48 protein-coding genes (2 of these 48 cut by a window edge) are annotated in these 57,671 nt (G+C 68.7%); 27 read left to right on the forward strand and 21 right to left on the reverse strand.

Annotation, left to right across the window (positions count from 1 at the left end):
* Together ILP86_RS19945 and ILP86_RS16440 are read left to right on the forward strand one after the other, a co-directional pair.
* On the forward strand, positions 1 to 251 hold the end of the coding sequence (locus tag ILP86_RS19945) for an HtaA domain-containing protein (protein ID WP_193762466.1). Its footprint begins 3,169 nt before the window's first position; the window shows 251 of its 3,420 coding nt (coding positions 3,170-3,420); its start codon lies beyond the left edge, outside the window; its stop codon occupies positions 249 to 251.
* Positions 252 to 356: 105 nt separating this feature from the next.
* The gene (locus tag ILP86_RS16440) at positions 357 to 671 is read left to right on the forward strand and encodes a hypothetical protein (RefSeq protein WP_058631637.1); all 315 of its coding nucleotides are present in this window, start codon (positions 357 to 359) and stop codon (positions 669 to 671) included.
* A 3-nt stretch (positions 672 to 674) separates the two neighbouring features.
* Here the strand turns inward: ILP86_RS16440 and ILP86_RS16445 are convergent, their stop codons facing one another.
* The 4 genes from ILP86_RS16445 to ILP86_RS16460 are packed head-to-tail and all read right to left on the reverse strand — an operon-like array spanning position 675 to position 4,985.
* Positions 675 to 1,280, reverse strand: coding sequence for a zinc-binding alcohol dehydrogenase (locus ILP86_RS16445; RefSeq protein ID WP_082108549.1), 606 nt, complete (start codon positions 1,278 to 1,280; stop codon positions 675 to 677).
* 44 nt (positions 1,281 to 1,324) lie between these two features.
* A complete protein-coding gene (locus tag ILP86_RS16450; protein WP_193762467.1) occupies positions 1,325 to 2,149 on the reverse strand; it encodes an enoyl-CoA hydratase/isomerase family protein in 825 nt (274 codons plus the stop codon).
* Positions 2,146 to 3,438: a hypothetical protein gene (locus ILP86_RS16455; protein ID WP_193762468.1), complete on the reverse strand. Its 1,293-nt coding sequence runs from the start codon at positions 3,436 to 3,438 to the stop codon at positions 2,146 to 2,148. Before ILP86_RS16455 ends, ILP86_RS16450 begins: the two co-directional genes overlap by 4 nt.
* Entirely contained in the window at positions 3,435 to 4,985 is a 1,551-nt protein-coding gene (locus ILP86_RS16460) for an amino acid adenylation domain-containing protein (RefSeq protein ID WP_193762469.1), read from the reverse strand. Before ILP86_RS16460 ends, ILP86_RS16455 begins: the two co-directional genes overlap by 4 nt.
* 248 nt (positions 4,986 to 5,233) lie before the next feature.
* On the opposite strand from ILP86_RS16460, the gene purM reads away from it, so the two are divergent.
* The 3 genes from purM to ILP86_RS16475 are packed head-to-tail and all read left to right on the forward strand — an operon-like array spanning position 5,234 to position 9,141.
* The gene (gene purM / locus ILP86_RS16465; protein WP_046746859.1) at positions 5,234 to 6,349 is read left to right on the forward strand and encodes a phosphoribosylformylglycinamidine cyclo-ligase; all 1,116 of its coding nucleotides are present in this window, start codon (positions 5,234 to 5,236) and stop codon (positions 6,347 to 6,349) included.
* A 6-nt stretch (positions 6,350 to 6,355) separates the two neighbouring features.
* Positions 6,356 to 7,828: an amidophosphoribosyltransferase gene (gene purF / locus ILP86_RS16470; protein WP_046746860.1), complete on the forward strand. Its 1,473-nt coding sequence runs from the start codon at positions 6,356 to 6,358 to the stop codon at positions 7,826 to 7,828.
* The gene (locus ILP86_RS16475; RefSeq protein ID WP_046746861.1) at positions 7,825 to 9,141 is read left to right on the forward strand and encodes a CynX/NimT family MFS transporter; all 1,317 of its coding nucleotides are present in this window, start codon (positions 7,825 to 7,827) and stop codon (positions 9,139 to 9,141) included. The genes purF and ILP86_RS16475 overlap by 4 nt, the downstream gene beginning before the upstream one ends.
* A gap of 9 nt (positions 9,142 to 9,150) precedes the next feature.
* Here the strand turns inward: ILP86_RS16475 and ILP86_RS16480 are convergent, their stop codons facing one another.
* Positions 9,151 to 10,185, reverse strand: a complete 1,035-nt coding sequence (locus ILP86_RS16480) for a LacI family DNA-binding transcriptional regulator (RefSeq protein ID WP_058631644.1) — start codon at positions 10,183 to 10,185, stop codon at positions 9,151 to 9,153.
* A 94-nt stretch (positions 10,186 to 10,279) separates the two neighbouring features.
* Between ILP86_RS16480 and ILP86_RS16485 the strand changes: the two genes are divergently transcribed.
* Together ILP86_RS16485 and ILP86_RS16490 are read left to right on the forward strand one after the other, a co-directional pair.
* Positions 10,280 to 12,100 carry a beta-galactosidase family protein gene (locus ILP86_RS16485; protein ID WP_193762470.1) on the forward strand — a complete coding sequence of 607 codons (1,821 nt, stop codon included), beginning with the start codon at positions 10,280 to 10,282 and terminating at the stop codon, positions 12,098 to 12,100.
* A gap of 265 nt (positions 12,101 to 12,365) precedes the next feature.
* A complete protein-coding gene (locus ILP86_RS16490; protein ID WP_193762471.1) occupies positions 12,366 to 17,552 on the forward strand; it encodes an endo-alpha-N-acetylgalactosaminidase family protein in 5,187 nt (1,728 codons plus the stop codon).
* Between the two features lie 320 nt (positions 17,553 to 17,872).
* On the opposite strand, the gene ILP86_RS16495 is transcribed toward ILP86_RS16490, so the two are convergent.
* The 5 genes from ILP86_RS16495 to ILP86_RS16515 all read right to left on the reverse strand — a co-directional run bounded on the left by ILP86_RS16495 (position 17,873) and on the right by ILP86_RS16515 (position 22,542).
* On the reverse strand, positions 17,873 to 18,871 hold the full coding sequence (locus ILP86_RS16495; protein WP_227751329.1) for a carbohydrate ABC transporter permease: 999 nt from the start codon (positions 18,869 to 18,871) through the stop codon (positions 17,873 to 17,875).
* Positions 18,868 to 19,845 (reverse strand): carbohydrate ABC transporter permease, encoded by a 978-nt coding sequence (locus ILP86_RS16500; protein WP_227751330.1) that lies wholly within the window; start codon positions 19,843 to 19,845, stop codon positions 18,868 to 18,870. Before ILP86_RS16500 ends, ILP86_RS16495 begins: the two co-directional genes overlap by 4 nt.
* A gap of 90 nt (positions 19,846 to 19,935) precedes the next feature.
* Positions 19,936 to 21,258, reverse strand: coding sequence for an ABC transporter substrate-binding protein (locus tag ILP86_RS16505; protein ID WP_227751331.1), 1,323 nt, complete (start codon positions 21,256 to 21,258; stop codon positions 19,936 to 19,938).
* A gap of 196 nt (positions 21,259 to 21,454) precedes the next feature.
* A complete protein-coding gene (locus ILP86_RS16510) occupies positions 21,455 to 22,276 on the reverse strand; it encodes an MOSC domain-containing protein (protein WP_113680994.1) in 822 nt (273 codons plus the stop codon).
* A gap of 80 nt (positions 22,277 to 22,356) precedes the next feature.
* Positions 22,357 to 22,542 carry a DUF3073 domain-containing protein gene (locus ILP86_RS16515; protein ID WP_029259537.1) on the reverse strand — a complete coding sequence of 62 codons (186 nt, stop codon included), beginning with the start codon at positions 22,540 to 22,542 and terminating at the stop codon, positions 22,357 to 22,359.
* Positions 22,543 to 22,692: 150 nt separating this feature from the next.
* Here ILP86_RS16515 and ILP86_RS16520 point away from each other — a divergent pair, with 150 nt between their 5' ends.
* Complete coding sequence (locus tag ILP86_RS16520) at positions 22,693 to 23,238, forward strand: universal stress protein (protein WP_193762472.1); 546 nt, start codon at positions 22,693 to 22,695, stop codon at positions 23,236 to 23,238.
* 131 nt (positions 23,239 to 23,369) lie between these two features.
* Here ILP86_RS16520 and ILP86_RS16525 read toward each other — a convergent pair whose 3' ends face one another.
* Together ILP86_RS16525 and ILP86_RS16530 are read right to left on the reverse strand one after the other, a co-directional pair.
* Complete coding sequence (locus ILP86_RS16525; protein WP_193762473.1) at positions 23,370 to 23,996, reverse strand: PadR family transcriptional regulator; 627 nt, start codon at positions 23,994 to 23,996, stop codon at positions 23,370 to 23,372.
* Positions 23,993 to 24,832 carry a DUF4097 family beta strand repeat-containing protein gene (locus ILP86_RS16530; RefSeq protein ID WP_193762474.1) on the reverse strand — a complete coding sequence of 280 codons (840 nt, stop codon included), beginning with the start codon at positions 24,830 to 24,832 and terminating at the stop codon, positions 23,993 to 23,995. The genes ILP86_RS16525 and ILP86_RS16530 overlap by 4 nt, the downstream gene beginning before the upstream one ends.
* Before the next feature lie 229 nt (positions 24,833 to 25,061).
* Here ILP86_RS16530 and ILP86_RS16535 point away from each other — a divergent pair, with 229 nt between their 5' ends.
* From ILP86_RS16535 to ILP86_RS16545, 3 genes are all read left to right on the forward strand, one after another.
* Positions 25,062 to 25,877 (forward strand): MerR family transcriptional regulator, encoded by an 816-nt coding sequence (locus ILP86_RS16535; protein ID WP_227751332.1) that lies wholly within the window; start codon positions 25,062 to 25,064, stop codon positions 25,875 to 25,877.
* A gap of 145 nt (positions 25,878 to 26,022) precedes the next feature.
* The gene (locus tag ILP86_RS16540) at positions 26,023 to 26,397 is read left to right on the forward strand and encodes a hypothetical protein (RefSeq protein ID WP_046746508.1); all 375 of its coding nucleotides are present in this window, start codon (positions 26,023 to 26,025) and stop codon (positions 26,395 to 26,397) included.
* A gap of 5 nt (positions 26,398 to 26,402) precedes the next feature.
* Positions 26,403 to 27,242, forward strand: a complete 840-nt coding sequence (locus ILP86_RS16545) for a nitroreductase family protein (protein WP_058631650.1) — start codon at positions 26,403 to 26,405, stop codon at positions 27,240 to 27,242.
* On the opposite strand, the gene ILP86_RS16550 is transcribed toward ILP86_RS16545, so the two are convergent.
* Positions 27,211 to 28,737, reverse strand: coding sequence for an FAD-dependent oxidoreductase (locus ILP86_RS16550; RefSeq protein ID WP_193762475.1), 1,527 nt, complete (start codon positions 28,735 to 28,737; stop codon positions 27,211 to 27,213). The two genes, ILP86_RS16545 and ILP86_RS16550, sit on opposite strands and share 32 nt — an antisense overlap.
* 87 nt (positions 28,738 to 28,824) lie before the next feature.
* Between ILP86_RS16550 and ILP86_RS16555 the strand changes: the two genes are divergently transcribed.
* The 9 genes from ILP86_RS16555 (at position 28,825) to ILP86_RS16595 (ending at position 39,094) form a co-directional block, all read left to right on the forward strand.
* Positions 28,825 to 29,199: a CrcB family protein gene (locus ILP86_RS16555; protein ID WP_308431964.1), complete on the forward strand. Its 375-nt coding sequence runs from the start codon at positions 28,825 to 28,827 to the stop codon at positions 29,197 to 29,199.
* Complete coding sequence (locus tag ILP86_RS16560) at positions 29,196 to 29,555, forward strand: CrcB family protein (protein ID WP_113681462.1); 360 nt, start codon at positions 29,196 to 29,198, stop codon at positions 29,553 to 29,555. The genes ILP86_RS16555 and ILP86_RS16560 overlap by 4 nt, the downstream gene beginning before the upstream one ends.
* A 175-nt stretch (positions 29,556 to 29,730) precedes the next feature.
* On the forward strand, positions 29,731 to 30,999 hold the full coding sequence (locus tag ILP86_RS16565; protein ID WP_113681461.1) for a sugar ABC transporter substrate-binding protein: 1,269 nt from the start codon (positions 29,731 to 29,733) through the stop codon (positions 30,997 to 30,999).
* Positions 31,000 to 31,003: 4 nt separating this feature from the next.
* Positions 31,004 to 31,963 (forward strand): carbohydrate ABC transporter permease, encoded by a 960-nt coding sequence (locus ILP86_RS16570; protein ID WP_179516322.1) that lies wholly within the window; start codon positions 31,004 to 31,006, stop codon positions 31,961 to 31,963.
* A complete protein-coding gene (locus ILP86_RS16575; RefSeq protein ID WP_017204308.1) occupies positions 31,956 to 32,843 on the forward strand; it encodes a carbohydrate ABC transporter permease in 888 nt (295 codons plus the stop codon). The genes ILP86_RS16570 and ILP86_RS16575 overlap by 8 nt, the downstream gene beginning before the upstream one ends.
* 3 nt (positions 32,844 to 32,846) lie before the next feature.
* Complete coding sequence (locus ILP86_RS16580; protein WP_061015370.1) at positions 32,847 to 33,902, forward strand: LacI family DNA-binding transcriptional regulator; 1,056 nt, start codon at positions 32,847 to 32,849, stop codon at positions 33,900 to 33,902.
* A gap of 42 nt (positions 33,903 to 33,944) precedes the next feature.
* Positions 33,945 to 35,126: a Gfo/Idh/MocA family oxidoreductase gene (locus ILP86_RS16585; RefSeq protein WP_308431965.1), complete on the forward strand. Its 1,182-nt coding sequence runs from the start codon at positions 33,945 to 33,947 to the stop codon at positions 35,124 to 35,126.
* Between the two features lie 151 nt (positions 35,127 to 35,277).
* Positions 35,278 to 35,865 carry a TetR/AcrR family transcriptional regulator gene (locus tag ILP86_RS16590; RefSeq protein WP_127011713.1) on the forward strand — a complete coding sequence of 196 codons (588 nt, stop codon included), beginning with the start codon at positions 35,278 to 35,280 and terminating at the stop codon, positions 35,863 to 35,865.
* A 16-nt stretch (positions 35,866 to 35,881) separates the two neighbouring features.
* Positions 35,882 to 39,094 (forward strand): efflux RND transporter permease subunit, encoded by a 3,213-nt coding sequence (locus tag ILP86_RS16595; RefSeq protein ID WP_193762477.1) that lies wholly within the window; start codon positions 35,882 to 35,884, stop codon positions 39,092 to 39,094.
* A 158-nt stretch (positions 39,095 to 39,252) separates the two neighbouring features.
* On the opposite strand, the gene ILP86_RS16600 is transcribed toward ILP86_RS16595, so the two are convergent.
* Positions 39,253 to 40,149: an aldose 1-epimerase family protein gene (locus tag ILP86_RS16600; RefSeq protein ID WP_193762478.1), complete on the reverse strand. Its 897-nt coding sequence runs from the start codon at positions 40,147 to 40,149 to the stop codon at positions 39,253 to 39,255.
* Between the two features lie 295 nt (positions 40,150 to 40,444).
* On the opposite strand from ILP86_RS16600, the gene ILP86_RS16605 reads away from it, so the two are divergent.
* Entirely contained in the window at positions 40,445 to 42,676 is a 2,232-nt protein-coding gene (locus tag ILP86_RS16605) for a DEAD/DEAH box helicase (RefSeq protein ID WP_193762479.1), read from the forward strand.
* Positions 42,677 to 42,748: 72 nt separating this feature from the next.
* On the opposite strand, the gene ILP86_RS16610 is transcribed toward ILP86_RS16605, so the two are convergent.
* Both ILP86_RS16610 and ILP86_RS16615 read right to left on the reverse strand, forming a co-directional pair.
* On the reverse strand, positions 42,749 to 43,288 hold the full coding sequence (locus ILP86_RS16610) for a YaeQ family protein (RefSeq protein WP_046746496.1): 540 nt from the start codon (positions 43,286 to 43,288) through the stop codon (positions 42,749 to 42,751).
* A gap of 47 nt (positions 43,289 to 43,335) precedes the next feature.
* Positions 43,336 to 44,415 (reverse strand): Rv2578c family radical SAM protein, encoded by a 1,080-nt coding sequence (locus ILP86_RS16615; RefSeq protein WP_193762480.1) that lies wholly within the window; start codon positions 44,413 to 44,415, stop codon positions 43,336 to 43,338.
* Positions 44,416 to 44,489: 74 nt separating this feature from the next.
* On the opposite strand from ILP86_RS16615, the gene ILP86_RS16620 reads away from it, so the two are divergent.
* The 4 genes from ILP86_RS16620 (at position 44,490) to ILP86_RS16635 (ending at position 49,525) form a co-directional block, all read left to right on the forward strand.
* Positions 44,490 to 45,419 (forward strand): M15 family metallopeptidase, encoded by a 930-nt coding sequence (locus ILP86_RS16620; protein WP_141370591.1) that lies wholly within the window; start codon positions 44,490 to 44,492, stop codon positions 45,417 to 45,419.
* 152 nt (positions 45,420 to 45,571) lie between these two features.
* Positions 45,572 to 46,735: an acyl-CoA dehydrogenase family protein gene (locus ILP86_RS16625; protein WP_046746493.1), complete on the forward strand. Its 1,164-nt coding sequence runs from the start codon at positions 45,572 to 45,574 to the stop codon at positions 46,733 to 46,735.
* A gap of 111 nt (positions 46,736 to 46,846) precedes the next feature.
* Positions 46,847 to 47,944, forward strand: a complete 1,098-nt coding sequence (locus ILP86_RS16630) for a serine hydrolase (protein ID WP_193762481.1) — start codon at positions 46,847 to 46,849, stop codon at positions 47,942 to 47,944.
* A gap of 198 nt (positions 47,945 to 48,142) precedes the next feature.
* Positions 48,143 to 49,525: an HNH endonuclease signature motif containing protein gene (locus tag ILP86_RS16635; protein WP_227751333.1), complete on the forward strand. Its 1,383-nt coding sequence runs from the start codon at positions 48,143 to 48,145 to the stop codon at positions 49,523 to 49,525.
* 234 nt (positions 49,526 to 49,759) lie between these two features.
* On the opposite strand, the gene ILP86_RS16640 is transcribed toward ILP86_RS16635, so the two are convergent.
* The 4 genes from ILP86_RS16640 to ILP86_RS16655 are packed head-to-tail and all read right to left on the reverse strand — an operon-like array spanning position 49,760 to position 53,875.
* Complete coding sequence (locus ILP86_RS16640; RefSeq protein ID WP_308431966.1) at positions 49,760 to 50,467, reverse strand: ECF transporter S component; 708 nt, start codon at positions 50,465 to 50,467, stop codon at positions 49,760 to 49,762.
* Positions 50,464 to 51,339 (reverse strand): siderophore-interacting protein, encoded by an 876-nt coding sequence (locus tag ILP86_RS16645; protein ID WP_113681034.1) that lies wholly within the window; start codon positions 51,337 to 51,339, stop codon positions 50,464 to 50,466. The genes ILP86_RS16640 and ILP86_RS16645 overlap by 4 nt, the downstream gene beginning before the upstream one ends.
* Positions 51,340 to 51,350: 11 nt before the next feature.
* Positions 51,351 to 52,169, reverse strand: coding sequence for an energy-coupling factor transporter transmembrane component T (locus tag ILP86_RS16650; RefSeq protein ID WP_058632145.1), 819 nt, complete (start codon positions 52,167 to 52,169; stop codon positions 51,351 to 51,353).
* The gene (locus tag ILP86_RS16655; protein WP_193762482.1) at positions 52,166 to 53,875 is read right to left on the reverse strand and encodes an ABC transporter ATP-binding protein; all 1,710 of its coding nucleotides are present in this window, start codon (positions 53,873 to 53,875) and stop codon (positions 52,166 to 52,168) included. The genes ILP86_RS16650 and ILP86_RS16655 overlap by 4 nt, the downstream gene beginning before the upstream one ends.
* Positions 53,876 to 54,057: 182 nt before the next feature.
* Here ILP86_RS16655 and ILP86_RS16660 point away from each other — a divergent pair, with 182 nt between their 5' ends.
* Complete coding sequence (locus tag ILP86_RS16660; protein WP_308431967.1) at positions 54,058 to 55,395, forward strand: heparan-alpha-glucosaminide N-acetyltransferase domain-containing protein; 1,338 nt, start codon at positions 54,058 to 54,060, stop codon at positions 55,393 to 55,395.
* On the opposite strand, the gene ILP86_RS16665 is transcribed toward ILP86_RS16660, so the two are convergent.
* A complete protein-coding gene (locus ILP86_RS16665) occupies positions 55,367 to 55,912 on the reverse strand; it encodes an ECF transporter S component (RefSeq protein ID WP_193762483.1) in 546 nt (181 codons plus the stop codon). The two genes, ILP86_RS16660 and ILP86_RS16665, sit on opposite strands and share 29 nt — an antisense overlap.
* Before the next feature lie 167 nt (positions 55,913 to 56,079).
* Between ILP86_RS16665 and ILP86_RS16670 the strand changes: the two genes are divergently transcribed.
* On the forward strand, positions 56,080 to 57,671 hold the 5' portion of the coding sequence (locus ILP86_RS16670; RefSeq protein WP_193762484.1) for a S8 family serine peptidase. 1,618 nt of this gene lie beyond the right edge of the window; the window shows 1,592 of its 3,210 coding nt (coding positions 1-1,592); it begins with the start codon at positions 56,080 to 56,082; its stop codon lies beyond the right edge, outside the window.

A 57,671-nucleotide genomic window follows, 5' to 3' on the forward strand; every position in this document is an offset into this window, starting at 1 on the left:
AGCTCGATCCGGTCACGGCTGTCATCCCGGTCGGCGCGGACTGCGGCGTCGAGGCGGAGAAGCCGGAATCCGACTCGGAGGCGACTGCGGTGGTGACTGCCGCGGACGAGCCCGCCGACGCCGAGGGTGCTCCGGTGTGGCCGTGGATCGTCGGTGGCCTGGTCGTGGTCGCCCTCGCTGCGACCGGCGGTGTGCTGATCGCCCGTCGCAACCGGGTGGCGGAGACCGCCGAGACGACCACCGAGGTCTGATCGCGGTGACACGGAACGGCCCTCCCCGCAGCAGACGTGGGGAGGGCCGTTCTGCCGCTCGTGACACCGGTGCACGGCGGCCGTCGTCGGTGGGACAATGGAGACATGACCCCCACCGACTCGCACCAGACCGTCGAAGCGACCGTGCGCCGCGTGCCGCGGTACGGCGTGCTCATGGGCATCGGCGTCGTGGTCGGTGTGATCGCGGCCGGCATCCTCACCTGGACCGGCAGCTTCGACGAGTCTCAGGCCCTCGACATCGTCTACCCGCCCGGCCAGGTGTTCGGCTTCCTGTTGCTGTGGACGGTCCCGATCGGGATCGCCCTGGGGGGCGTCGTCGGCCTGATCCTGGAGCGTCTCGCCCGTCGCCATGACCGGGTCGTGCGCGTCGACCGCGAGACCGTCGTCGACGAGGACTGACCGCTACGCCAACTCGGCGATCACCGGACGGATCGCGGCGTCGAATGCCACGACATCGCGGCGCAGTCCATCGGTCACGGCGACCGTGAGAGCCCCGATCCACCAGATACCGCGCTGCGAGAACGGCAGCACCTGCACGTTCAGCTCGAACGAGTGGGCCCGGCGACCGACCTCGCGCTCGAACTCCGCGATCGCGCTCGCATACGCGCGGTAGGCATCGCCGCCGGTATGGCTCTTCATCGAGGTCACGTACCTGTCGTGCGCGGCACGCGCGTACAGCAGGGCCGACGTCGCCTGGGGCGCGATCGCCGCCATGAGCTCCTCCGCACCGCGGGCGGGCAGCGCGACCAGGGTGTCGAATCCGTCGATGAGTTCGAGCGGCACATCCGAGGGGTGGGCGCGAGGTTCCACCGTCATGTCCCAGTAGTGGCGCCACTGCGCTTCGAGATCGGGCGAGGCGTCGGCGGCATCGGGGGCGCGGACGGCGAGTTCCCGCAGGCTCGGCAGGTCTTCGGGAACCCGGATCCCGAGTTGTTGCCGCAGTGCGAGCGCGACGAGCACCGGAACGCTCGCGTCTTCGCGGATGAGCCACTGCGGCTTGTCTGCCATGGCCCCATCGTAGGCGGATGGTCGACGGCGGCGGCCCTCCGGGTTCATATGTCGTCGGGTGAGAACTCGGGTGGACGCTTGGCGAGGAATGCCCGGATGCCCTCGTCACTGTCCTGATGCGTGAAGGCGATGCCGTACAACCGCGTCTCCTCCGCAAAGGCCGTGCTCCTGTCTTCCTGCACAGCGGCTCGCAGCGCCTGACGGGCCATCGCGGTGGCGGCGCGCGAGCGGCGTGGCCCCGAGGAGAGAGCCGCGACCGCCTCGCGAAGGACGCCGTCCCTCGGCGCGAGACGGGTCGCGAGGCCGTGCGCTTGCGCCCCGACATCGTTCAAGGCCCGACCGGTGAGCACCATCTCCGCCGCCAGTCCTGGCCCCACCCGCTCGACGAGTCGCCGAACTCCCCCGAAGCCGGGAAGGAGGCCGAGAGTCGGCTCCGGCAGAGCGAAGTGAGAATCCGGTGTCGCGTAGATCGTGTCGCAGGCGAGCGCCAGCTCCAGGCCGCCCCCTACCGCGGGGCCGTCGACGCACGCGATCGTCGGGCACGGCGAATCCTCGATCTGCGACAGGAGCGACTTCGCTGCCAGGGCGATCCGTCGTCCTGCTGCGGCCGGGTCGTCGGACACCCGCGCGACGCGCAACTCGCCGATGTCGGCTCCGGCGCAGAACGCGGACCCGGCTCCGCTGAGCACGATGCCGGACAGCGTCAGGTGCTCGAGGGTGCGGAAGGCGCGACCGAGCTCGGTGAGCATGAGGGCGGACAGCGCGTTCCGCCGCTCCGGTCGCTGCAGCCGGATGTGGGCGACGGGACCCTTCGTGATGACCTCGATCGTCTCGTAGCTGTGCTCCATGGTCTCCCGATCGCCGTTCATGAGTCCCAGATCGCGCCGAAGGCGGGGATCCCCTGCTGTTCGAGTCCTTCGACGATGGACCAGGTGGTGGTGCTGTTCGAGATGCAGATCACTGCTTCGGCTCCTGTCGTGGTGACGGCGTGGCGGGCGAGGGCGAGGAGGTCGGGCTTGCCGTCGGAGGCGGTGTCCCAGACGAGGGCATCGGGGACGGCCCTGCGGATCTCGGCGACCAGCTCGGTCCCGTAGGTGCTCTGCGGAGCGCGTGCAGACCAGACCAGGTGTGCCGGCGCCGTGCCGGCGAGCAGATGCGGCAGGCACGGACCGATGCCACTGCCGGTGGCCACCCAGACCACCTTTCGGAACAGCTTGTCGATGTTGCCGACGCCGGCGGTCGGGATGCCCTTGACCCACACGTGTCGTGGCTTGTCGTCGATGAATCTGCTCGTCCAGTCGCCGGCGCGCGAGATCGTCAGCCGGAAACCCGGCTCGCCGGGCGACGGCACGTTCGCGAAGGAGTGCCATTCGAGCAGCGGATTGCGACTGATCGACGTGGACGACCCGGCGAACGGGGTGACGCCGTAGTCGAACCGGGCGATCGCGACGTGGCTCGACGGTGTCGAGATGTCGACGGGGACCCTCCGCAGCCGCATCCAGGGGAGCGCGACGCTCACCGTCGTGGCGACGAGGAGCCAGAGCCCAGCGGAGGAGAGCACCTGCAGGAGCGAGGCCTGCGCGTCGACGAGCGTCGCGACCGTCTGCGCCCAGACGAGGACCAGCAGCAGCCAACCGCCCAACCGGTGCGTGACCTCGAAGGCGTCGTGCCATCGCGCACGCAGGGGCGGCAGGGCGGTGACGAGCATCGCGATGAGGACCGACGAGCCCAGGACCGCGGTGATCGCGAACAGAAGCGAGGGCCCGTCGGAGATCGTGAGCACGCAGAACGCGACGTACCAGGCGGTCGCGCTCACGGCGGCGCCGACGTGCACCCCGCCGAAGCTGTAGATCTTGCCGAGACCCCACCTCACGCGAAGCGGGGCCGTGGAGCGGATGTTCGTCGCCAGCCGGAACAGGGCGTTGATCACATATTGCTGACGGACGATCGCCGCCACGAACACGTTGACACCGGCGACGACGAATGCCTGCTCCGCGGTCGGAGACGGATTCGCAGCCCACGCGACGAGATTCAGCAGGACGGTCGCCAGCGCGAGACGGTTGTACGGCCTGAGACGGCGGGACCGCCGCAGCCGGGACCACCGGCCCGGGACCGGCGGTGTGTCGAGCGTCGCTGCGGAGAGTGAGACGCCGGTCATGCCACTCGCCTCGGTCGTGCGCCCGTATCGATCATGCGCAGCACCGCCGCGCGGTCGGCCTTGCCCCGTGCCGTCAGGGGGATCCGATCGACGGTGATGATGTCGGACGGCACGCAGTAGTACGGAAGCAGCGCGGCGACGGCGGCCCGTGCGGCCTCGGGGTCTGCGCTCGCCGGGGTGATCACGGCTCCGAGGCGTCGCGCGTCGAGCTGCACGGTGACCGCCGTGGTGCAGGACAGGCTCGTCTCCAGCGCCCGCGACACCGAATCGAGTTCGACGCGGAATCCGCGTACCTTCACCTGGTCGTCCGTGCGGCTCAGGTGCTCGAGTTCGCCGCGAGACGTCCAGCGGCCGACATCGCGGGTGCGGAACATCCGCCCGCCGTCGGCAGAGAAGGGATCGGGGAGATAGCGCTGCGCCGTCAGTTCCGGATCACCGATGTACCCGAGGGTGACGCCGGCGCCGCCGACCCACATCTCGCCGATCTCCCCCGCGGGAACCGGTTGCTGTTCGTCGTCGAGCACATAGACCGTCGTGCCGGGAACGGGGGTCCCGATCGACAGTGCTCGGCCGGGAACATGCTCCACGAGGGTGTTGATGATCGTGATCTCCGTCGGCCCGCACGAGTTGAGGAAGCGATGCTCCGCCGCCCACTCGTCGGCCAGCGCCTGTGGGCAGCGCTCGCCGGCGACGACGACGGTGCGCGCGTGGCAGCGTGCGGACGAGAGGGTGCTCACGATGCTGGGCGTCGCGATGAGCACATCGACCTGCTCGGCGGTCTCGGCGATGTCGGAGCCGCGGATCACCAGAGTTCCACCGTTGACCAGCGTTCCGAGGATCTCCCACATGGCCATGTCGAACGCGATGTTGAGCACCTGGCCGACCGTCGTCCCCCGGCCGATGCCCAGATCACCCGGGGTATTGCGGAACAGGTTCACGAGGTTGCCGTCCGTGACCTGGACGCCGTTGGGCGATCCCGTGGTGCCTGAGGTGTAGATCACGGCGCAGACGTCCGACGCGCGCCGGTCCACGGATGCGCGCGTCATGACCGCTCCTGCGTCGTCGAGCTGCGTGTCGTCGAGCTGCGTGTCGTCGATCAGGGCGGTGTCGATCACCATGGCGTCGACGGCGTCCGGCATGGCGTCGAGGAACTCCTCGGTCGTGAGTGCGATGCGCATGCGCGATGAGGCCGCCACTCGACCGAGCAGCATCCGTGGGGAGATCCGTGCATCCTGGGGGGCATACGCCGCGCCGGTCTTCAGCACGGCCAGGATGCCGATGACCATCGGGATCGAACGCTGCACGAACACGCCCACCACGTCACCGCGTCCGACGCCACGCGAACGCAGCCGCGCGGACAGTGTCTCGGCGGCTCGATCGAGCTCGGCGTAGGTCATCGCGGCGGACAGGTGCCGCACCGCCGTCTCGTCGGGCTGCCGATCGACTCGCGCTTCGAAAAGAGCGGTGACGGTCGAGTCCGGTACTTCGTGCGAGGCCGAACGCGCGGGTGAGGCCGCCGAGGCAGCAGGGGCGATCGAATCGGTCATCGAGTGTCCTTTCCCTCCGCCCCGCATGCGGATCCCGTGGCCGGAAGGACGACGACGGATCGGGGCGTGAGCGCCAACGCTAAGGAGCGCCTCGGCGGGTGGGGGGAGTTCTTTCAGAACGGTAAGGAACCGAGGGGTCTCGTAACTTCGGGCGTCATCATGTCGACCCGGAACCGGTCCGGACCGCCGAAGGTCCCGCCTCGGACTTCGCGGAGAGAGTGGCCTGCTCCGGGCGGTAGGCTGGGGGCGTGGCTGCCTCCCCCACCAACCCCTATTCCGAAGCCGGCGTCGATACCGCTGCAGGTGATCTCGCCGTCGAGCTGATGAAGTCCTCCGTACGCGCGACGCACGGCCCCGAAGTGCTCGGCGGTGTCGGCGGATTCGCCGGCCTGTTCGACGCCAGCGCGCTGCGCGACTTCCGTCGTCCGCTGCTCGCGACCAGTACCGACGGCGTCGGCACGAAGGTCGCGATCGCGCAGGCCATCGACAAGCACGACACGATCGGCCAGGACCTGGTCGGCATGGTCGTCGACGACATCGTGGTGGTGGGCGCGAAGCCTCTCTTCATGACCGACTACATCGCGTGCGGCAAGGTCTATCCGCAGCGCATCGCCGACATCGTGCGCGGCATCGCCGAGGCATGCTCCGCGACCGGCACGGCTCTGGTCGGCGGCGAGACGGCGGAGCACCCCGGTCTGCTCGGACCGCGCGACTACGACGTGGCGGGGGCGGCGACGGGTGTGGTCGAGGCGGATGCGATCCTGGGCGCCGACCGCGTGCAGGATGGCGATGCGGTCATCGCCGTGGCTTCCAGCGGACTGCACTCCAACGGCTACTCCCTCGTGCGGCACATCATCACCGGTGCCGGCATCTCCTACGGCGACAACGCCGCTGACTTCGGAACGACGTGGGGCGAGGCGCTCCTCGAGCCGACCCGCTTGTACACGCTTCCGCTGCTGCGCCTGATCGAGCAGCTGTCCGGCGGCGTCCACGCGCTCAGCCATGTCACCGGCGGCGGCATCGCGGCGAACCTCGCCCGCGTGCTCCCGCAGGGCAGCTGGGCCGAGGTCGACCGCAGCAGCTGGTCGCCGAGTCCGGTCTTCCGTGTGCTCAGCGACATCGCCGGCTCCACGCTGGAATCTGCCGAGGGCACCTGGAACCTCGGCATCGGATTCCTCGCGGTGGTCGCCGCGGACAAGAAGGACGCCGCGATCGCCGCTCTGAACGCCGAGGGCATGCCCTCGTGGCAGGTCGGGACCGTGGGCTTCGGCCCGCGTCCAGCCGGTGAATTCGAACAGGGCGCCAAGGGCGTCGATGGTGGAGCAGTGCGCCTCGTCGGCGCCTATGCGGACGGAGCGAAGTAAGAGCCCATGTGCGGCATCGTCGGAATGGTGGGCTCTGCCCCGGTCAATCAGGACATCTACGACGCACTCCTGCTGCTGCAGCACCGCGGCCAGGATGCGACGGGCATCGCGACCGCCGAGGCGAACGGCGTGATGCACAACGCCAAGGCACAGGGCATGGTCCGCGAGGCCTTCCGCACCCGAGACATGCGCGCCCTGCTCGGCAACGTGGGTCTGGGTCATGTGCGCTATGCCACCAAGGGCACGGCCTCGAACGAGGAGGAGATGCAGCCGTTCTACGTGAACGCGCCGTACGGCATCATCCTCATCCACAACGGCAACCTCACCAACACGCGTGAGCTCACGGCCGACATGGCCAAGCGCGACCGTCGCCACCTGAACTCCTCGAGCGACACCGAGCTGCTGCTCAACGTGCTCGCGGGTGAGCTGCAGAACACCACCTCGACCGTCGACCTCGACCCCGAGCGGGTGTTCGAGGCCGTCGCCCGCACGCACGAGCGCATCGAGGGCGCCTATGCGGTGATCGCGGTGATCGCCGGATACGGTCTGCTCGCCTTCCGTGACCCCTTCGGCATCCGCCCGCTGATCCTGGGCCGTCGTCCTTCGACTGTCCCAGGGGCCGAGGGCAAGGACGAGTGGGTCGTCGCGAGCGAGTCGCTGGTGCTCGAGAACGGCGACTACGAGGTCGTGCGCGAGGTCGAGCCCGGTGAGGCCGTCTTCATCACCAACGACGGCGAGCTGTTCTCCCAGCAGTGCGCCACCGCCGCGACGCTCGCGCCCTGCGCGTTCGAGTACGTCTACCTCGCCCGCCCCGACTCCGTCATGAACGGCATCTCCGTCTACGAGTCGCGTCTGCGCATGGGCGACAAGCTCGCCGACACGATCGCCAAGCATGTGCCGATGGACAAGATCGACGTGGTCATGCCGATCCCCGACTCCTCGCGCCCCGCCGCGATGGAGGTCGCCCGCAAGCTCGGCATCGAGTACCGCGAGGGCTTCTACAAGAACCGCTACGTCGGCCGCACCTTCATCATGCCGGGGCAGGCGGTGCGCAAGAAGAGCGTCCGCCAGAAGCTCAACGCGATGTCGACCGAGTTCCAGGGCAAGAACGTGCTCCTCATCGACGACTCGATCGTGCGGGGAACGACCTCCAAGGAGATCATCCAGATGGCGCGGGATGCCGGAGCCGCCTCCGTCACGTTCGCGTCGGCAGCACCGCCCGTGCGGCACCCGCACGTCTACGGGATCAACATGCCGTCCCGTCACGAGCTCATCGCCCACGGACGCACGATCCCCGAGATCGCCGACGAGCTCGGCTGCGACCATCTCGTGTATCAGGAGGTCGAAGACCTCAAGGCCGCGATCACCGAGGGTTCCGTGCTCACGGATCTCGACATGAGCTGCTTCGACGGCCGATATGTGACCGGCACGGTCTCCGACGAGTATCTCGCCTGGGTGGAGGGGTCGCAGACTTCATGACGATGCCGAGCGCACGACCGCTGTGGCAGGGTCGGGCTCTCGCACTCGTGGGGATCGTCCTGGTGGCGTTCTCGCTGCGTTCCGCGGTCGCCTCCCTGTCGCCCGTCATCGATCACGTCGCCGCGGACTTCCCGGTCTCGCCCGTCGTGATCGGTCTGATCGGTGCCGCGCCTCCGGTGTGCTTCGCGATCTTCGGTCTGCTCACGCCCCTGTTCGAGCGGCGGTTCGGTCTGGAGCGGATGGCCGTCGCCGCGATCACGCTGATGGCGGCCGGCATGCTCCTGCGCGGCGTCGCGCAGGACTCGACGAGCCTGCTCGCGGCCACCGCTCTCGTGTTCGCGGGTGTCGGTTCCGGCAACGTGCTGCTGCCGCCGTTGGTCAAGAAGTACTTCGCGGACCGTCTCGGCGTCATGATGACGGCCTACTCGACCACGCTCGCCGTCTCGACGTTCCTGCCACCTCTGGTCGCGGTTCCCGTCGCTGACAGTCTCGGTTGGCGGGTGTCGCTCGGCATGTGGGGTGTGGTGGCCGCTCTCGCTCTGGTTCCCTGGATCACGCTGCTGGTGCGTTCACACTCCGAGCCCGACGACCGCGCGATGACCACGGAGTTGCTTGTCCCGGATCCGACCGACGGCGTGGACGACGTCCGCGACGCGGTGGCCGCATCCACCGGACCCATCACGACCCAGTCCGCCAACCCGAAGGCGTTCGGGCGGCTGTGGCGGCTGCCGCTGGCCTGGTCGCTCGCTCTCGTGTTCGGCACCTCGTCCACCATGGCGTACGTCGCTTTCGCGTGGCTGCCCACAATGCTCGTCGACATCGGCGGCGTCACCCCGGCCACGGCAGGGTTCCTGCTGTCGCTGTTCGCTCTGGTGGGTCTGCCGTGTTCGATGCTCGTCCCCGTGCTCGTGGTGCGTTTCCAGGCCACCAGGCCCCTGTTCTTCGTGGCAGTGGCGGCGGGACTGGTCGGCCTTCTCGGACTGCTGCTCTTCCCGACCGTCGCTCTGCCGCTCTGGGTGGCGATCTTCGGCCTCACGGCCATCATGTTCCCGCTCAGTCTCGTGCTGCTGAGCATCCGCGCCCGCACACCGGAGAGCGCCGTGGCGCTGAGCGGTTTCGTGCAGAGCATCGGCTACGGGATCGCGGCGACCTTCCCGCTGCTCGTCGGGCTCCTCCACGAGACCACCGCGGGCTGGCAGGTTCCGCTGCTGGTCGTCGCGGGAGTGCTCGTGGCCTCCATCCCCGCGGGCATAGTCGCAGGTCGTCGGCGCACGGTCGAGGACGAGTGGGAGCGCCGGCACGGGCGCTGGTGATGCGCTCGATCAGCGCGCCGACCGCGGCGGGGCCGTCGATGAACGCACGATGAGCTGAGGATCGGTGGAGGGCATCTCGCCCACCGCCTCATGGCCCTCGATCTGCGCGATCACCCGGAGCGCCGCCGCGCGGCCCATCGCCTCGAAGGGCTGGCGGACGGTGGTGAGTGCCGGGGAGGCGTAGGCGGCGAGGGCGATGTCGTCGACGCTCACCACCGAGACGTCGTCGGGAACGCTGCGTCCGGCCTCATGCAGCGCGCGGATCAGGCCGAACGCCATCTCGTCGCTGCTGACGAACACGGCCGTGGCCTCGGGGATGGCGGCGATCGTGCGACCGGCGCGGTAGCCCGACTCGGGTGTCCAGTCGGCGGGGATCAGCGGCGGGGGCACGATCCCGCGGTCGCGGAGCGTCTGCTCCCACGCCTCGCTGCGCTGCTGCGTCTCGGTCCAGTAGTCGTCGCCCGACACGTGCCACACGGTCTTGTGGCCGAGGTCGAGGAGATGCTCGACCGCGAGGCGGGCGATCGCGCGCTGATCGACGGCGAGCGGAGCATCCTCTTCGAGAGAGGTGCGCTCGCTGCGGGTCGCGGGCGTGCGCTCGGTGCGCGCCCTCATGGCCGGGCTCTCGAGTTCGAGCGGCACTCCGAGGATGATGCCCTCGGCTCCCTGGCGCTCGAGTCGGTCGAAGGCTTCGAGGAAGGCCTCGGCCGACGCGTGATCGGCGACGGCTGCGGTCGAGACCGTGTATCCGTTCGCCGCCGCCGCCTGTTGGATGCCGACGCCGAGCGCTGCCGACGAGTAGCGGTCGGTGGAGACGACGATCACACCCAGCACGCGTGTGCGACCGGACGCCAGCGAGGCGGCAGCGGCGTGCACCCGGTAGCCGAGTTCCTCGACCGCTGCCAGCACGCGCCTGGCGGTGTCGGGGCGCACGTTGTCCTGCCCCGACATGACGCGGGAGACGGTCTGTGTGGAGACACCGGCAAGCTGGGCGACATCGACCTGGCTGGGGGCGCGGTCGTCTCTCGGGCGACGAGGTGACATGTGCTCAATGGTAGCGATCAATCGGCGTGAATCCAGGAGGCGCGGAGTATCGTGATGCGATAATGTGAACGCAAACACTCGTACTTGGAGCGCTATGCCTGACCTTCTCGCCTCGGCTGTCGACGCCGCGTCCGTTGCCGTCGACACTCGGGCCGCCGTGCCGCCGATCGGCGCTCCCGCCCTGTCCTGGCGCGACGGGGAGATCCTTCGCGACGGCGTCGCGCACCGCATCATCGCCGGTTCGATCCACTACTTCCGGGTGCATCCCGACCAGTGGGAGGACCGCCTCCGCCGCCTCGCCGCGATGGGCGCGAACACGGTCGACACGTATGTCGCGTGGAACTTCCACGAACGCGTCGAGGGCGATGTGCGCTTCGACGGCTGGCGCGACATCGAGCGTTTCATCCGCATCGCCGGAGAGGTGGGCCTGGATGTCTTCCTGCGGCCGAGCCCCTACATCTGCGCGGAATGGTCCAACGGCGGCATCCCGTTCTGGCTGTCCGGCCGCGTGGCTGCTCTGCGCACGAGCGATGCCGACTTCCTCGCGGCCGTCGACGCCTGGTACGACGAGCTGATCCCCCGCCTCGTCCCGCTGCAGGCTGCCCACGGCGGACCCATCGTCGCGATCCAGGTCGAGAACGAGTATGGGTCGTTCGGCAGCGATCCCGCCTACCTCGCGCATCTGCGTGACGGACTGCGCCGCCGCGGGATGGTCGAGATGCTCACGACCGCCGACGGCATCACGAGCGACATGATCGAGCACGGCAGTGTGTCTGGGGCCATGGCGACATTCACCTTCGGCACCGGCGTCGCGAAGGCGGTGGAGCTGCGTCGTCACGGCGATGCGCTCATGTGCAGTGAGCTGTGGGGCGGGTGGTTCGACCACTGGGGGGAGCGGCACCACGTGCGTTCGGCCGCGAGTGCCGGCGGCACCATCGAGGAGCTGCTGCGTGCGGGCGGATCCGTGAGCCTCTACATGGCGCACGGAGGCACGAACTTCGGTTTCTGGAACGGGGCGAACCACGATCAGGTGCTGCAGCCGACCGTCACCAGCTATGACTCGGATGCGCCGATCGGCGAAGACGGCACCCTCAACGAGAAGTTCCATGCGCTTCGGGCGATGTTCGCGCCCTTCCATGCAGCTGCTCTTCCGCCTGTGCCCGCGGCGCCGCGGCGTCAGGGTGCGGCGACCGCAGCGCTCGACCGTCGCTCTTCCTTGAGCGAGCTGGTCTCCTCGCTTCCCACGTCAGGCGAGGTCTCGCCGCGACCACGCACCTTCGAAGAGCTCGGCGCCGAAGACGGGCTCGTCGCCTACGAGGCCGACGTGTCCTTCCCTGCCGATGCGACGCTCACTGTCGACGGACTGCACGACCGGGCAGTGGTGTTCCTCGACGGCGCTCGGCTCGGCGTGCTCGAGCGTGATGGCGAGACGTCTCTGCCCCTGCCGCGCGAAGGTGGCGTCGGCCGGCTCGTCATCGTCGTCGAGAGCCTGGGTCGCATCAACTACGGCCCCTACACCGGCGAGGGCAAGGGCATCATGCGTGGCGTGATGATCGGTCGCCGACTGGTCAACGGGTGGACGCATCGACTGATCCCGCACGACGCTCCTGCGGCGACCTCCCCTTCCGCCGACCCCGCCGCCGACGGGGTCGCCGTGGCCTCGTTCGATATCGCCGAACCGCTCGACGCCTGGCTCGCCTTTCCCGACGGCTCGAAGGGCATGGTCTGGTTGAACGGATTCCTCCTCGGCCGGTACTGGAAGATCGGACCGCAGGAGACGCTGTACGCACCGGCGCCGCTGTGGCGGACGGGCCGCAACGAGATCGTGGTGCTCGACACCGACGGACTCGGCGCGACGGTCGAGATCCGCGAGCAGCCCTCCTTCGGCGAGACCGAGGAGTTCATCGGCTCCTGACCGCTCTGCTGCTGCTCCGAGACCCATCCTCCGCGCCGAGACCCATCGTCTCAGGCGGCTGGGAGGGTGGGTCTCGGCGCGGAGAATGGGTTTCGCTGCCGCAGCACTTCGAGGCATGTTTGCGCTCGCCTAGCGAAAAGCCTTGATATAGGCGACCACGTGCGCTTACAGTGATAGCGCAAACATCGATGTGGATCGTCGATGACCACTTGCGGCGCACCGGGGCGTCCCTCCTCCCGACGTCGCTCCGATCGAGAGGCAAGACGTGTCGAAACCTTCCCGACCGCCCCGCGCCGCCGTCGCTCTCAGCTCCGTGCTGGCGACCGCGCTCGCAATCGGCGGTGTGCTCACCCCGGCGACGGCCGCGCAGGCCGCCGACCTCGTTCCGGCGCCCAAGACCGACTACCGCCTGCACGCGGTCTCGAGCGAGTCGGACCCCTATCCCGCGCCGCCGTCGCTCGACGGCACCGCGCTGGGGGCGTTCGACGGCGATTTCGCGACGCAGTGGACCTCGCGGTACTCCGCGAACGCCCCGTTCCCGCACTGGATCGTCGTCGACCTGCAGCGCTCGCTCTCGGTGAAGGCCCTCGACTACTCGGTCAAGAAGGGTCAGGGCGTCGCCGCCAAGACGGTGGAGGTCTATGTGACCGATGACGCGGATGTCGCGCGCAACTCTCCGGCCGACGGCGGATGGGGAGCGGCCTCGGCAACGGCGACGCTGCACGCACCGACGGCGAACGACGAGAAGCAGCGCATCACCCTGGACTCCGCCAAGGACGGCCGCTACGTGGCGTTGCTCGTGATCGACGCGCAGGGCACCACCGGGGGAGGCGCGGGTGAGATCGAGGTCCTCTCCGACGAGCCGCTGCCTCCGATCGTCACCGAACCGGAGACGCCCGACACCGACGAGACCGTCGAGATCGCCGCCGGCGGTACGACAGCCATCGTGTCGACCGAGTTCCCCCGCATCACCGGATACCGGGTGGGCGGGGAGCGCATCGCCGGCCAGCGCAGCTCCGCGAAGACCTGGTCGGTGAACGGCACCACCTATCCGTCGACGACCACCTCGACATCCTCGGCGACCGGGGTCGACTACGTGTCGACGCTCACCGGCATCGACGTGACCGTGCGCAGCAGCATCCGCGTCGCGAAGGACGGGACCGTCGGGTTCGAGGTCACCGCTGTCGAAGGCGGGGCCACCGTGACCACGCTCGGACTCCCGGACAACGCGTTCCTCTCCGTGAGCGCCGCGGATGCCGGTGCAGCGCTCGACCGCACCGTGATCAGCCCCGACAGCACGAAGAACGCCGACGAGCACATCGCGGTCAATGCCTCGACGGCCACCGGCCAGAAGGGGGCGGCCTTCGCCTTCCTGGGCAACGGTGCGCTCGTCGGCAGTGTCATCACCAACGCGACGACGCAGGCATCCGGTGGCACAGCCTCCTGGAACACGCGCCTGACCACGCGCGTGACCGAGTCGGCGGGACGCACCGCTGAGATCGGATCCAGCGCCTGGCTGATCCACCCGACCACCGCCGTCGACAGCCGCGTGACCACCTACGCGCTGCCGAAGGTCTCGGTGCTCCTCGCCGCCGACCGCAACGGTGACGCGGCGGTCGACTGGCAGGACGCGGCGATCCGCTACCGCGAGGTCGACACCCCGCGTCTCGGCGCCGACCGGGTCGCAGAGCGCGTCGTCAGCAGGATTCCGTTCAACTTTGCTTCGAGCGCGACGAACTACTTCGACCTCACCCTCGACAACACCAAGCGCATCGCGAACCAGACCGACGGCCTCGGACAGTGGGTGCTCAACAAGGGCTACGGCAGCGAAGGCCATGACTCCGCGAACACCGACTACGGCGGGAACTACAACGAGCGCGCGGGTGGGCTGACCGACCTGAACAACCTCGTCGACGAGGGGGCGAAGCTCAACGCCGACATGAGCGTGCACGTCAACGCCACGGAGATGTATCCGCAGGCGAACGCGTTCGACTCCGCGATCATCGACGGAGCGGCGCCCTACAAGCCGGGCTGGAACTGGCTCGACCAGTCGTACTACATCAACCAGCAGGCCGACCTCGGCACGGGGCGCGTGCTCGACCGCTTCCAGCAGCTGCGCGACGAGGTCCCCGGCCTCAGCGGCGTCTACATCGACGTGTACTACTCCAACGGGTGGGTCGCCGAGGAGCTCGCGGACGAGCTGAACGGCATGGACCTCGAGGTCGCGACGGAGTGGGGCGACAAGTTCGTCGACAGCACGGTCTGGTCGCACTGGCCGAACGACCTCAGCTACGGGGGCGTGACCAACAAGGGCATCAACTCCACGATGGTGCGCTTCATCCAGAACGGGCAGGCCGACGTCTGGAACAACGACGCCCTGCTCGGCCAGCAGCGTCTGGTCGACGCCGAGGGATGGGTCGGCAACCGCAACTGGGACGGTTTCATCGACAACATCTGGACGCAGAGCCTGCCGACCAAGTTCCTGCAGCACTTCGACCTGTTGACCTACGAGGCCGGTGCGGAGGCGACTCTGACCGATGGTGTGGCCGTGCGGATGGACGGCAGCACCAGGGTCGTCACCATGGACGGCGCGACGGTGCTGCGCGGCGACTCCTACCTGCTTCCGTGGCAGTCGCTGGCGTCGAACCAGGACGCCGGCTCGCCCGTCGATGCCGACAAGATGTATTTCTACTCCGCATCCGGCGGCGAGAAGACCTTCGGTCTCACGGACGCGTTCCGGGGCAACACCACCTTCGATGTCTTCGAACTCGGTGACCAGGGCCGCGTCAAGGTCGGTACGGCCACCGCGAACGGCGGTGAGCTGACGCTCAGCGGTGACAAGGGCGCGGCCTACGTCGTGGTGCCGCAGGGCGGCGCACAGCGCGCGGCGGTCGAGTACCGCGATGCCGGTCTCGACGACCCGGGGTTCAACTCCGGTTCGCTCGATGTGTGGAACCCGCAGGGCGATGTGACGATCGAGCGCACCGACCTCGGCGGTGCGAAGAACGAGTCCCGCGGCGACAACATCGCCGTGTTCGGCCCCGCTGCCTCGTCGATCTCGCAGACCGTGACCGGGCTCACCCCCGGCCAGCGGTACGCGTTCTCGGCTCAGGTGCAGATCGATCCGACCGCGACCCGTGACGTGAGCGTCTCGGTCGACACCGGCTCCGGGGCGGTGACGCGCACGTGGAACCTCTCCCCGACGTACAACTACATGCGCGCCGACTCCAAGGCGGGCCAGTACTACCAGCGAGGCTCGACGTCGTTCCTCGCTCCGGCGTCCGGTGAGGTGAGGGTCTCGATCGGTGCCGTCGCCGGCGACGCGAAGGTGCGCATCGACAATGCCCGCGTCACTGCCGACACCACCGGCCCGTTCGCACCCGGCACGGTGTACTCGAACGACTTCGAGGGCAACGAGGCGGGTTGGGGACCGTTCGTGAAGGGCGACGCCAACGGCATCGACGACCCGCGCACCAGCATCTCGCGCCGGCATGACCCGTACGCGAGCAGCGAGTGGCGCAACACCGCCAAGCCGTTCGATGCGGGGCCCCTCGCCGGTCTGGCCGTCGACACGACGCTCAACGGCGACCACTCGCTCATGTCGCACTCCGAGAACAGCGGGGTCGTCTACCGCACGGATCCGACGCTCGTGCCGCTGCAGGCCGGGCACTCGTACCGCATCGGCTTCGACTATCAGGCCGGCGCGAGCGGGGCGTACCGCTGGCTCACCGGCACCGATGCGGTGGCGGGTGGCAAGGTCACCTCGACCACGCTCAGTCGCACCGGCATCACGCAGGCGTTGGAGACGACGCCGTTCTCGCAGGACGTGATCGTCGGCTGCGGCGACTACACCTGGGTGGGACTCGAGCGCGTGGGCGGACCGGACGTGGACTTCGTCTTGGACGACTTCACCGTCACCGACCTCGGCCCCACGGCCGGCGGCACGCCCTGCGCGACCGTCTCGGGCGAAGCGGGCGTCCTGAGCCCCGGGGCACAGACCGCGTTCACGACCACCTTCACCAACAGCGAGTCGATCGCCGTGGAGAACATCGGCGTGCAGCTCGAGGTTCCGGAGGGCTATGTGGTCGAGGTCGCCGACGGTTCGTCGAACCTGTTCGACGAGGTCGCGGCCGGCGACAGTGTGGAGACCACCTGGCTGGTCACCGCGCCGGCAGAGGGGGCGGGTACGACGGTCGGCATCGGGATAGCGGCGACGTATCTCGCCGACTGCGATGTGCGTACGGTCAGCACGACCCAGGAGGTGTCGGTGTCCTCGCGGGCACGCATCCCCAACGCGCAGATCTCCGCGACGGCGAGCTCGGAGGAGACCTCGGGCGAAGACGGCGCTGCCGCGAACATGCTCGACGGCAACGCCGGCACCTTCTGGCACAGTCGGTGGAGTTCGGCGGCCACCTCGTACCCGCACGTGCTGACGTTCGACCTCGGTGCTGCCGAGCAGGTCGACGGCATCTCGTACCTGCGTCGCGGTGCCAACCAGAACGGACCCATCAAGGGATACGAGGTCGCGGTGTCGACGGACGGACAGGCGTACACACCCGTCGCCTCGGGGGAGTGGAAGAACGTCGCCGAGTGGCAGGACGTGGACTTCGCGGAGACCACGGCTCGCTACATCCGCGTGACGGCGCTCTCGTCGATCTCGGGAACACAGTTCGCCGCAGTCGCCGAGATGGCCGTCTACGGATCCTCTGCACCGCGGGCCGGCCACGCCCCGGCGACCCGTCCTGCGGATGACCTGAGTGCGTGCAACCCGGTGATCGACCCGAAGCTCGGGCTCGACAGCGACACGGTGCGCGCCGGCGAGACGGTGGGCATGGCGCTCACGGGCTTCGCGCCGCGGTCGACGGTCTCGGTCTGGCTCGACGGCTCCAGACTGACGGAGGCCACGGTCGATGCGGAGGGTGCGTTGACGACGCGGCTGCTGATCCCGACGAACACCGAGGTCGGGAAGCACCGGGTCATCGTGCGGGATGCGGCAGGCGCCGAACTCGCGAGCGCACCGTTGAAGGTCAAGAAGGCGAAGCCGGGGAAGAAGGCGACCGTCACGGCCTCCATCGGTTCGGTTGTCGCCGGAGCGAGCGTGACCGTGCAGTTGAGCGGTTTCGAGCCCGACGCTCTGGTGCAGCTCTGGCTGCACTCCGAACCGGTGCGCATCGGCGAGGTGACGGTGTCGGCCGAGGGCGATGCGGTGGCCACGGTCACGATCCCCGCGGCGACGCCGGCCGGAGCACACGCTCTCGTCGTGACTGATGCCCAGGGCGTGGAGCTTGCCAGGGGCGATCTCGCGGTCACCGCAGCAGCTGGAAGCAGCAGCGGCGGAAACCTCGCGACGACCGGCGCTGACGGCGCTATCTGGGCGGGCGCGGCGTTCGCGGCTTTCGCCGCCATGGGCCTCGGTCTGACCCTGTGGCTGCGGAGGCGCCGCCACAGCTGACCCCTCGCGTGATGAGCAGAGGCGGTCCGGGAGCATCCCTCCCGGACCGCCTCTTTCCGTGTGTCACGGTGCCGGCCCGCTCTCCGTGTCGGGAGGAGTTCGCCTCGTCGAGAGGAGCTCTCCGTGTCGGGAGGAGTTCTCCTCGTTGGGCGGTGGTCTCCTCCCGCAGTTGCCGCCGGTTGAAGAGCTCTCCTCCCCACGAGGACAGCACATGCAAGGGGCCTGCGGCGGGCCGGGCCATGCCCACCCTCCTCGGGCCCTCCTCAGGCCCACCCTTACGGGAGGACTTCTCCCCGTCGGGAGGAAGATCACGGGCGCAATCACCTCCCCACACGCAGAAGTCCGCCCTCGGCGCAGTGCCGAGGGCGGACGGGGTGCCGTGCGGGGGCCGACGGGTGGGGACCCTTCACAGCGCCGGCGGCGAGGCCGGAGCGCCAGTACTTCTGCAGGGCGAAGAACAACAGCACGAGCGGGATGACTCCGAGCAGGGCGCCGAGCATGACGGCTCCCTTGTCCGGGGCGAAGTAGCTCACCATCCCGTAGAGCCCGAGGGTCACGGGCTTCAGATCCTGACTCGAGATCATCATGAGCGGCAGCAGGAAGTTGTTCCACGTGGCCACGAAGATGAACAGGAAGATCGTCACCATCGCCGGACCCAGAAGCCGCATCACGATCGTGAAGAAGATGCGCGCCTCGCCGGCACCGTCGATGCGGGCGGCTTCCAGCAGTTCGGTCGGCACCGACGACTGGGCGTAGACCATTCCGAGGAAGACGCCGAAGGGCGACACCGCAGACGGGATGATGATCGCCCAGACGGTGTTGGTGAGTCCGAGCGCCTGGAACTCGATGTACAGCGGAACGGTCAGCAGTGCGACCGGGAGCAGGAGCCCCGCCATGATGACACCCACCGCGATGCGCTTGCCGGGGAAGGCGAACTTCGCGATCGCGTAACCGGCCATCACCGCGAACAGGGTGCCGATGACGCCCGCGCTCACGGAGTACAGCATCGAGTTGCCGACCCACCGCCAGAAAAGGCCCTGTGTCCAGTTCATGAGGCTGTCGTAGTTCGTGCCGAGGTTCCAGTCGGCGAACCAGAAGCCGAAGGTCGACGTGAGGTCGGTGTTGTTCTTTGTCGACGCGACGATCAGCCAGTACACGGGCACGAGGAAGTACAGCGTGGCCACGACGAGCGCGACGATGCCGAACGCCCGAGCGGCCGGTGTGGGGGCGATCGAGGGTGGCGGGGCGTCCACGTCGCGCGGTCTGCGGGGCCGTCGGCGCGGGGAAGCTCCTGTGGTGATGAGGCGCGTGGTGGTCATGCGTCGCCCTTCCGGCGCTGCAGCAGCGCGTACACGATCGCGAGCACACCCGCGATCAGAGCCATGAGCAGGGAGTATGCCGATGCGGGGCCGCTGCCGGACGGCGAGATCTCGCCCATCATCGTGTTGTAGGTGAGCATCATGGGCGTGAAGTCCTTGCCCATCCACGAGTTCGCGGCCTGCAGCACGACCGGCTCGTTGAACAGCTGGATGGTGCCGATGATCGACAGCAGCACGGCGAGCAGCGCGGCTCCCCGCACGAGCGGCACCTTGATGCGCATCGAGATCTGGAAGCCGGACGCGCCGTCGAGGCGCGCGGCCTCGTACAGGTCACGGGGGACGGCCTGCAGTGCTGACAGGAAGATGAGCATGTTGTAGCCCGTGTAGGTCCAGGTCGTCATGTTCGCCATCGAGAACAGGATCGTTCCCGGCGCCATGAAGTCGGTGCCCTCGGGGAGGAACGGCAGGAAGGGTGAGACCTCCGGGGTGTAGAGGTACAGCCACATCATCGCCGCGATGATGCCGGGAACGGCGTAGGGGAGGAAGAAGGAGAGCCGGAAGAGGGTGGGACGGCGCACGATGAACGAGTCCAGCAGCAGGGCGAGTCCGAGGGCGACGAGGATCATCACCGGGATCTGCAGCGCGGCATAGAGCACCACGCGACCCATGCCGGTCCAGAACGACCCGTTGGTCGCGGCGGTGATGAAGTTCTCCAGACCGACGAACGTGTCGACGAGCTCACCGCCGCCGTAGAGTCCGTCACCCGCGGGAACCTGTGCGAAGAACGACGACCGGATCGACACGATGATCGGGACCAGGAAGACCAGTATGAACAGCACCGCGAACGGCGTCATGAACAGCCAGCCCGTGAGGCCTTCCCTCCGGGTTCCGAACCGGCGTCTGCGGGCCGGATCCGTGGGGCTGCGCGGCGGAGCTTCCGGTGCCGCGCCCCGCGTCTCGGTCACTGTGACCATGGTGTCGCCTCTCGATGTCAAGACGACGGCGGAGTGCACGATTGCGCGTGCACTCCGCCGTCGATCATCCGATGATGCCTTCTCGCCCGGTCACTCCGCGACCGGGAGGCCGAGGTCCTTCAGAGAGGCCACTGCCGTGTCCTGCGCCGTGGTGAAGATGTCGGCGACCGTCGCGGTGCCGGCCACGGCTGCCGCTGCGGTCTCGTTCATCTTCGACAGCGTCGAGAAGCCCGGCGCGTAGGGGAAGTCGGGGTTGAGGTTCTCGGTGGCGGTGCCGAGCTCGGCGAGCACGTCCTGTCCGCCGAACTGGCGCAGCATCTTCTCGGGGGTCTCCACGTCGCCCTTCGCGGCCACGACGAGGCCCTGCGACGCGAGGTCGTCGACCTGGGTGTTGAACCAGTCGTTGAACTCCATCGCCTCGGCGGGGTGCTCGCAGCCCTTCATGACCGAGACACCGGAACCGCCGTCGGGGCCGCTCATGGCGCCGGCACCGAAGTCGGGGAGCTGGGCGACGCGCCACTGTCCTTCTGCCGGGGTGCCGTCGAGCGAGTCGAGGAGGAATCCGGCCTCCCATGCCGCGCCGACGTGGCCGATGAGGCTGCCGTCGTTGAGGGCGGCCGTGAAGCCTTCGCCCCAGCGCTCGGTCGCGAGGGTCTGCTTGCCGTCGAGCAGACCCTGCCAGAACGCGGCGACGCGCTCGGAGCCCGCACCCTCGGCGTCGACCTTCCACTCGTCGCCGGCGGTGCTGAACCAGGTGTCGCCTGCCGCAGCCGACTGGGCGGCGAGCCAGTTCTGCGCCTCATCGGGGGTGAACGCCGTGACGTACTTGCCGGCAGCCGCTGCCGTGGCGGAGTCCGCCGTCAGGTCGTCGAGCGTCTTCGGGGCATCGAGCCCGAGCGCCTGGAACTCGGCCTCGTTGTAGAAGTACACGAGGGGTCCGGTGTCCTGGGGGAGGCCGACGATGGCGTCGCCGACCTTCATGCCACTGAAGGCTCCGGCCGAGAAGTCGTCCTCGTACTTCTTGGCCTCGTCCGCGACGTCCTGCAGCAGACCCTTGACGAACAGCTGCGGCACCTCGGAGTATCCCGTCTGCGCGAGGCAGGGTCCGTTGCCCGCCTTCACGTCGGTCTCGAGCTTGAGGATCATGTCACTCGACTTGCCGTCGAACTTCGTCGCCTTGACCTGGATGTCGGGGTGCTCGGCGTTCCAGCGATCGACGATCTCGGACGTCGGGGTCATGCCCTCTCCATCGGGAAGACGGTGCAGGTACTCGATCGTGACGGGTTCGCCGCCGGCGCCGCCGGCGCCGTCGTCTCCGGAACCACCGGATGAGCAGGCTGCGAGGCCGAAGGCCGACACCGCGCCGACGGCGACGATCGCGGCGGTGCGGGTGAAGCGAGGGGTGATTGCCATGCTGTTCTCCTCTTTGAGGTCATGTTCCTGCGGATCGCCCTGGGCGGGGGATTGGCGTCGTGGCGCCGTCGATCACATGCACATCAAATCAGAAAATGTTTGCGCTCACAAGCCTGAGATGATGACCTCTCGGCCGAAAACGCGATGCGGAAAGGGAGCGCTGACATCGAGCAACCCGCCCGTTCGAGCGTGGCATTCAGCGGGCGAGGAGCTCGTCGCCGACGTGGACGACGCCACCGTGCTGAGCGCCGTCGTCATCCGCGGCCGGCCAGCCGGGGAGAAGCAGCCGTCCGAGGGTCGGCTCCTGTTGGCCGAACGCTCCGGTGAGGGTGGTGAGGACCTTCGCGTCCCGCCGGCCGTCGTCGGGGTTCGCGTGGGTCGCCAGGCAGCGCACGATGGGGCCGGCGGCGCGGAAGCACAGCTCCCCGATGCGCACGTCGTCCGTCCACTCGAGTTCGCTCCACGGGTCGGCGTCATCGATCACGATGTTCGAACGGAATCGCCGATCGTCGATGCTCATCCCGAGCGCCTCGCCCAGTGCGCGGATGCTGCCCCGGCTGTGCACCGAGACGTAGCCGCGCGAGCGGTCCTGGAAGCGGGACGTCTCGCCGTCGCCGACGAGCACGATCGGAAGGCGGCCCGGCCGTCGGAGGCGGCGACCCTCGGGGGTGGCGAGGACGAAGTCGGTGACGGCATCCGCGATCTCCCGGCGCCCCTCCTCGTCGATACCTGCGTCGACGAGTGTCGCACCGGCGTGAACGATACGGATGCGGCGGCTCCCGTCGTCGTAACTCGTGCGCAGAGCGGCGAGCGCGGGGAAATCCTGGAGGGCGAGCCCCTTGGCTTTGGGCCAATAGTCGAAACCGTCGCGGTCCTCCGGCTCGGTCGCGTCTGCGAACCGGAACGCGAGCACGCGATCGCCGCCGACTCTGCCGTCGGACTGCACCGTCAGGGACTCACGTCGTTCGGGCGTGAGGCCCTTGATCGGGTGACGGTAGAGGGCGACGACGCGAGGCATGAGGAGATCCTCTCAGCTGCCGGCCCCGGAGCACGAAGAAACACCCGCACGTCGTGCGGGTGTCACGAACAGAGGGGCGGTCAGGCCTTCTCTAGTTCGTCCTCATCTTCGTCGGCGTAGTCATCTGCCCACTTGTCGACATATGCGTCTTCGTCTGTCGGATGACCCAGCTCGCGCTCGAGCGCGGAGTAGTTCACCGACGGACTGTACGCCTTGAGTTCGCGGGCGATCTTTGTGTGCTTCGCCTTCTGACGGCCACGGCCCATGCGCGAGACCCCCTCACGAGTTAAGCGGCGGGGTTCGAGGCCCGCGGCATTTTTCACGACACCGGATCAAAGCCGGTAAGAGTAGCATTCAGAATAGCACGCGGGTAAGCCCCTCTGGCTGACGCCAGGCTGCTGAAGGGAACGATCTTCATGACCGACGACACCTCCACTCCCTCCGACGAGGCCGCACAGAACGCGGCGCTGCAGAAAGCCGTCATCGTCGGCATGCAGGTGGACCAGGACCGACACGTCATCGACGAGGCCGTGCGCTATGCGCGGTTGCTCGGTGCGCCGCTGGTGGTCGCGCATGTCGACGTCACTCGATTCGTCACGTACGAGGACCCGGACGGCTACGTGCATTCGGCTCCGATCGACATCAACTTCGATGCCGGTGCTGCGGAGTTCGAGGCGGTCGAGGCGGCGGCCGCGGGCATGCTCGCTGGCACGGACATCACGTGGACGGCGCGGCAGCTGGTGGGAGACCCCGCGCTGGCGATCAAGCAGCTCGCGAACAAGCTCGACGCCCAGCTGATCATCGTGGGCACTCGCAAGCGCGGCATCGGCGAGTCCATCAGGGAGTTCTTCACCGGGTCGGTCGCCGCTCGTCTGGCCCATCGTCAGCATCGCTCCGTCCTCGTGGTGCCGCTCGGGGAGTCGGTGCCGGACGAGCAGAAGGAGATCTGGCCGGAGAAGTAGTCCGTCCGACCGCACAGAGAAGCAGAAAGAAGGTGTCGGCATCCGCGATGGATGCCGACACCTTCTGCGTGGTCGGGCGGGTTCCGTGTGGTCGGGGAATCGGGTCCCGGGGGCTCAGGACCCGGAGCTGTTCACGAACCGGAGCCGCTCAGTGCGACCGTCACGCCGCGGGCTGCGGTATCCAGGGCTTCCTCGAGCTCGGTGACGATCGACGGGGACAGCGTGCCGCCTTTGGCGATGTGGGTGCGAAGGTCGGTGCGCACCCTGGCCCGGAAGGCGTTGATCACGGCATCCGCACGGTGCATCTCCTCGCGGCTCACGAGACGGGAGTCGTCGGTGGCCGTGCGTGGACGGTTCTTCGCCGCGCTCCGCTCGTCCTTCTCCGCCGCTGCCAGATCTGCGCGGAGGCTCTTCATCGCATCCTTGACGCTCTGCCGCACCTCGCTCGCGATCAGTCGTACCGAGTCGGTGAGTCCCGCCTCGATGCCGGCGAGGTCGCCCTCGCGCGAGGCGAGCTCGGCCCGACCGGCTTCGGTGATGGCGTAGATGGTGGTTCGGCCGTCGACGGTCTTGGAGACCAGGCCCTCCTCCTCGAGCTTCGCGAGTCGCGGGTAGATGGTGCCGGCGCTCGGCGTGTAGGTGCCACCGGTGCGATCGGTGAGCGACTGGATGATGCCGTAACCGTGCTGGGGCGCCTCGGCGAGGAGCGACAGCAGATACAGGCGCAGGTCGCCGTGGGAGAAGACCGCGGGGCTCATGCTTCCCACTCCGGGTCGTCGGCAATCGAAGCGGGGGAGCGGCGGAGCACGGTCACTCCACCGGAGACGGAGTTCGCGCGCAGGTCGACGAAGCGCCCCGCGAGTTCCCCGGTGGTGCCGGTGTAGTTGCTGGGGCCCGAGGTGCTGCGCTCGACGCCGTCGATCAGCAGGCGTCCGCTCAGCGACCGGATCACGTAGTTCGCGGCGAGAGACTCGTCCAGACGCACGGTGGTCCCGCCCGAGCCCGAGTTGACGGTGATGGTGTTCACGTCTCCTGCGGCATCGACCAGCGTGGAGCCGGAGACGATGTCGACCGTTGCCCGGCGCACGACGCCCGTGACGGCCACGTCGCCCGAGACGCTGTTCGCGCTGATCGAGCCGGTGAGTCCGCGCACCTGCACATCGCCCGAGACGGAGTTCACGGTGAGGTCGCCGATCAGGGTGTCGACGATGATGTCGCCGGACACCGTGTTGAGGCGGGCGTCGTTGCGGAGTCCCGACACCAGGGCGCCGGCGCTGACGACACCGAGGTTCAGGGCGATCGCGCGGGGGACGGCGACGCTCACTTCGGCGCGGGGGCCGCCCGAGCCGAAGTTGCGGAACACCTCGAGGAAGTTGTCCCATCCCAGCTGCGGGTGGTCGATCTCGACCTCGCCGTCGTGGGACTCGATGCGCAAGTCTTTGGTGGTGACGCCGTGCACCTCGATGCGGATGCCCGGTTCGTCGTGGGCGATGATGTCGACCTGTCCGCCGACGAGGCCCACTTTGAGGCGGGTGACGGATTCGATGTCGATGACACGTTCCTCGCCGGGGGCGATGAGCCACTTCTCGGTCATGTCTGCTTCTCCTGGGTTGGGGTCACGATATATCGTGTGTTGCCACGATAACACGATATATCTCGTTCTTGTCAAGGGCACTCACCTCTCCCGTCGCGATATGACACCCTGCCGCGCGTTTTCAGCTGACATATCGCGACCGGAGCGTGGTTGACCTTGACGCTGCGTCAACTTCTAGAGTCGAGGTGTTGGGCAGAGTCGAGGGTGTTGAGCGAGGAACGGAGGGGCGATGGAGAACGGAGGGGCGATGGAGAAGGACGACTGGTCTATCCAGGAGATCGCGCGGCTGGCGGGTACGACGAGTCGCACGCTCCGGCACTACGACGAGGTCGGGCTGCTGCCGCCGTCGCGCATCGCGTCCAACGGCTATCGGCACTACGACAGGAACGCCCTCGTGCGTCTGCAGCGCATCCTGCTGCTGCGGGAGCTCGGACTCGGGCTGCCGCAGATCGCGGAGGTGCTGGGATCGGCATCCAGCGCGGACGCCGGGGCGGTCGAGGCCTCGGCGCTCGAGACCCATCTCGCGCTGCTGCGCGACGAACAGACCAGGCTGGCGCGACAGATCGCGTCGGTCGAATCCACCATCACGGCATTGAGAGGAGGTGAGAACCTCATGGCAGAGAACATGTTCGACGGTTTCGACCATACGAAGTACAAGGACGAGGTCGAGGAACGCTGGGGGAAGAAGGCATACGCCGACAGCGACAGCTGGTGGCGCGGTATGACCGACTCCGAGCGCGGCGAGTGGCAGAAGCGCGTGTCCGACCTCGGACGCGACTGGATCGCGGCGGCGGAGAGCGGCATCGATCCGTCTTCCCGCGAAGCCCAGGAGATCGCGCGACGCCACGTGGAGTGGCTCACGGGCATCCCCGGCACTCCTGCGGCCGCGCCCGGAGGAGACGTCAAGGCGTACGTGATCGGCCTCGGCGAGATGTACGTCGCGGATCCGCGCTTCGGCGCGAACTATGCGACGTCGTCCGGCGGCACGCACGGCGCGGAGTTCGTCCGCGACGCCCTTCGCATCTACGCGGACGGCAACCTCTGAGTCGCCCCCTCCGGTCGCGATATGCCAGCCTCAGCCACGGTTTCGGCTGTCATATCGCGACCGGAAGTGCGTCGGGCCCGTACCGAACGGGCGCGCGGGGCGCAAGGGGGCGATCGCAGAGCAGCCCCGGGCGTAGGGTCGGGGCATGGCTCACGGACCCCGGCGCACGAATGCGGCGCCGCTGTTCGTCGCCGCGGCAACGGCGTACGGAGCGAACTGCGCTCTCGGCACGGCCGTCGCGGCGCGGGTCGTCGACACACGGAACTTCCGGTGGCTGCACCACCTGCTGTACATCGCCACGTGCCTCACGACCGGTCTGGCGCTGAGCGCAGCACTGTGGGGCCGCCCGCGCGGACAGAGTCGTCGCGCCGCACTCGCGTTGCTCCCCGTCGCCGCGCCGCTTGCGGCGATCCCGTATCTCGGCACGCACGGCCGACGGCACCCGGTGGTCGCCCTCACGGCCGCTCCCTTCATCATCGCGGGGCTGCTGCTCTCGCGGTCCACCGCCGACCGGAAGTGAAACGCATGGAGCTGCTCGACGCCATCCGCCGCCGTAAGACCACGAACGGCGCGTTCCTGCCCGACCCGGTCTCCGAAGAGCATCAGCGCATCCTTCTCGAGGCGGCGGGGCGTGCGCCGTCGCAGCTGAACAGTCAGCCCTGGCGGTTCGTCGTGATCGAGAGCCGGGACACGATCGAGCAGATCGCCCGCATCTCCGGCGAGAGCATGACCGAGGCGATGTCGAACGGCACCTTCTTCGAGCGCTACAAGCCGTACTTCCGCTTCAGTCAGGCCGAGATGGAGGAGAAGCGCAGCGGCATGCTGTTCGACAAGCTGCCCGCAGCGCTCCGACCGTTCACGAGCCAGGTGTTCACCAAGCGCGGCCAGACGCTGATGAACACGTTCGGAGTGCCGAAGACCCTCGGAGCCGAGAACCGGAAGCTCGTCGCGGGATCACCACTGCTGCTGGGCGTCATGCTCGATCGCAGCGAGTACCGACCGGGACAGCTGTCGTCGTTCTACTCGGTGTTCAGCATGGGCGCGGCGATGGAGAACGTGTGGCTCACGACAGTCGAGCTCGGCATGGGCATCCAGTTCATCTCGTTCCCGATGGAGGTGCCGGGGCGTTGGGACGAGATCGTCGAGCTGCTGCGCGTGCCCGACGACCTCGAGCTCATGGCCGTCTACCGGCTGGGCTACCTGCCGCCGGAGCAGCGTCGTCCTGCGATCGACTGGTCGAGCAGCCAGCGCAAACTCGTGTCGCAGTACGTGTTCCGCGAGAACGGGGACACACCGCAGCAGGGGTGGGACGGCCCGCCCCCTTCGGCCGACGTCACTCCGGGTCCGCCGACGACAGCGGGGTGAGGTCGCGGAGCGCCGGACCCTCGATGCGCGTCCCGTCCGGGGCGAAGCGCGATGCGTGCAGGGGGCAGTCCCAGGTGCAGTCCGCGTCGTTCCAGCTGAGGACTCCGCCGAGGTGCGTGCACACGGCGCCCACCGCCCGGGTCACGCCGTCGACGGTGGAGATCGCGACCGGACGCCCCGCGCGATTCGCGACCACCCCTTCGCCCTCCGCGGGCTGAGGGACCGGCGTGCGGCGCCGTTCCGCGTCCACCCACCCGGAGGCGAGGGCGGCAGCGACCTTTCCGCCCTCCACGGCGCCGCGACCGAGGTCGGCGGGAACCGTCAGGCGCGTGCCGATCGTCGTGACCCAGGTGGGGCGATCGCGCCGCGGTGTGCCGAGAATCTCGGAGGTGAGGCGCTGGGCCGCGGCGGGCGCATTGGACAGACCCCACTTGGCGTAGCCGGTCGCGAAGCGGATGCGGCCGAGGCCACGGGGCATCGACCCGACGAACGGGATGAGGTCGTGCGACTCGTAGTCCTGTGCCGACCACCGATGCGTCTCCTCGGCACCGGGGAAATGCAGCTGCGCCCAGGCGACGAGGTCCTCCACTGCGGCCGCCTCGCTGTCGGACCGGCCGACCGGATGGCCGTTGCCTCCGACCACGAGCCGGGCTCCGCTGCCTGGGCCATCCGCCACCGTCACGGGACGGATCGACCGGGTGGGTCCGTCGACCGAGAGGAACGTGCCCTCCGGCACATCGCCGGGAACCCGGAACGACACGCAGTACGACCGCAGCCCCCGCACCTTGGCGAAGTAGAGCCCGCGGTCCGTGATGGGCGTGCCGGTCGCGAGCACGATGTGTTCGGCGAAGAGCGGTCCCTGTGCGGTGTCGACGCGCCCGGCGAACGCCTTGGTCCCCGTCGCCCTGACGCCTGTGTGCAGAGTCCCGCCCGAGGCGAGCAGCTCCGCGGCCAGCGCCACCGCGACGGCGACGGGATCGATGGCGACCTGATCGTCCAGCGCCACTGCGGCCGCCACGGGGAACGGGGTGGGCGGGAGCTCGGTGGGCGACAGCACCCTGGCCGGCAGACCCGCCTCACGAGCGGCGGCATGCTGCTCGTCCACCGTGTCGATGCCGTCAGGGCCCTGGGCGTAGGAATGGTCCGTGTGGCGGGTGAACGGAACACCCGAGAGCTCGGCGAATGCGAGCAGCCATTCCATTCCCGAGCGGTTGGCATCCACGTAGGCGCGCACGAGCTCTGCCGGATGGTGTCGACGGATCGTCGCGAGCTGCGCGCCCTGCAGCAGGGACAGCTTTCCGGTGTTCGCACCGCTGGCGAGCTCGGCGATCCCGCCGGCGTCGATCACCGCCACGTCGAGGCCCGCTCTGGTGAGCATGACCGCCGTCGAGAGCCCGGTGAGCCCCGCGCCCACGATCACGACGTCATGGCGCGCGCCGGACTCGAGAGGTGTTCCGGTCGGCAGGGTCCGGTCGAACTTCCACAGGGGATTCATGCGCTCAGTCAACGCGGCGCGCATCCCGGTATCCACCGCCTTGACATCCGGACGGTCCGCTGTCAGGCGGCGACTACAGTGGCGGACGTGAACCTTCGCCGCATCCTCCTGGTCGCCGCCGGCGGCACGGCGGGAACTGCGGCACGGCTCGGGCTGGGGCTCATGCTGCCGGATGTCGGGGGCTTCCCCGTGGCCGTGCTGGTCGCCAACGTCGTCGGGGCCCTCCTGATCGGACTGCTGGCCGCGCGCCTGCCCGCCACAGCCGAGCTCCGACTCGCGCTCGGCACCGGCGTGCTCGGCGGCTTCACCACCTACAGCGCCTTCATGACGGGCACCCTCTCCCTGTGGGCGGACGCGCCTGTCATCGCCGTCGCCTATGCGGTCGGCAGTCTCACGCTCGGGCTCGCCGCGGCGGGTCTGGGACTGCGTCTCGGTCGGCCGCGCGCAGGAGGGGCATCGTGAGTCCGCTCCTCTTCATCGGTGCAGCGCTCGCCGGAGGGGTGGGCGCGGTGCTGCGCTACCTCGTCGATCTCGGGGTCGCCCGCTTCACGGGCCGCCGTTTCCCCTGGGGCATCCTCCTCGTCAACCTCAGCGGCTCGTTCGCGCTCGGAGTCGTCGCCACTGCGCTGCCCGACGCGGCCTTCCTCCTCGGGGCGGGGCTGCTCGGTGGGTACACGACCTTCAGCACGGCGATGCTCGACACGGTCGCCCTGTGGCGTGACGGAGAGCGCCCGGCGTCGGCCTTCAACGCGGTCGGGATGCTGTTGCTCGGTCTGCTCGCCGCGGCTCTCGGTCTGGCTCTCGGTTCCGTTCTGTAGTCGTCGGGCCTTCCCTCATCGCGCATCCGCCCCCGCGATCGGGCCATTCGCGCGATTCGAACGACTCGATGGTTGCGGGGGTGTCAACCTCGGGGTACTCTCCTTGTTAATCGATTAGCGCTAAACGATTAACAACCGTGAATCCGCGCACCGTGCACTGTCGAAGGAGACACCGATGCCCCGTACGACCCGCCGCGCTCTCGGCGCCATCGCCGCGTCAGCCGCAGCCGTTCTCGCCCTCAGCGCCTGCTCGTCCGGAACCGGGGGAGGGAGCTCGGACGGCGAGGTCACCCTGAGCTACGCCATCTGGGACGAGAACCAGAAGCCTGCGATGGAGGACATCGCCGCGGCGTTCACGAAGGAGCACCCGAACGTCACGATCGACATCCAGGTCACGCCGTACAAGGAGTACTTCACCAAGCTGCAGACTGCCGCGACCGGTGGTTCGGCGGCCGACGTGTTCTGGATGAACGGCCCGAACTTCCAGCTGTACGCCTCGAACGGTCAGCTCGCTCCCCTCGACGACGGCGGGATCGACGCGGCCGACTACCCGCAGGGCCTGATCGACCTCTACACCTACGACGGGAAGCTCTACGGGGCACCGAAGGACTTCGACACCGTCGCCCTCTGGTACAACAAGGCGCTGTTCGACGCGGCCGGGGTGGGATATCCGTCGGCGGGCTGGACGTGGGACGACTTCTCCGCCGCGGCCGCGAAGCTCACCGATCCTGCCACGGGGCAGTTCGGAGTCGCGGCAAGCCAGTACGGGCAGGAGAACTTCTACAACTCGATCGCGCAGGCCGGTGGTGAGGTGATCTCCGCCGACGGCACGAAGAGCGGCTACGGGTCGCCCGAGGCGCTCGCCGGTATCGAGCTGTGGACCGACCTGATCGCCGCAGGATCGTCGCCCACGGCGCAGCAGATGACCGACACCAACCCCGAGGACTTCTTCCTCTCCGGCAAGGTCGCCATGTTCCAGAACGGATCGTGGGCGGCTATCGCCTACGCGGACAACGCCGACATCGGCGGCAGCGTCGACGTGGCCCCGCTTCCCGCCGGAGCAGAGGGCAACCAGAGCGTGATCCACGGCGTCGGCAACGTCGCCAATGCCAAGAGCGCGCACCTCGCCGAGGCCAAGCAGTTCGCCGAGTTCGCCTCCGGCGAGCAGGCGGCGAAGATCCAGGCCGAGACCGGCACCGTGATCCCCGCCTTCGACGGCACCCAGCAGGCGTGGGTCGATGCGTTGCCGCAGTACGACCTGCAGGTCTACATCGACGCGCTCGACGACGCCGTCCCCTACCCGGCATCGAAGAACACGTCGGCCTGGACGAGCATCGAGAGCGAGGTGCTCTCGCAGGTCTGGTCGGGGGCGGTCGCCCCGGAGGAGGGTCTCCAGGACCTCGCCGAGCAGATGCAGGCGGCACTGGACGCCGAGCAGGAGTGATCGCATGACCGTCATCGCGCCACGCGCGGTCGAGACGGCGGGGCGGATGCCGGCGACCCCGGCATCCGCCCCCCGCCGCCGTCGACGGAGCCCAGCGGCCTCGGCCTGGTGGGCGCTGGTGTTCCTCGGCCCCACCGCCCTGGGCATCGCCGTCTTCTACCTCTGGCCGACCGTCCGCACGCTCATCATCTCGTTCACGAAGTCCGGCCCGTTCGGAGGGGCCGAGTGGGTGGGCCTCGACAACTACACGCGCCTGTTCCAGGACCCCGAGCTGATCGGAGCCCTGCGCAACACCGCGATCTACACGGTCATCGCGCTCATCGGTATCCCGCTCGCCGTGGGCATCGCCGCCCTGCTGAACACCACGGGGCTCAAGGGCCGCAGCGCCTATCGCACGCTGTACTTCATCCCCGTCGTCACCATGCCCGCGGCGATCGCGCTGGTCTGGCGAATGATCTACAACGGCGATTACGGCGTGCTGAACGCCGCGCTCGCCGCCGTCGGCATCGAGGGGCGCAGCTGGCTCACCGATCCGAACACGGCCCTGATCGCGATCGCCGTCGTCGGCATCTGGGCGGGACTCGGCACGAACATCGTCATCTTCCTCGCCGGGCTCCAGGGCATCCCCGACACGATCATGGAGGCGGCCGACCTGGATGGCGCCGGTCCAGTGCGCAAGTTCTTCTCCATCACGATCCCACTGCTGTCGCCGTCGATCTTCTTCGTCAGCGTCATCAGCGTGATCGGGGCGCTGCAGGTGTTCGACCTGATCTACATGATGCTCGGACGCAGCAATCCCGCGATGCCGAACACCCGCACCGTCGTCTACCTCTTCTACGAAGCGGGGTTTCTCGACAACGACCGCGGCTATGCGGCCGCCGTGGCCTTCCTGCTGCTGGTGATCATCCTGATCCTCACGATCGTGCAGTTCCGTCTGCAGAAGAAGTGGGTGCACTATGAGTGACGTTTCCCTCGACACACGCGCCATCGTGGGCGCGAAGCCCGCGCGCTCCGGGGCGGGGAAGCCCAAGAACCGCGGTCTCTGGATCGTGCACCTCGTGCTCCTCGTCGGCGCAGTGCTGATGGTCTTCCCGTTCGTCTGGCAGCTGCTCACCTCGTTCAAGACGCTGTCCGACTCGGTGCAGGTGCCGCCGTCGTTCCTGCCGCGCGAGTGGGTGTTCACCAACTTCGCTGAGGTGTTCGACTCGATGCCGTTCGCGCAGATGTTCCTGAACTCCGTGTGGCTCACGGTCGGGCGCACGGTGGGTCAGGTGGTGCTCTGCACCATGGCGGGCTATGCGTTCGCGCGCATCCCGTTCCCCGGCCGCAACGCCCTGTTCGTGGTGTTCCTCTCTGTGCTGATGGTGCCGTCACAGCTGTACCTGCTGCCGCAGTACGAGATCATCCAGTCGCTCGGCTGGCTCAACACGCTGCAGGCGCTCATCGTGCCCGGCATATTCAGCGCCTTCGGGACCTTCCTGATGCGACAGTTCTTCATGTCGATGCCCGCCGAGCTCGAGGAAGCCGCACGCATCGACGGCGCGAATCCGTGGCAGACCTTCTGGCGCATCATGGTTCCGCTCGCGAAGCCTGGCATCATCGCACTTGTGGTGTTCACTGTGCTGTGGTCCTGGAACGATCTGCTCTGGCCGTTGATCGTGACGACCGATCCCGCCAAGATGCCGCTGTCGGTGGGCCTGTCGCAGCTGGTCGGCATCCACGGTACGGACTATCCGGTGCTGATGGCGGGCGCGCTGCTGGCGACGCTGCCGATGCTGGTGACCTTCATGGTGCTGCAGCGACAGTTCATCCAGGGCATCGCGTTCAGCGGATCGAAGGGCTGAGACATGGCGAAGAGCGAGCACCAGGCGCCCCGAAGGCCGACGCTGCGGATGGTCGCCGAACGGGCGGGAGTGTCGACGGCGACGGTGTCTTACGTGTTCTCCGGTCGGTCGGGGACGAACGGGGCCGGTGTCGCCGAAGCCACGGCGGCGCGGGTGCTGGCGGCCGCCGACGAGCTGAACTACCGACCGAACAGCGCGGCCCGGGCGATCCGCACCGGACGCAGCGGCATGGTGCAGCTCTCGCTGCACATGCTGAGCGACCCGTGGTCCCTGGCGGTGGCCGATGCCGTGAACGCCGAGGCGAACAGGCACGGGCTCACCACGCTGATCCTCGCCGACGGCGACTGGCACGCGGCCCTCGACCGGGTCGAGAGCGACGTAGCCTACCTCGACGGCGTGGGTCTCGACGATGCGGCGCGGAAGAACCTCGCCGACCTCGTGCGCCGCGGACAGCGCCTCGTGGTGTTCTCCGAGCATCTGGACCCGGACGGCTTCGACGTCATCCGCTCCGACGCGATCCCCGGTTGCGAGATCGCGATGGATCATCTGCTGGAGACGCACACCGCGATCGGGTGCATCGCCGCGGAGGGGGCGGTGCGCCTCGCCGACGAGCAGATCACCCGCTACACGCCGTATGTCGAGAAGCTCGCTGCCGCCGGCATCGTTCCCGATCCTGCGTGGACGGTGACCTACGCCGATACCCAGGCGAGCGCCTTCACCGCTGCGGTCGAGCTGCTGTCCGGCGAGAACCGGCCGCATGCCGTGTACGCCACGACCGACTTCGCCGCAATCGCCACGATCAATGCCGCGCACATGCTCGGCCTCCGCGTGCCGCACGATGTCGCGGTGGTGGGGGTCGGCAACACCCCGGACGCCCGCCTGATCGCGCCGACCCTCACGACCGTCGGTCCGACCGACTTCTACGAGCGGCAGGCGCGCATCATCGTCGACCGCGCTCTCGAGACCGACCCCGCACCAGGGCGTCTGCACGAGTTCGCATGGACGCTCTTCCCCGGCGGATCGACCGACCTCGACGCCCCCGCCCCGCGGGCCCGTTGACCTCGGCATCCCGCACAGACTCATCACACAAGAAGGACCATCGTGGATCTCCAGATCGGCATCATCGGCTTCGGCGCGCGCTCCACCCTGCAGGAAGAGGTGCATCGACCGGGGCACGGCTCGCGCATCTCCGCCGTGTGCGACCTCGCCCCGCGTGCCCGGGAGGACGCCCGCCTGCTCGTGCCGGACGCGCTCATCACCGACTCGCTCGACGAGCTGCTCTCCTCGGGCGTCGACGCCGTCATGGTGCTCACCCCCGACGACACGCACGCCGCGCTCAGCATCCGCGCGCTCGAAGCCGGCGTGCCGGTGTTCTGCGAGAAACCCCTCGCGATCGACCTCGCCGACGCCGACCGCATGCTCGAGACCGCACGCCGTACCGGCACCGGGCTCTACATCGGCCACAACATGCGGCACATGCCCGTCATCACACTGATGCGCGGGCTGATCCAGAGCGGCCGCATCGGTCAGGTCAAGGCCGTCTGGGTGCGCCACTTCGTCGGGCACGGCGGCGACTTCTACTTCAAGGACTGGCACGCCGACCGTCGCCGCACCACCGGGCTGCTGCTGCAGAAGGGCGCCCACGACATCGACATCATCCACTGGCTCGCGGGTGCCTACAGCGAGCGGGTCTCCGCGATGGGAGCGCTCAGCGTGTACGGCGACATCACCGACCGGCGCGACAGGACGGGGGAGCGGATGCCCGACTGGTTCAGCATGGACAACTGGCCGCCGACCGCGCTCACCGGCCTGCACCCGGTGGTCGACGTCGAGGACATCTCGATGGTGAACATGCAGCTGGAGGGCGGGATCTTCGCGTCATACCAGCAGTGCCACTTCACGCCCGACTACTGGCGCAACTACACCGTGATCGGCACCGAGGGTCGCATCGAGAACTTCGGCGACGTGGCCGGCAGTGAGGTCAAGCTGTGGAATCGGCGTCATGCCGGAGCGGCGGCGGCCGACGAGACCTTCATCGTCCCGGAGGTGCCAGACGCCGGGCACGACGGTGCGGACGCCCTGCTCGTCGCGGAGTTCCTGCGGTTCGTGCGGCACGGCGGACTCACCGAGACGTCGCCCGTCGCGGCCCGCGAGGCCGTCGCCGCCGGCATCCTCGCCACCGCGTCACTGCGTGGCGACGGATCGGCGATCGAGATTCCGCCGTTGGATCCCGAGCTCGTCGCCTACTTCGAGCGCGGGCAGGTCGAGGCCGCGCTGGTCTGAACCCACCCGTCTTCGAATCGCGCAACGGGGGGCATCGGCGGCCCAGATCGAACCATGTGCGCGATTCGAAACGCTGGGGCGACGCCCCTCCCAGCGCCCTCACATCCGGAAAATGTACAAACGTACATGTACGGATGTCCAAGGGGGCGGGATGAGGCACGGGGAGCGTCGGCGACGTGACCCTGAGGCGCGCCGTCGGGAGATCGTGACCGCGACCGCCGAGCTCATCGTCGAGGTGGGTGCCGAAGCGGTCACACACCGTATGGTGGCCGCGCGTGCCGGGGTGCCTCTCGGGGCCACCACCCAGTACTTCGACACCCTCGACGACCTCAGGGCTGCCGCGTTCCGCGCCCTCGCGGAAGAGGTCGATGCCCGCCTCGACGGAGTGCGTCAGACCATCGCCGAACGCGGCGACACGCCCGACGTCATCGCTGCCCTCGTGTTCGAGAGCATGGACGACCATCACGCCGTGCAGGCCGACCGTGCGGTGGTCACCGCCGCCGTGCACGACCCCCGCCTGCGCGATCTCGCTCGTCATCTGTCGGACCGCCTGGTCGATCTGCTCACGCCCACCTATGGCGAAGACCGTGCCAGAGCGGCGATGATCTTCATCGACGGCGTCATGTGGAGCACGCAGATCCGCGACGACCGCCTTGCCCAGTCCTTCATCGAGTCCGCACTGGCGCGGATCCTCGGAGATTCCGTCTCCACCCCCTCCGCAGCGACAGCCACACCCTGACACCGAGGAAACCGCCTTGTCGAAACTCGCCATCCTGAGCCTCAAGAACCGCGCGCTCATCGCGCTGATCACCATCGTCGCGGCGGTGTTCGGCGGCCTCGCGCTCACGAACCTCAAGCAGGAGCTCATCCCCTCGCTCGAGCTGCCGGCGCTCGTCGTCATGACGACCTACCCCGGCGCATCGCCCGAGGTCGTCGAGAACGACGTGTCCACCCCGGTGGAAGCGGCGATCCAGGGCGTCCCCGGCCTGGAGTCGACGACGGCGACGAGCACCACGAACGCGTCGATCGTGCAGGCGATGTTCGCCTACGGCACGAACCTCGCCACGGCAGAGCAGAAGATCCAGCAGGCGATCAACCGCATCTCGTCCCAGCTGCCGGAGGATGTGACGCCGCAGGTGCTGTCGGTCTCCATCGACGACTTCCCCGTGATCCAGGTGGCCGTCACCGGGTTCGAGGACGCGGACAACGCCCAGGCCCAGCTCGAATCCGTCGCGATCCCCGAACTCGAAGACGTCGACGGCGTCAACGCGGCCGAGATCGTGGGCGGGGTCGGTCAGCGCATCAGCATCACGCCCGACGTGGCGAAGCTCGCTGCTGCCGGCCAGAGCACCTCGGCGATCAACGACGCACTCGACCAGAACGGCACGCTGTTCCCCGGTGGCGACATCACCGAGAACGGTCAGACGCTGACGGTGCAGACGGGCGCGAAGATCACCTCGGTCGAGGAGATCGCCGCCCTTCCGCTGGTGGGCAGCGACGTCACGATCGGCGATGTCGCGACGGTCGTGCAGGAGTCCGATCCCGTCACCTCCATCTCCCGTGTCGACGGCAAGGATGCGCTGTCGATCTCGATCACGAAGCTCCCGGCCGCGAACACCGTGGAGGTGTCCAACGGCGTGATCGCCGCGCTCGACACGATCGGCGACGCCTTCCCGGACGCGACCTTCACGGTGATCTTCGACCAGGCGCCGTTCATCGTGCAGTCGATCGAGACGCTCGCCACCGAGGGAATGCTCGGCCTGGTGTTCGCGGTGCTCGTGATCCTCGTCTTCCTGATGTCGGTGCGCTCCACGCTCGTCACCGCGATCTCGATCCCCACCAGCGTGCTCATCACCTTCATCGGGCTGCAAGCGTTCGGCTACTCGCTGAACGTGCTGACCCTCGGTGCGCTCACGATCGCGATCGGCCGTGTGGTCGACGACTCGATCGTCGTGATCGAGAACATCAAACGTCACTACGTGGGCGACGCCGACAAGGGCGACGCGATCCGCCTCGCGGTGCGCGAGGTCGCGATGGCGATCACGGCGTCGACCATCACCACCGTGGCGGTCTTCCTGCCGATCGTCTTCGTCGGCGACATGGTCGGCGAGCTCTTCCGGCCGTTCGCGATGACCGTGACGATCGCGATGGTCGCCTCGCTCCTGGTCGCCCTGACGATCGTGCCGGTGCTCGCCTACTGGTTCCTCAAGCCGGGCAAGCCGTTGCTCGACGAGCACGGCGACGCGATCGACCCGGAGCACCCCGACGCTCCGCCGACGTGGCTGCAGCGCCAGTACCGGCCGATCCTGGGCTGGACGCTCAAGCACTCCGGTATCACGGTGATCCTCGCGGTCGTCGTGCTCGGCGCCACGCTCGCCGCAGCGCCGCTGATGAAGGTCAACTTCCTCGGTGACTCCGGTCAGAACACCATGACGATCACACAGGACCTCGGCCCGACGGCGAGTCTGCAGGCCAAGTCGGATGCGGCGGTGGCGGTCGAAGACGCCCTGCTCGACATCGACGGCATCGAGCACGTACAGGCCTCGATCGGCACCAGCGGTTCGGCGCTCAGCGACGCCTTCTCGGGCGGTGCGGGCGTCACGTACTCGGTGCTCACCGACTCGAACGCCGATCAGGAGAAGCTCCGCGCGGATGTGCAGGATGCGATCGACGGCCTCGGTGACGAGGTCGGGGACGTCGCGGTCTCGGCCTCGGCCGGCTTCGGATCGAGCGACATCGAGATCACGGTCAGCGCCTCGAACTCGGACGACCTCCAGACGGCGACCACCGCGCTGGTCAAGGAACTCGACGGGAAGGACGGCGTCGGCCAGGTGAGCGACAACCTCGCCGCGTCGCTGCCGTACATCGCCGTCGTGGTCGACCGGGAAGCCGCCGCGCAACGAGGACTCTCGGAGGTCGCGGTCGGTGCCATCGTCTCGGGCACCATGCGCCCGCAGCAGGCCGGATCCGTCGAGATCGACGACACCGCGCTGACGGTCTACATCGTGACTCCGAACCCACCGACCACGGTCGATGCGCTCAAGCAGCTCACCATCCCGACGCCCGCCGGCATCGTGCAGCTGCAGGACATCGCGACCGTCGAGCAGCAGAATGGACCCACCTCGATCACCACGGAGCAGGGCCGTCGCACTGCGACGATCACCGTGCCGCCGGCGTCCGACAACCTCGCCACGGCCACGCAGTCGGTGAACACCGCGCTCGCGGCGGTCGACCTGCCCGACGGTGCATCCGCCGAGGTGGGCGGTGTCGCGTCCCAGCAGGCCGACTCGTTCTCGCAGCTGGGGCTGGCGATGCTCGCGGCGATCCTGATCGTCTACGTGGTCATGGTCGCGACCTTCAAGTCGCTGCGCCAGCCGCTGCTGCTGCTCATCTCGGTGCCGTTCGCGGCGACCGGGGCGATCCTGCTGCAGATCATCACGGGTGTGCCGCTCGGCGTCGCGTCGTTGATCGGCGTGCTGATGCTCATCGGCATCGTGGTGACGAACGCGATCGTGCTCGTCGACCTCGTGAACCAGTACCGGGAGAAGGGTCTGTCGACGATCGAGGCGGTCAAGGCCGGTGGGGAGAAGCGTCTGCGGCCGATCCTCATGACGGCGCTCGCGACGATCCTGGCTCTGACTCCGATGGCGCTCGGCATCACGGGCCACGGCGGCTTCATCTCGCAGCCCCTCGCGATCGTCGTGATCGGCGGCCTGATCTCGTCGACCGTGTTGACGCTGATCGTGCTGCCGACGCTGTACAACCTCGTCGAGGGTGCCAAGGAGCGCCGCGCTGCCCGCAAGGCCGGGGGCTCGGATGCCGGTGCGGCGCCCGGTCCGGACGCCCCGGCCGACCCCGCCGCGCCTGCCGCCGCGACGGGCTCCGGTGGCCCGGTGCTGATCGACGCGTCCGGCCTGCCGCACGCGCCGCAGCTCACACGGCGTGAGCTGCGGGAGCGCGGAGAGTAGAGCACGCTCCCGGCTCCGTCCGGCCGAAAAGGAGACCATGTGCGCCTCGCCCGGCGAGTCCCCATCCGACTCGCCGGCCGGGCGTCATTCGGTCTCCGTTTTCGCGGAGGATGCTCGCGAAGGGAGTGTGGGGCTGTCGCGGAGAGAGCGTGGGGCTGTCAGCTGAGGGTGATGCCCCAGTGCAGGGTCCAGGTCTCGTCGGGGTCGAGGCGCCGGATGCCGAGGCCGCTGTTCAGCGCATCGGCGGGCGCGGTCATGGGTTCGATCGCGACGGCCAGGCTCTGTCCGGGATAGGCGGGCGTGGTGTACACCTGCACGTAGTCGAAGTCTTCTCCCTGCCAGAGCGTGACCTGTCGGCCGTCCGGTGCGGTGAGGGAGTGACGGACGATTCCGTCCGCGTCGCGGGTCAGGTCTGCGAAGCCGGTGTCGAGGGAGACATCGCCGAGGCGCGCCCCTTCTCGCAGGGTGGCGTCGGCCGGTCGGGTGCCGGTCGGCAGCATCCGCTCGTCCGTTTCGATGGCGGTCTCCGCGGGGATCCGCAGGACGAGGTCGTGCGGATCGACGTCGCCGATCGTGACGAAGGGGTGGGTTCCGAGAGCGACCGGGGCTGGGCCGGTCGAACGGTTGGTCAGGGTGTGCACGACATCGATGCCGTCGGCGGTGAGGGTGTATGTGACGGCGGTCTCGATCAGGTACGGGTATCCGGTCTGGGGCACGATCGTCGCGCGGAGCACCGCTGCCGTCTCGGTCTGGGCGACCTCGTAGGCGGTGAAACGCAGCAGGCCGTGGCTCGCATTGCCGAGTTTGGGCTCCGTGATGGCGAGCTGTCTGACCGTACCCGCATCGTCCCATCGGCCATCACGCACCCTGTTCGGCCACGGGGCGAGGACCACTCCGGAGCATGATGGGGTCGGAGAGTCCTCGGGATACGGCGGCACGAGGTCGACGCCCCCGATGCGCAGCGAACGGAGGGAGGCGCCGACCTGAGCGATCTGGGCGGTGACGTCGCCGAGCTGCAGGGCGATCTGGGTGCCGGTGGGGGAGACGGAAATCACTCCCTCAGCGTAGAGGCACCCGGTCGGCACCGGGGGTCCGTGCGGTCTCTCAGGAGCGTCGGCTACACTTGAACGGTCGGCTTCGGACACCCGCGCGTTGGCGCGGACGTTTTATGTGTGTGAAGTGTGAGTCCAGGGGCCGATGGTGAGCGTCGATCGACGCAAATCAACCATCACATGAATGGCCCCGGCCGCTGACAGTCCGGAACCCCGCTGGTCGCATCCGACCACGCGCTGGGTGCTCGCGCGTGTGCGCGGCGCTGTTCTCGTGCGAGAACACAGAAAGAACACCGCAATGCCGAAGAACAAGAAGCCCCGCGGCGGGCGTCCCGCCGCCAACTTCGAGCCGCGCTACGGCGCCAAGAAGACCTCCTTCCACGATCGCCACAACGGCGGGCCCGCCCGCGACGGTGCGCGCGATGAGCGCGGTGGACGCGCGGATGCCGGTGACCGCCGCTCCGCTCCCGCCGCAGGCGGATACGACCGTCGTCCGGGCAGCCGCAGCGCCGGTCACCGGGGCTACCGCCCGGCCGAGGCCGAGGGCGGTGCTCCCAAGCAGCGGTGGGGTGCGTCCGAGCGCGCAGGCCGCGATGAGGCCCGCGCGATTCGCAACCGTGCCGAGTCCGGGCGCCGTGAGGCTCCGCACCACCGCAACGACGACCGCTCCGAGCGCCCTCGCTACAACGACCGTCCCAGCGCCGGCGGCCGTTTCGACGACCGTCCGCGTCGCGATGACCGTGGCGGACAGCGTCCGACCGGCCCCGGCACCTACCGTGACGACCGTGGCGGAGACCGCCCCCGGTATGACCGTGACGAGCGTGCGCGTCGTGACGACCGCGGTGCCGGCACCCAGCGTCAGGGCTTCCGCGACAACGACCACCGCGATGGCGGACGTCCGGTTCGGGACGATCGCCGTGGCGGCGAGCGTCCCCGCTTCAACGACCGCGGCAACGACCGTCCCCGGTTCGAGCGCGACGAGCGTCCGCGGCGCGACGACCGCAGCTTCGACCGCACCCGCTCGAACGACCGTGGCGCCGAGCGCCCCGAGCGTTCCTTCGACGCCGACCGCGCACGTCGTGCTTTCGACCGCGACCGCACCCAGCGTTCCTTCGAGGGTGGGCGCGAGCGTCCGTCGACCGGCGGCGCCTACCGCACCGAGCGTCCCCGTCCGCTGACCTCGGACACCCGTGGCCGCCCGGCACGCAATGAGCGCCCGAGCCGCAACGACTGGAATGCCACCAGCCGTCCGGCCTCGACCGGAGCGAAGTTCGCGCCCGGTGACGATGTCGTCCACGAGCGCCTCGAAGCGAAGTCCGTCGCGGCCGTCGAGGTCGATGGTGTGACGTTCGGCGATCTGGGTCTCGGCTCGAACATCGTCGAGACACTCGTCGGAATGGGCGCTGCGACGCCGTTCCCGATCCAGGCCGCCAGCATCCCTGCCGTGCTCGCCGGTCGCGATGTGCTCGCCCGTGGCCGCACCGGCTCCGGCAAGACCATCGCCTTCGGCGCACCGCTCGTCGAGCGTGTGCTGCAGTCGCAGGCCGGCAAGCGCCGTGAGTTCGGACGTTCGCCGCGCGCGATCATCCTCGCTCCGACCCGCGAGCTCGCGCTGCAGATCGACCGCACCATCCAGCCGATCGCGCGCAGCGTCGGCCTGTTCACCACGCAGATCTACGGTGGTGTGCCGCAGGGCCGTCAGGTGGGTGCGCTCAAGAAGGGCGTCGACATCGTGATCGGCACCCCCGGTCGCATCGAGGACCTCATCAACCAGGGCAAGCTCGACCTCTCCGACTGCCGCATCGCGGTGCTCGACGAGGCCGACCACATGTGCGAGCTCGGGTTCGTCGAGCCCGTGCAGCGCATCCTCCGTCACACCGCGGAAGGCAGCCAGAAGCTGCTGTTCTCGGCGACGCTGGACCGCGAGGTCGCCGCGCTCGTCGACGAGTTCCTCGTCGACCCGGCCGTGTACGAGGTCGCCGGTGAGGACCAGGACTCCTCGACGATCGAGCACCGCGTTCTCGTGATCGAGCACCGCGACAAGGCCGACATCCTCACGTCGCTCGTCGACCGCGACGGCAAGACGCTCGTGTTCGCCCGCACCCGCGCCTACGCCGACATGCTCGCCGAGCAGTTCGACGACGCCGGGATCCCCGCCGTCTCGCTGCACGGAGACCTGAACCAGGCCAAGCGCACGCGCAACCTGGAGCGGCTGACCTCGGGTCGCGTGAACGTGCTCGTCGCCACGGACGTCGCCGCCCGCGGCATCCACGTCGACGACATCGACCTGGTCGTCCAGGCCGATGCGCCCGACGAGTACAAGACGTACCTGCACCGCTCGGGTCGCACCGGTCGTGCCGGTCGCTCGGGTCGCGTCGTCACGCTGATCACGCGTCAGCGTCAGCGCCGCATGACCGAGCTGCTCGATCGCGCCGAGATCGACGCCCCGTTCGAGAACGCCCGTCTGGACGACGACGTGATCGAGGAGATCGCCGGTCGCGTGCCGACCGCGGCCGACCTGACCGCCTGAGTCTCCTTCACGAAGGCCCCGTCCTGCGCTCGCAGGCGGGGCCTTCGTCGTGCGGGGAGTGTGGGCGCGGGGTCAGGCCAGCTCGTGCACGTGCACGGCGGAAGTCAGGTTCGTGCCGTTGAGGTCGAGGTAGATCACGCCCTCGGTCACGGTGAGGGTCATGGTGTTCCGGCGCTCGATGAGGGCCGAAGCGGTCTCGATGAACCCGGGATCGAAGCTGTAGACGCGGATGTCCTCGCGGCGGTGGATGCGTTTGTCCGTCCACGGTGCCATCACCTTGGCGGGGTCGCGGTGCGTGTACACGACGGTGCGCTCGGCGAGACGGCTGCCGTAGTGCAGGCGCTCGGCATCGGGCGCGCCGATCTCGACCCAGGCCGTGATGAGCCCGGTGAGGTCGCGTACGAGCACTGCAGGTTCCTCCGTCGAGGAGATGCTGCCACCGAACGCGATGCCCTCGGCGAACTCCAACCCGTAGGCGAGCACCCGGGTGAGCATGTACGCATCGGTCTCGGACGGATGCCGGGCCGCGCGCAGCGAGTAGTCCTCGTAGACGCCGCGATCGGTGTCAGCGAGCTGCACCTCGAATGTGTGGACTGTGGAACCGATCGCCATGATCCCCGAGCCTACGCGGCCGGCGAAGGAGCGCCGGACCAGCGCTCTCAGAAGAGCATCGGCTGTGCGGGTGATGCCTCGGATCGCGCGCTGGGTGCGAATGCGACTCGAGGGCCCGACTGCACGTGACCCTGCCCCGGTCGAAGGCCTCGCCGGGGGTAGTCGTCCTCGTGGCGGCCGTCGAGTCCATGCATGCGGATGAGCGGACGAGTGCGTTTCGCGAGCCACTGTCTGTACCCCTTCGGCGCCTCGGCGGAGGCTCCCGGGTACAGGCCGCGGTACGACGAGACGAGGTCGGGGCGATTCGCGTCGAGCCACTGGAAGAACCACGGCTTCACGCCGGGTCGCAGGTGCAGGGCTCCGTAGATGACCGAGCGTGCACCGGCCTCTCTGATGCGCACGAGGGCGCTGTCGATCGCGGCGAGGGAGTCGGTCATATGGGGCATGATCGGCATGAGGAAGACGGTCACGGGGAAACCCGCATCCGCCAGTGCTCGCACGGTGTCGAGGCGGGCCTGCGTCGTCGGTGCCCCCGGCTCGATGGCCTTCTGCAGGTCGTCGTCGTACATCGCGATCGACATCTGCACATCGATCGGCACACGCTGCGCGGCCTTCACGAGCAGCGGGATGTCTCGACGGATCAGCGTTCCCTTCGTGAGGATGGAGATCGGGGTTCCCGATGCGGCGAGGGCCTGGATGATCCCCGGCATGAGCTTGTAGCGGCCCTCGGCGCGCTGGTACGGATCGGTGTTTGTCCCGAGGGCGACGGTCTCGTGTTCCCAGCTGCCCTTGCGCAGCTCGCGTTCGAGCACCTCGACGACATTCACCTTCACGACGATCTGCGAGTCGAAATCGGAGCCGCCGTCGAGGTCGAGGTACTCGTGCGTGCCGCGGGCGAAGCAGTAGACGCAGGCATGAGAGCATCCGCGGTACGGGTTGATAGTCCATGCGAACGGCATGCGCGAGGCGCCGGGGACATGGTTCAGTGCCGACTTCGACAGCACCTCGTGGAACGTCATGCCCGCGAACTCGGGCGTGGTCACCGAGCGCAGAACGCTGGATCGGTCTTCGAGGCCGGGGAGCGCGGATGCATCCGTCTCGCCGAGTTTCTGTCCTTGCCACCGCATTCGACTATTCGAACAGATGATCGATCCTGATGCAAGCCGCTCTCATAACTATCTTCGAATGAGATGATGGACCAATGCCCTTTCTGCCGCACGCTCAGCATGCGGCGCCGCGGTCCCCGATCCGCGGACCCGCTCTCCCGATCGGCGTCGCCCTGACGGCGATCGGCATCCTCTGCTCGATCGGGTCCGGTCCGGTGCCGTCGTCCGACGCCGAGGTCATGCCCGTGCCGGTCGCGGTCATGCAGGTCCCGCCGGTCAAGGTCGCTGCGACCACGGCGGCCGACCCCTGTGCCGAGCCGTCGGTGCAGCAGGCCATCGCGAACGGCGACGATGCGGGCGCGATCGCGGGCTTCGGGGGAGGGGTGGCCTTCCGCGAGGCGGTGGTGGCGGGCAATGCCCCCTGCGTCTCGCTCAGCGACCCCGCACGCCTCTGGGTGGTGGTGAACAAGTCGCTGCCGCTGAATCCCCCCGCCTACGAGCCGGCGGACCTCGCTCAGGTGCCGCTGCAGATGACGACGCCGTCCGGACGTGTGCGCTCCGACGTGGCCGCCGCCGTCGGCCGGATGGCGGATGCGGCAGCCGCGGCCGGCGTGGGACGCATCGGGGCGAACAACGGCTACCGCTCCTATGGTCTTCAGGTGACGACCTACGGCTCGCACGTGCGTTCGCAGGGGCAGGCGGAGGCGGATGCCGGCTCGGCTCGCCCCGGTCACAGCGAGCACCAGACGGGTCTCGCCCTCGATGTGGTGGCGTGCGGTGCGGGCTGCGGCGGACTCGACGGCTTCGGCGGCACCGCCCAGAGCGACTGGGTCGCCGCTCACGCCTGGGAGTACGGATTCATCGTGCGCTACGAGCAGGTCGGCACCCCGGTCACCGGATACGCCCCGGAGCCGTGGCACCTCCGCTACGTCGGGGTCGACCTCGCGGCGGCATACCACGAGGGCGGATTCCATACGCTGGAGGAGTTCTTCGGGCTCCCCGCTGCGCCCGATTACTCGCACTGAACCGGGTGGGAAGGCCGTGGTTGCGGCATCCGACAACCGCGGAACCCAGTCTCACGTTTTATGGGATGCATTCTCACAACGTCCTGTCCCCGGCCTCCGCGGCGTCGTAGAATCTCCGGAGCAATGATGCACGACACGTTCAGGAGGACGGCATGGAACGCGACATCTATGACGAGGATCACGAGGCTTTCCGGGACCTGGTCAAGGACTTCGTCAAGCGCCACGTGACAGGCGAAGCGATCGAGCGGTGGGATGCCGCGGGCGAGATCGACCGCGCGACCATGCTGGCGGCCGGCGAGGCCGGTCTGATCGGGCTCTCCGTCCCCGAGGAATTCGGCGGCGCGGGGATGCTGCAGGACTACCGCTTCCGCACGATCGTCATGGAGGAGGTCATCGCCTCCGGTGCGGGCTCGCTGGCCGGTGCGTTCGGCATCCAGGACGACCTGGCCGTCCCCTACCTCGTGCACATGGGCACGCAGGAGCAGAAGGAGAAGTGGCTGCCCCGCATGGCCACCGGCGAGGTGCTCGGCGCCCTCGCGATGACCGACCCCGGCGCGGGCTCCGACCTGCGCGGGATCAAGACCAACGCCAAGAAGGTCGACGGCGGCTACATCCTCAACGGTGCGAAGACGTTCATCTCCTCCGGCACGACCGCCGACGTCGTGGTGACCTTCGTCAAGACCGGTGAGGGCAACCGTCCGGACGCGTTCAGCCTCCTGCTCGTCGAGAAGGGCATGGAGGGCTTCGACCAGGGGAAGAAGCTCAGCAAGATGGGCTTCCACGGCTGGGACACGGCCGAGCTCAGCTTCACGGACGTGTTCGTCCCCGACGAGAACCTCATCAGTGGCAAAGAGGGTCAGGGCTTCATCCAGCTGATGCTGAACCTGCCACTCGAGCGCCTCTCGATCGGCGTCGCCGCAGCTGCAGCCGCACAGGCCGCCCTCGACTGGACCATCGCCTACACGAAGGACCGCGAGGCGTTCGGTGAGCGCATCGCCGACTTCCAGAACACCCGCTTCCGCCTCGCCGACATGTCCGCGACCACCGATGCGATGTGGGCCTACATCGACCGCGCGCTCCGGGCCTACTCGGAGGGGAAGCTGTCCGCCGAGGATGCCGCGAAGGTGAAGTTCTGGGCGACCGAACGCGAGTGGGAGGTGCTCGACACGGGAGTGCAGCTGCACGGGGGCTACGGCTACATCATGGAGTACCCGATCGCCCGCGCGTTCACCGATGCCCGAGTGCACCGCATCTACGGCGGCACGAACGAGATCATGCGCGACCTCGTCGGGCGTCAGATCGCCGGCAAGCGCTGACGCGCCTCCCCTGAAGAGGCCCCGGATTTCGCATCCGGGGCCTCTTCTCGTCGTTGCCCTATCGCCGTCGAGGCGTGGACAGGGGTGCTGCGGCCCGGTTGAATCGACTGCATGACGACGTCGCTCGCACGGATCCTGGATGAACACGTCGCGCGAGGCACGGCGCCGGGGATCATCGGCGTGCACGGTGAACCCGGTGGGGCGTTCGAGATCGTCGCGGCCGGAGACCTGCCGGCGGATGCGATCGTGCGCATCCAGTCGATGACCAAACCGATCCTCGCGGTCGCCGCACTGCGCCTCGTGCAGGCGGGGCGCCTCCTTCTCGACGATCCCGTCGAGAAGTGGGTGCCTGAGGTCGCCGATCGTCAGGTGCTGCGCGTGCCGGATGCTCCCCTCGACGACGTCGCGCCTGCGACGACGCCCATCACTCTGCGTCATCTGCTCACCAACACCTCGGGCTACGGCGTGCAGGTCGTGTCGTCGCCGCTCGCCGAGGCGATGATCAGGAATCGGACGGTCGCGGGGCAGAAGCCGGTCGCGATGGGCGCACAGGAGTGGCTGGACGCGCTGACCGCGCTCCCGCTCGCGTTCGAGCCCGGCACCGGATGGCGCTACCACCACTCCTTCGGCATCCTCGGGATCCTGCTCTCACGAGTGGTCGACGGGTCGCTGGAGGAGCACCTTCGGCGTGACCTCTTCGGACCGCTGGGAATGGTCGACACGGGTTTCACGGTTCCCGTCGACCAGGCGCATCGGCTGCCCGCGGCATACCGGCACCAGGAGGGCCAGCTGGTCGAGATCGAGCCGGCGGCCGCAGGGTTCTCCGTCGCGCCTGCGCCGTTCGATCTCAATCACTCGGAACTCGTGTCGACGGCCGCCGACTATGCCGTGTTCGCGGGGATGCTGGCCGCCGGCGGGCGCCATCGCGGGAGTGTCGTCCTCGACCCGGAGCTGCTCGCGCTGATGCGTTCGGACCAGGTGCCGGCCGCAGCGAAGACCGCGGACAGCTTCTTCCCGGGATTCTGGGAGGGCACGGGGTGGGGATTCGGCGTCGCGGTGCAGACCGAGGGTGAGCACGTCGGCCGGTTCGGCTGGTCGGGTGGGCAGGGGACGGACTTCTGGATCGACCAGGACGGCTCGTTCCGCGTCGTCCTGAGCCAGGTCGAGATGGGACCGGAGGTCATGGGATTGTTCACCGACGTGCAGTGAGGCACTCCGGCGGCTCCTGTGTCCGGGTGGCCCGGGCAGGCCGGGCGGGTCGGGCGGGTCGGGCGGGCCTGGCGGGCCTGGTGGGCCTGGTGGGCCTGGTGGGTCGGTCCGGGGAGGGCGGCTTTCGGGATACCGGTCTCACCGGCATGCGATCGAACAAATCTTCGAATCTCGGCACGATCCGCGATAAAATGAAGCATGTCCAGATTGACCGCGTTGCACGAGGCGATGTCCCGCCTCGATGAGGCGTGGTCGGATGCCGACGACTCCGGAGACCTGTCGCGCGAGCAGCTGATGGCGGTGAGCGAGTCGATCGGGGTGCTGCGGCGTCGGTTGGATGCCGTGCATGTCTCGGTGGCGGCGTGCATATCGCGTGAGTCGCGTCCAGAGCTCGGCGCGGAGAGCCTGGCGAAGCAGCAGGGCTACCGCAATCCGGCGACGCTGATCGCGGCTGCGACGGGAGTGTCGACGGGCGATGCCTCGCGCCTCGTCAAGGTGGGCGAAGCGACTGCACCCCGCAGCGACCTCCTGGGCGCCCCTCTGCCGGCGAAGTACCCGTCGGTGAGTACGGCACTCGACTCGGGTGCGCTCGGCGCCCCGGCCGCCGCGATGATCATCGCGCTCCTCGATCGCTGTCGGATCGCCGCGGGAGCGGAGCGTATCGCCGAAGGCGAGCGGGTGCTGGCGGAGAAAGCGGCGGGTTTGGCGCTCGACGATGTGCGCAAGCTCGTGGTCCGCGCGGAAGCATGGCTCGACCCGGACGGTCTGGAGCCCAGGGAGGACGAACGGCGCAACAGACGTGCGCTATCGCTGTTCGAGCGTGACGGCATGGTGCATCTGAACGCGGTGCTCGACGTCGAGACCGCGGCTCCGGTGGTCACCGCGATCCGGGGGTACGTGACCGCCGCGTTCGCCGCGCGAAAAGATGCGCCCGACGAGGGTGCGCCCGATGCGGACCGCCGGACGGTGCCGATGATCCAAGCTGATGCTCTGGCGGTGTTCTGTGCGCACGTGCTCGGGTGCGAGCAGCGGGTGCCGGTAGCGGGGGCGACAGTGATCGTGCGGATGAACCTCGACGATCTGGAAGCCGGCACGGGGTCGGCGACCCTGGATGGTGTCGATCACCCGGTCAGCGTCGGAGCTGCGCGCAGGATGGCGGCCGGTGGCGGTGTGATCCCGTGTGTTCTCGGTGGCGACAGCGAGATCCTCGAATGGGGTCGGGAGAAGCGGCTGTTCACCCGCGCACAACGGCTGGCGCTGGTGGAGCGCGACGGGGGATGCGCGATGTGCGGATTGCCGCCCGAGATGACGAAGGCCCATCACATCCGCTGGTGGAAACGAGATCACGGGCCGACCGACCTCTCCAACGGGGTACTGCTGTGCGAAACGTGTCACCACCGCATCCACGACAACGGGTGGGAGATCCGTATCGACGATGCCGGGAGTATGAGTAGGAGTGGGGGCGGGAGTAGGAGGGGGACTGGGAGCGGCGCGCGGGTGTGGTTCATTCCGCCGCGATACGTCGATCCTGCGCAGACCCCGAGGCTCGGCGGTCGCGCACGCCTCGACGTCGCTGCGTGAGGATGTCGGTCTCTGGTGGGCTGGTCTCTGGTGAGGCTGGTCTCTGGTGAGGCTGGTCTCTGGTGAGGCTGGTCTCTGGTGAGGCTGGTCTCTGGTGAGGCTGGTCTCTGGTGACGGTCGTCCGGTGGGGGGGTCTCGGGTGAGGACGCCGCCCGACGGTGCGATGTGCTCCGTCTTACCGCACCGGTCGACCCCGCCTGAGGAGTGTGATGAGGGCGGCTGTGCTCTTGAGGCTCAGCGGCGCCCGTTGACAGCTGCCCTGCCCACTCCGGCGCTGCCCACTCCTGCCCTGCCCACTCCTGCCCTGCCCACTCCTGCCCTGCCCACTCCTGCCCTGCGCAGACGGTCGGCGATCAGGATGCCGAGGGCGGTGCCGCCGACGCAGCTGGCGATCGTCACGGCGAAGAAGGCGACCTGGGCGAAGAGAGACATGGATCCGAGATCGAACCAGGCCCACGCCGAGATCGGGTAGACGACGCCCACGACGACGGCGCCGACGTAGTGCATCCACGTTCCCCAGTAGCGCCAGAGCACGAACAGGAACGGCAGCTCCGTGAACGCCGCCCACCAGAGATTCGTCAGCACGCTGCTGAAACCGTACCCGGAGAACGGGACCATCACGAGGCCGGCGATCAGCGCGACGAGGAGTCCGACCAGCGGCTTCCGCAGCAGCCTCAGCGCGATCACGGACGGCAACAGCCACAGGCCGGCGAGGGCCATGCCGACGAAGGGCAGCGGCCCGGTCAGCAGCGTCGAGAACCAGTTCATCGGCGCGAGCAGCACCGCCCCGGCGACGCCGAGCGCGGCACAGGTCAGCAGGATGGCGGTGGGGAAGCGGAATCGTCCACCGGCGACTGACGCGCGATGTCCGGCTGCTGCTGCGGGAGCATCTCCCACTGATCCCCTGGAGGCGAGGCCATCGGCTGCATCCGTTCCGCTCACGCGAGGGGCTCCGCTGCAGCGTCGCGCGCGGCCTTCGAGGCGGGGGATGAGGCGCCGATCTTCCAGTAGCCGCAGAAGCTCACAGCATTCTTGTCGACCCCGCGCGTGCCCACGAGATGCTTGCGCGCCCCTGAGGCGAGTGCCTGCTCGCCCGCCGCATATGCGTGGAACGGCGCATCCGGCAGGGCAGCGCGTGCCAGCGTCTCCAGGGCGAGCGCCCCGGGAGCGATGCCATGCGGCCGCACGATCCACACGACCTCGACGCCCGAGGGATGCGTGAACGCGAGAGCGTCGTCGTCGCTCGGCACCTCCACGATCGCGGTGCCCGTCGCAGTGGCAGGCAGCGAGGCGCAGATGGAGGAGATCGCGGGCAGGGCGGTCTCGTCGCCGACCAGCACGACCCGCTCCACCCCGCGCTGCGGGTTGAACGTGAGGCCTTCGTCGATGATCAGCACGTGCTCGCCAGGCTCGCAGGTCTCCGCCCATCGCGACGCGGGGCCGGCGGTGCCGTCCGTGGCCGAGCCGTGCAGCACGAAGTCGACGTCGATCTCGGCGCCGGCCTCCGCGGTCGCCGGACGGTACGCGCGCACGCTGTAGTTGCGCATCACCGGACGCTCACCGTCGGGGATGCGCAGGAACTTCAGGTACCCGAACACCTTGTTCGCCTTCGCCGGCACCCGGTCGAGCCCGGCATCCCCTCCGATCGGCAGGAACAATCGGAACCACTGGTCGAACCCCATCGGCCGGAACTTCTCGATCTCGCCACCGCCGAGCGTCACCCGGATCCAGTGCGCCGAGAGCTGCTCCGTGCGCAGCACCGTCAGGTGGAGGAGTTCGGACGACTCGGGCTTGACCATCTTGCTGAACGCCATCAGGACGCCTTTCAGGGAAGCTGCCAGGGGAAGAAGACGACGAAGATGGCTGCAGAGGCCAGCAGGGTCGCGACCGTGAAGACGGTGTCTCGCGTCCGGAACGGGACCAGGTGCCGCTCGGTGCGCGTCGGATGTGCACCGAACGCCCGCGAGTCCATCGCCAACGCGACGCGCTCGGCGTGGCGGATCGCGCCGGCGAGCAGCGGCACGATGTACCCCCACCCCCGGGCGATGCGCGCGAACGGACCGCGACCGCCGTGATACCCGCGCACCCGATGGGCCGCCCTGATCACGGAGAGCTCATGCCCGAACCGCGGCACGAAACGGAAGGCCGCCAGGGCCGTGTAGCCGATCCGATACGGTACCCGCAGCTGCTGCACACTGGCCCGCACCAGGTCGGGCCCGCTGGTGGTGAGCCCGCCGACGAGCGCGAGAGCGACGATCGAGCCGAGCCGCAGCGCTGTCGCGAAGCCGAGGAGCAGGGCCCCGCTGTAGAGCGTCCAGTCCCCGATGCGCACGACCGGAGTGGAGTCGTGGACCAGTCCGGTGTCGACCCACAGGGAGAAGCCGATGCCGATCAGGAGCATCCCGGCGGGGAGAGCGAGCAGCAGCAGGGCGAGGAGCCGCACGGTGAGACGCGCGCCGACCAGGATCAGCGCATAGGCGAGCACCAGGAACGCGGCGGGGGTCGCCAGATCCCGTACGAAGACGAGCAGCACCATCGCTGGTGCGAAGCCGGCGACTTTCGCGAGCGGATTCAGTGTGTAGAGGAACTGCCGGCGCGACGTCGCCGTCATGCGTGCATAGGGGTCGAACGTCGTCGCGGTCATGAGCTCACCCCGAGGCCGGCGGACGCCAGCACGCGTTGCAGGGCCGGCAGCTGCAGCCCTGCATCCGTGAACAGCAGTTCGTCCTGCAGGAGCGCGGCGGTGGGCCCGGTCGCCCGCACCCTACCCTCGGCGAGGAGCACGACGTGGCTGGCGTGCTCGGCCACCAACTGCAGGTCGTGCGTGACGATCAGGATGGTCGTCCCGTCCGCGCGCAGCTCCTGCAGCAGATCGAGCAGCTCAGCGGCTCTCGCACGGTCCTGTCCGAAGGTCGGCTCATCGAGCGCCAGCACACGGGGCCGGGTGATCAGCGCCGTGCCCACCGACAGGCGCCGCTTCTCACCGCCCGAGAGCAGGAACGGATGCACGTCCGTCTTGTGCTCGAGTCCGAAGCGCGTGAGCATCTCGTCGACTCTCGCCGTGATCTCGGCGTCGGGCACATGGCGCAGCCGCAGCCCATGGGCGAGCTCGTCGAACACCGTCGGGGCGATGAACTGGTGCTCGGGATTCTGGAACACGAACCCGATCCGTGCGGCGAGGTCGCGGGGAGACGCGGTCCCCGGGTCGATGCCGTCGACCGACACCTGTCCACGCGGTGGCGGTACGACGCCCGCGAGTGCCTGGATCAGCGTGGTCTTGCCCGCCCCGTTCGCACCCACGATTGCCGTGAGACTGCCGGGGGCAAGGTCGAGGTCGACACTGTGGAGGATCTCGGCACGACGCCGGCGCACCGTCAGCCCTCGCGCGCGGATGATCGGCTCGACCCGTGTCGTGGCGTCGCTCTTCGTCGTCGAGGCGGACGACGTCGTGCGGCTCGACGACGTCGTCTGGCTCGATGGCAGGGACGAGACCGGCTGACCTTCGAGTGCGACGGCGAGTTCCGGGGGAGACAGCGGCAGCGGATCGAGTGTGAACCCCTGACCCCGGAGTCGGAGCGCCGTCAGGGTGGCGGCCGGAAGCCACACGCCCATCCGGACCAGCTCGTCGGCGTTCTCGCGGATGATCTCGGCCGCCGGTCCGTCGAAAGCCACCCGACCCTCGCGGTCGAGCACGATCGTCCGCGTGACGAACGACATAGCCGCATCGAGGTTGTGCTCCACGAGCAGGATGGCGCGGTCACCCGCAGCGACCACCTCAGCGAGCGCGGCGTACACGTCGTCGATGCCCTGGGCATCGAGGTTCGCGGTCGGTTCGTCGAGCACGATGAGGGGTGAGCCCATCGCGAGGGCACCGGCGATCGCGAGTCGCTGCCGTCCGCCGCCGGAGAGGTGGTCGGGGTTCACCGTGCGCCGTTCCCAGAGCCCGACGCGGCGCAGTGCCTCCTCGACGCGACTCTCCACCACGTCGAGCGGCAGTCGCAGGTTCTCGGGGCCGAACGCGACCTCGTCGTACACACTGCCGGTGACGATCTGCGCATCGGGGTCTTGGAACACCATCGCCACGCGGGTGCTCAGAGTCGCGGTCGGGGCGCTCGCCGTGTCGATGCCGCCGGCCTCCACCGTGCCGATCATGGCTGTGGGGAGGGCGTGCGGGATGAGCCCGTTGAGGGCGAGGGTGAGCGTCGACTTGCCCGAACCGGAGGGCCCGAGCAGGAGCACGACCTCTCCCGCATCGATGTCGAAGGTCACATCACGCGGAGAGGGGTGCGCCGCATCGGCGTGGGTGAGGGAGAGGTCACGCACGCTCAGCAGGGGCGCGGATGGGCGCACGGCGGAGTCCCGGGTCGGCGGATCGTACCCTTCTAACTTAGCTGAGCCTTACCTGATTATCCACGCGCACAGAAGCCCTCCGGCGGATGACATCGATCATCCGGTGGACGGACGTGGAGCGGCCGAAGAACCGGCATCGTCGTAGAGGCGCCGACCGGGCGCCGCAGGAACGAGGGAGCACCGTGCCACAAGACACGAACACGCACACGATCGCCCGACCGCACCGTACGGCGCGGAGGGAGCAGCCGACGCCTCCACCCGAGTCGGATGCGGCACGTCGTCGCGGCGAGCTCGGCCGGATGGTCGGCATCGACTTCGCGCGCTTCCTGGCGATCATCGGCATGTTCTGCGCCCACCTGCTCCCGCCGGCCGGCCTGCCAGGCCACGTCGAAGGCGTGTCGACCATCGTCGACGGGAACGCCTCGACCCTGTTCGCCGTCGTCGGCGGGATCAGCGTCGTGCTCGCCACCCGCTCCTACCTGGAACGCGGCCACGTCGCCGCCGCACGGTGGGCGATGGCTGTGCGGGGTGTGCTCGTCATCCTCATCGGGGCGACACTCGCCCTGGCGCCGGGAAGCATCGTGGTCGTCCTCGTCTACTTCGGTGTCGCCATGCTGTGCAGCATCCCGTTCCTCAGGGTGAGTCCGCGCTGGTTGCTCGTCTCCGCGGCGATCCTCGCGATCGCGGGGCCGATCCTCAACGCCTTCCTGCGACAGGCCCTGGGGGTCATCGGGGAGGGCGGCGGAGTGTCCTGGCCGCAGTGGGGGGAGCCGGCGGTGGCGCTGCGCGCGATCTTCGTCACCGGCACCTATCCCGTCGTGACCTGGATCGTCTACGTTCTCGTCGGGATGGCCTTCGCCACACTGCTGATCGCCGCTCGGCGCAACGGGACGGAGAAGCGATTCCTCGCGTGGACGGCCGGCATCGGCGCCTTCCTCGCCGTGTTCGCCGTGTCGACCAGCGCCCTCGTCTACGAGTTCTTCGGGCGCGCGGTCCTCGTCGCGACCCTGCCGCCCGAGGCGGCTGCCGCCACCGAGAGCATCATCGGCACGCCGGGCTTCGGCGCTCCACTCTCTCCGCAGTGGTGGGCGCTCGTGCTGCAGACGCCGCACACGGGGACGACCCTCGACATCCTGCGCGGGTTCGGCATCGCACTCTTCGTCATCGCGAGCATGCTGTTCCTCGCCGGAGTCCTCCCCAAGTCCGCGCTTCGCGTGCTCGAGCCCGTCAGGGCGGCGGGGGCCGCTCCGCTCACGGTCTACACGGTGCACGTGCTCGCCGCGGCGGCCACCTCGTTCGTGCTGCTCTCCGGTGCGGTCGACGCGTCGACGGATCTCCCGTGGTGGTACCTGGGGCCGGCGATCCTCGGTGTCCACATCCTTGGCGCGATCGTCATCGGCGCGATCCTGGCGGCGCTGAAGCGTCGCGGTCCACTCGAGGCGCTCGTGAGCTCGGTCTCGGGCGCCGTCGCGCGGCGGCTGGGCGGAGTGCCTAGCGGCGGGCGACGCCGGCGCGGCTGAGTGCCGAGCCGATCGCGAGGCCGATGGCTGTCCACGCGATCGGCCCGAGCACCGAGATCGCGAGGTAGAGGATCTGCGCCCACAGCGGCATCACCGAGAGGTGGGCGGCGAAGAACACCACGACCGCCACGAAGACGCCGATGATCGCCGCCGAGAGGAAGAAGCGCCACGGGCCCCAGGAGCGGTAGCGGGTGAGGGCGGCCACCCCCTCCTGGATCAGGCCGAACAGCAGAGCGGTGCCGATGAACCGCAGCGCCCAGGCCGGGTTGAAGGCGCTCGCGATCAGAGCGGCGAACACATGGGTGATCAGCGCGACGAGCGGGAGGCGCAGCACCTCCTGCGCGATGATGCCCGGCAGCACGTGCGAGCCGAGGACCAGGCCGTAGAAGAACAGCAGGGGGCTCGCCAGCAGCACCGGAGTCACCCACCCGGCTATACCGGCGAGGATGCCCGTGGCGACCCCGATGGCCGCGCATACGAGCAGGACGCGGGTCGTCAGGACAGAGGTGCGGGCCACCTCTCCAGCTTACTGTCGACGTATCGCGAGGGCGGCCGTGGATAACCCTGGCCGATCGGCGAATGCCGGGTGACCGATCGGCCAGACTTCCTGAGAATCGCCAGGGTCGGGCATATGTTGGCCGCGGTGCAGCAAGAGGGCCGCACCGTGATCATCGGGAGCACCACATGGGTCGAACACCCCTCCGGATGGCGGCAGCCACCACCCTGGCCACGCTGTTCATCGCATCGACGGCAACCGCGGGCTACGCGACGGAGGAGGTGACGCACCCCGTCCCCGTCGCAGGCACACCAGGGCACTACATCGTGGTGATGAAGTCGGATCCGCTCGCCACCTACGAGGGCGACGTCAAGGGTCTGAAGGCCACCAAGCCCGCCGAAGGCGACCAGCTCGAGACGCAGTCGCAGGATTCGCAGCGCTACGTCGAACATCTCCAGACCGAGCAGGAAGACCTCGTCAGCGACATCGGGGTCACGCCGGACACCACCTATCAGGTCGTCCTCAACGGCTTCAGCGCCGACCTCAGCGGCGAGCAGGTCGATGCGCTCCGCGCCTCGAAGGACGTCCTCGGCGTCTACCCGGATGAGATCCGTCACCCCGACGCGCAGAGCTCGACCGACTACCTCGGCCTCGGCGACGACCGCAAGGGCAAGGGCGGAGTGTGGCAGCAGACCGGAGGGGTCGCGACCGCCGGAGAGGGCGTCGTCGTCGGTGTGATCGACACCGGCATCGCCCCCGAGCACCCCTCCTTCGAGGGGAAGAAGATCAAGAAGCAGAAGAAGCAGCACAACCGCAACAAGGGCGGGCAGCCTTACACCGACGGCACCTACGTCTACTTCGACAAGTCCGACGGCGGGCAGTTCCAGGCCGCGATGGTCGAGGGTCAGGACTGGGACACCAGCGACTACTCCTCGAAGCTCATCGGCGGACAGTACTTCTACGCCGGGGCCGAGGCCGCCGGCTTCGACTTCCAGTACGACTACCTCTCGCCGCGTGACGGCGACGGCCACGGCTCGCACACCGCGAGCACGGCGGCGGGCAACTTCAAGGTCAAGGCCAGCATCGAGAACGTCGATTTCGGCACGATCTCGGGTGTCGCCCCGGCCGCGAAGATCTCGGCGTACAAGGCCTGCTACGTCGGCCCCGACACGACGGTCACCACCGACGACATCTGCGCGCAGAGCGACCTGATCGCCGCGATCGACCAGGCCGTCGCCGACGGTGTCGACGTGATCAACTACTCCATCGGCGGCGGAGCTGCGAGCACCGTGATGGCCCCGGAGGACCTCGCGTTCTTCAACGCCGCAGCAGCAGGCGTCTTCGTGGCGACGAGCGCCGGCAACGACGGACCTGACCCGGTCACGGCCGACCACGCCTCGCCCTGGTACACCACGGTGGCCGCATCGACCATCCCGACCTGGGAGGGCACCGTGCAGTTCGACGGGTTCGCGCAGGCCGGAGCCTCGGTGAGCGTGCCGTTCGGTCAGAAGGTCACCGGCCCGTCGATCGCCGCAGTCGACGCCGCGGCGGCGGGCGCCGTCACCCCGCAGCTCTGCCTGCCCGGCACCCTCGATCCTGCCAAGGTCGCCGGACACATCGTGGTCTGCGACCGTGGCGGCAACGCCCGCGCCGAGAAGTCGCAGGTCGTGAAGGACGCCGGCGGCATGGGCATGGTGCTCGTGAACGTGCCCGGCGGCGCCGACTCGCTCGACAACGACTTCCACGCGGTGCCGACCGTGCACCTGAACGCCGTGCACCG

It is taken from the genome of Microbacterium sp. R1 (assembly GCF_015159725.1).
In the GTDB taxonomy this organism is placed as follows: domain Bacteria; phylum Actinomycetota; class Actinomycetes; order Actinomycetales; family Microbacteriaceae; genus Microbacterium; species Microbacterium oxydans.

Excerpts from the sequence above, each read along its gene's own strand:
- ILP86_RS16505 (WP_227751331.1), bottom strand. The coding sequence starts at position 21,258 with ATGGCAATCACCCCTCGCTTCACCCGCACCGCCGCGATCGTCGCCGTC.
- ILP86_RS16545 (WP_058631650.1), top strand. The coding sequence starts at position 26,403 with ATGGAGCTGCTCGACGCCATCCGCCGCCGTAAGACCACGAACGGCGCG.
- ILP86_RS16565 (WP_113681461.1), top strand. The coding sequence starts at position 29,731 with ATGCCCCGTACGACCCGCCGCGCTCTCGGCGCCATCGCCGCGTCAGCC.
- ILP86_RS16635 (WP_227751333.1), top strand. The coding sequence starts at position 48,143 with ATGTCCAGATTGACCGCGTTGCACGAGGCGATGTCCCGCCTCGATGAG.
- ILP86_RS16540 (WP_046746508.1), top strand. The coding sequence starts at position 26,023 with ATGGCTCACGGACCCCGGCGCACGAATGCGGCGCCGCTGTTCGTCGCC.
- ILP86_RS16650 (WP_058632145.1), bottom strand. The coding sequence starts at position 52,169 with ATGACCGCGACGACGTTCGACCCCTATGCACGCATGACGGCGACGTCG.
- ILP86_RS16570 (WP_179516322.1), top strand. The coding sequence starts at position 31,004 with ATGACCGTCATCGCGCCACGCGCGGTCGAGACGGCGGGGCGGATGCCG.
- ILP86_RS16645 (WP_113681034.1), bottom strand. The coding sequence starts at position 51,339 with ATGGCGTTCAGCAAGATGGTCAAGCCCGAGTCGTCCGAACTCCTCCAC.
- ILP86_RS16460 (WP_193762469.1), bottom strand. The coding sequence starts at position 4,985 with ATGACCGATTCGATCGCCCCTGCTGCCTCGGCGGCCTCACCCGCGCGT.
- ILP86_RS16475 (WP_046746861.1), top strand. The coding sequence starts at position 7,825 with ATGACGATGCCGAGCGCACGACCGCTGTGGCAGGGTCGGGCTCTCGCA.
- ILP86_RS16575 (WP_017204308.1), top strand. The coding sequence starts at position 31,956 with ATGAGTGACGTTTCCCTCGACACACGCGCCATCGTGGGCGCGAAGCCC.
- ILP86_RS16520 (WP_193762472.1), top strand. The coding sequence starts at position 22,693 with ATGACCGACGACACCTCCACTCCCTCCGACGAGGCCGCACAGAACGCG.
- ILP86_RS16445 (WP_082108549.1), bottom strand. The coding sequence starts at position 1,280 with ATGGCAGACAAGCCGCAGTGGCTCATCCGCGAAGACGCGAGCGTTCCG.
- ILP86_RS16590 (WP_127011713.1), top strand. The coding sequence starts at position 35,278 with ATGAGGCACGGGGAGCGTCGGCGACGTGACCCTGAGGCGCGCCGTCGG.
- ILP86_RS16525 (WP_193762473.1), bottom strand. The coding sequence starts at position 23,996 with ATGAGCCCCGCGGTCTTCTCCCACGGCGACCTGCGCCTGTATCTGCTG.
- ILP86_RS16485 (WP_193762470.1), top strand. The coding sequence starts at position 10,280 with ATGCCTGACCTTCTCGCCTCGGCTGTCGACGCCGCGTCCGTTGCCGTC.
- ILP86_RS16480 (WP_058631644.1), bottom strand. The coding sequence starts at position 10,185 with ATGTCACCTCGTCGCCCGAGAGACGACCGCGCCCCCAGCCAGGTCGAT.
- ILP86_RS16515 (WP_029259537.1), bottom strand. The coding sequence starts at position 22,542 with ATGGGCCGTGGCCGTCAGAAGGCGAAGCACACAAAGATCGCCCGCGAA.
- ILP86_RS16510 (WP_113680994.1), bottom strand. The coding sequence starts at position 22,276 with ATGCCTCGCGTCGTCGCCCTCTACCGTCACCCGATCAAGGGCCTCACG.
- ILP86_RS16625 (WP_046746493.1), top strand. The coding sequence starts at position 45,572 with ATGGAACGCGACATCTATGACGAGGATCACGAGGCTTTCCGGGACCTG.
- ILP86_RS16500 (WP_227751330.1), bottom strand. The coding sequence starts at position 19,845 with ATGGTCACAGTGACCGAGACGCGGGGCGCGGCACCGGAAGCTCCGCCG.
- ILP86_RS16580 (WP_061015370.1), top strand. The coding sequence starts at position 32,847 with ATGGCGAAGAGCGAGCACCAGGCGCCCCGAAGGCCGACGCTGCGGATG.
- ILP86_RS16530 (WP_193762474.1), bottom strand. The coding sequence starts at position 24,832 with ATGACCGAGAAGTGGCTCATCGCCCCCGGCGAGGAACGTGTCATCGAC.
- ILP86_RS16495 (WP_227751329.1), bottom strand. The coding sequence starts at position 18,871 with ATGACCACCACGCGCCTCATCACCACAGGAGCTTCCCCGCGCCGACGG.
- ILP86_RS16455 (WP_193762468.1), bottom strand. The coding sequence starts at position 3,438 with ATGACCGGCGTCTCACTCTCCGCAGCGACGCTCGACACACCGCCGGTC.
- ILP86_RS16535 (WP_227751332.1), top strand. The coding sequence starts at position 25,062 with ATGGAGAACGGAGGGGCGATGGAGAAGGACGACTGGTCTATCCAGGAG.
- ILP86_RS16605 (WP_193762479.1), top strand. The coding sequence starts at position 40,445 with ATGCCGAAGAACAAGAAGCCCCGCGGCGGGCGTCCCGCCGCCAACTTC.
- ILP86_RS16550 (WP_193762475.1), bottom strand. The coding sequence starts at position 28,737 with ATGAATCCCCTGTGGAAGTTCGACCGGACCCTGCCGACCGGAACACCT.
- ILP86_RS16450 (WP_193762467.1), bottom strand. The coding sequence starts at position 2,149 with ATGAACGGCGATCGGGAGACCATGGAGCACAGCTACGAGACGATCGAG.
- ILP86_RS16440 (WP_058631637.1), top strand. The coding sequence starts at position 357 with ATGACCCCCACCGACTCGCACCAGACCGTCGAAGCGACCGTGCGCCGC.
- ILP86_RS16610 (WP_046746496.1), bottom strand. The coding sequence starts at position 43,288 with ATGGCGATCGGTTCCACAGTCCACACATTCGAGGTGCAGCTCGCTGAC.
- purF (WP_046746860.1), top strand. The coding sequence starts at position 6,356 with ATGTGCGGCATCGTCGGAATGGTGGGCTCTGCCCCGGTCAATCAGGAC.
- ILP86_RS16620 (WP_141370591.1), top strand. The coding sequence starts at position 44,490 with ATGCCCTTTCTGCCGCACGCTCAGCATGCGGCGCCGCGGTCCCCGATC.
- ILP86_RS16630 (WP_193762481.1), top strand. The coding sequence starts at position 46,847 with ATGACGACGTCGCTCGCACGGATCCTGGATGAACACGTCGCGCGAGGC.
- ILP86_RS16615 (WP_193762480.1), bottom strand. The coding sequence starts at position 44,415 with ATGCGGTGGCAAGGACAGAAACTCGGCGAGACGGATGCATCCGCGCTC.